Raw genomic sequence first — 57671 nt, 5'->3', positions numbered from 1 at the left:
GGTGACAGAATTACTTCTGACACCGTAAATAAAGAGATGAAGGTTTCCTTCATTTTATGCAATAAAATTAAGGAGAGTGTTAATGGCAACTGTCGGAATGAGCGATATCAAAAAAAATGTTCGTCTAATTGTAGGTGAAGTACCATATAAAGTAGTTGAGTTTCAACATGTTAAACCTGGTAAAGGCGCAGCCTTTGTTCGTATGAAAATGAAAAGTTTTTTAAACGGTAAAGTAGTTGATAAAACAGTTCATGCCGGAGATAAATTTGAAGTTCCGGTAATTGACTACAAAACTATGCAGTATCTTTATGATGATGGAGATATGTATCAGTTTATGGATAACGATACTTATGAGCAGTTAGGTCTTTCGTATGAGCAGTGTGATGATGCTTCTAAATGGTTCAAAGACGGAATAAATGTTGATATTATCTTTTACAAAGGTCAGGCTATTTCTGTTGCTGCTCCTGAGACAATGGAGTTTGTTATTACTGAGACTCCTCCAAACTTCAAAGGTGATACTTCAAGCGGAAGTAAAAAACCTGCGACTCTTGAGAGCGGTGCAGTTGTTCAAGTTCCTTATCATGTACTAGAAGGCGATACTGTCAGAGTAAATACTGTTGATGGTGAGTACCTAGAAAAAGTAAAATAAACCTCTTTTTAATCTTCATGGCATGAGAAAATTTCTCTCATGCTATACATAATAAATCTATCTTATTTTTAAAATTGTCTTTAAAATGTGTTGATTCAATAACAATTCAGTTTAAATTAAGTAGCATACATAATTATGAATCTTGAATTATTAAAAACTATCACTGTCTTATATGTCGAAGATGAACTGGCTCTTCAAGAAGAAGTGTGCCAAAATTTATCCCCATTTGTAAAAGAGATATTTAGAGCAAATGACGGCGAAGAGGGTTTGAAATTTTACATACAAAACAGAGATAAAATTGATCTTATAATCACAGATATATTGATGCCGCATCTCGGTGGTATTGAGATGGTTGATCATATAAGAGAGATTGATTCTGAAGTACCTGTTATATATTCTACCGCTTTTAGCGACAGTGAATATATGAAAAAGACCATAGAACAATCTGTTACCGGGTACATTACAAAACCGATTGATGTGGAACTTCTTTTAAAAGCCATTGAAAAAGCTTCTATAAAAATAGAAAACGATAAACTAAAAACATCACTTCAAGAGATAAATCAAGGTTTGGAACAAAAGATAGAGGAGAAGACTAAAGAACTTCGTCTTCAAAATGAAAAACTCTACTATCAACTTCATACAGACAGATTAACATCTCTTAAAAATAGAAACTCACTTTTAAGAGATTTGAAAAAAATAGAAAATCCGATTTTACTTGTTATTGACATAGATTCATTTAAAAGCATCAATGACTTATATGGAGAACATATAGGTAATCTGGTACTGGAAGCTGTTTCAAAGTTATTGAAAAATTTTGTAAAAAATATAGATTGCGAGCTATACAGAATCGGTGCGGATCAGTTTGCTCTGATGAAAGAGACAGAACTTGATTTACGTAAGTGTGAAGAGACACTCAAAAGTGTAATGAAGGCAATAAATTCAGAACCTTTGAATATTGTTGATTATGATATAGTCATCAAAGTAAATGTTACGATAGGAGTCTCTCATGAGAGGAAAAACACTTTAGAGACTGCTGACATGGCACTAAAAAAAGCTAAAATGAATAGATTGCCGTATATGATTTACAGTGATGAATGCAGCATGGATGCTGAATATAAAAATGATGTCAAATGGACTAAGATAATTGAAAATGCGATTACATTGAAGAATGTAACTGTTTATTATCAACCCGTAGTCAATTTGGATGAAAAGATAGTCAAGTATGAAGCTCTGATGCGTATTATTGATGGTGATGAAGTTTATTCCCCAATTCTTTTTTTGGATATTGCAAAGAAAGTAAAGTTTTATCCACAACTAACAAAAATAGTCATTCAAAAAGCATTTGAAAAGGCTAGAGAAACATTAATATCTATAAATATAAACTTATCCATTGAAGATGTTGTAAATCTTGAAATAATCCAATTTATTCAAGATGAACTAAGTGACAAAGAGATAGCGCACCTTATTACTTTTGAGCTTTTAGAGAGTGAAAGTATAATAGATTATGAAAAAGTCATAGCCTTCATAGAGAGTGTAAAAAAATTAGGTTGTAAAATAGCCATAGATGATTTTGGAAGCGGATACTCCAACTTTGCATACTTGTTGAAATTTAAACCCGATTATATTAAGATCGACGGTTCTCTGGTGAAAAATATTCATATAGACAAAAACTCTTATCTTATAACTAAGACAATAAATGATTTTGCTCACTCTTTGGGTATGAAAACAGTTGCGGAGTTTGTTCATTGTGAAGCAGTTTTAAAACTGCTTCAAGCCATGGAGGTCGATGAATATCAAGGTTTTTATTTTTCAGAGCCTTTAGAGCATATATAGTGATTAAATTTTTTACATCTTTATCTTTTAGAACAAAATATGTTTTTGCTCTATCTATAATAGCTCTTTTTTCCTTTGCCGCCTACTTAAATCTTGTCAAGCTCATAGACTCACAGTCAAATGATGTAAAAGTAATCAATATAAGCGGTCAGCAGAGAATGCTTTCGCAAAAGATAGCACTTTTTGCCATACACTACAAAACAAAAAGTCTTGAAGAAGTGGTTGACTTGATGGACTCTTCCCATAACTACCTTTTATCTTTAAGTATGTCTGATGAGCTTAAAGATGTCTATTTTAAAAAGCCGGTGCTTTTAGATGAGAAGGTAAAAAGGTACATAGACAGAGGAAGAAGTTTTTTAACACACAGAGACGGAAGAAGCTTGACATATTTGCTTCAAAACTCACAGACACTTTTAAAAGATTTAGACAGTGCAGTATTTATATATCAAAAAGAGACAGAATCAAAAACTCAAAACTTAAAAAATGTAGAGTTGTTTATTTTTATATTTATTTCCGTAACATTGCTTTTTGAAGCATTGTTTATCTTTAGACCTGCTGATAACAGTGTTAAGAGAAAAACAAAAGAGCTAAAGAGTGAAAAAGAGTATGCGGATATGATTACTGAAATAAATAATAATGCGATTATTGCAGTGGATGACAGTTTTAATGTTTTAACATTCAACAAAAGTGCAGAGCATATGTTTGGATATAGTGCCAATGAGATGCTACATACACAACTATTGGATGATAGAATAATTCCTAAAAAGTATCTTTTAAGACATATAAACGGATTAAAAAAGTTTATGGAAACTGGGGAATTTAATAATAAAAATTTTATTTATGAGCTTGAAGGTCAGCATAAAAATAGAAAAGTATTTCCCATACGGATCTCTTTTGGCTCTAAGATAGAGGATGATAGCAAGATAGTTGTTGCAAATATTCAAGATATAACTCAGGAAAAAGAAAAAGATTCTTTGATTATAGAGCAGTCCAGATTTGCTGCTATGGGTGAGATGATAGGAAACATTGCCCATCAATGGAGACAGCCTCTTAGCTCTATCAGTACAATAGCTACAGGTGCAAGACTTAGACATAAAAATCATCTTATAAGTGATGAGGAACTTGATGAGACCTTTGTAAAGATAAAAGACCATACTCAGCATCTCTCAAAAACCATAGATGACTTTAGAGATTTTTTTAAACAGGATAAAGAAATCAAAGTATTTGATGTATGTGATGTTGTAGATAAGTCTATAACACTTACTGAAGCTATGTACAAAGATAATCAGATAAATCTTATTTTTAGACATTGTGAATCAGAAATAATGATTAACGGAAGCAGCGGTGAACTTTCTCAAGTATTTTTAAATATTTTAAACAATGCCAAAGATGCCATGAAAGAAAGAAAGGCTGAAAATCCAACAGTACTGATAGAGATATTAAAAGAAGATGGATATGTTGTTGTGAAATTGCATGATAATGCCGGTGGAATCCCTGATGCTATTAAGACAAAAATATTTGAGCCATACTTTACAACTAAGCATAAATCTCAGGGAACGGGTATAGGTCTGTTTATGAGTAAAAAAATAATTTCAAAACACTTTAATGGAACTATAGAAGTACATAATAGAGAGTTGACATTAGAAGGTAAAAAATATTTTGGTGCGGAGTTTAGTATTAAAATAAAAGAGACGGAGATTTAAGACATTTCTACTATAATTACACATACAAAAACATGGGGAGTAAGTATAAAATGGGACTAAGTAATAAGCAACTGCCAAAATTAGGTTTTTTATATCTTGATTATGTACTGAGATTTTTTGACCACTCGAACTTTAAGGGATGGCCGAACAAAATAGAAACTGTAACATACCACTGGAAAAACGATAAAGATAGATTTATCAAAGAGGTAAAAAGAAAAAAAATCGATGTACTTATCGGTAATATTCCCGCAACTGCTTATGAGACTTTTAGAGAGATAGCACGTGCACTTCCTCATGTTAGATTTATTCCTTCTTTGGATACGCAGTTTTCTAACAAATCAAAAGAAAATGTTACAAGATTTGCTTGGAAATATGATTTGCCTATTCCAAAGACATATATTTACTATAATCACGACAATGCAGATAAATTTCTTAAAAAATGTAAATACCCTAAGATAATCAAAAAGTCTTACGGACCGTCAAACTACGGCGGTTATTTTGTACATAAAGTAGACAGCTACAAGGAAGCCAGAGAACTTTTTGATGAAAAAAAATATCATCCTCAGTATTTTCAAGACTTTGTTCCAATGGAAGCAGATATCCGTGTAATGCTGATAGGACATAAACCGGTATGTGCCTTTTGGAGACGTGCACCTGAAGGTGAATGGCTGACTAATACTTCTCAAGGCGGAAGTATGGATTATAATGATGTTCCAAAATCGGTACTTGATTTAGCTGTAAGAGTTTCTAAGGCTGCCAAGGCTGAATACTGGGCTTGTGATGTTGCTTACGGTAAAGACGGTAAGGTTCGCATCTTAGAGTGTGCTACTGCATTTGCAGCATTTCCTTATATAAGAGACTGGATTGGTCAGTATTTGATGTGGAGTCTTAGCGAGGGAAGATTTAAAAAACCTCATGTTCCGATGTTCAACTGGGAAGAGTTGGGTAAACTTGACAGCTCGATTTTAAGAACTATGAGACACATTACATTTGGAGAATATAACTCTAGTTATGACGGTGCATACTTTGGCAAAAAGAGAAAACTTTTTGGTGAAAATGAAGTTTATCTTCATGTTCTTGATAGCGAATATAAAATGTATGATGTCAAAAGAAGATGGAGTGAAGAGTGGCCAAGTGAGATATACAACTATCAGGATAAACTTGCTCTAAAACCGTCTGCTAAATCATCAAAACAAATAATTCCAGATAGTAAAGATATTCCGCATCCGACACAAGATGAATCTAACGAATCACAAACCCAAGATGCCAAGATTACTCAAGAAGAGTTAAGTGACTTTTTAACATCAGTCGATGGAATAGGCAGTAAAAAAGTGAACAAAATTTTAAAACATTTTGGGGATATAGATGAGGTGGTCGGTGTGCTGCATCAAAATACCTCTATACTTACAGAGGTAAAAGGCATTACCAAAAAGCTTGCAGCTAAAGTTGAAAAGGCTTGGAAGAAACTTCTAAAATAATTCTTAGTCTCATAAAAGTGAGACTAAAATTACTTCATATTAAGACAAATCTACTATAATCACTTTAATAATTTAATACTTTTAAAGGTGATTATTTTGAGTGCACAACCTTTCACACATTTACATCTTCATACAGAATATTCACTACTAGACGGTGCAAACAAACTTACAAACCTGGTTTCTCGCGTTAAAGAACTTGGAATGACTTCTGTAGCTATGACAGATCACGGGAACATGTTTGGAGCTATAGACTTTTACCATCAGATGAAGGCAGCCGATATCAAGCCGATTATTGGCATGGAAGGTTATATCCACAACGGTGATACACTTGATGATAAATCTACAAAACAGAGATTCCATATCTGTCTTTTTGCTAAAAATAAAAAAGGTTATGAGAACCTTATGTATCTCTCATCAAAAGCTTTTATAGACGGTTTTTATTACTTTCCCCGCATAAACAAAAAGGAGCTTCGTGAGCATAGTGAAGGGCTTATCTGTACATCTGCATGTCTTCAAGGTGAAGTCAACTGGCATCTGAACATGGCAAATGATAGAAACGTGCGAAATGGTGCTTTAGGTTATGAAGGAGCCAAAGCAGTCGCACTTGAGTATAAAGAGATATTCGGTGATGATTTTTATTTGGAGCTTATGAGACACGGAATAGGCGACCAATTATATATTGATAATGACATATTAAAAATTGCCAAAGAGACAGATATTAAAATAATTGCTACAAATGACACTCACTATACCTATCCGGGTGATGCACAGTATCATGAGGCATTTATGTGTATCGGTATGAATAAACTCTATGATGATCCTAACCGTATGCGTCACTCGGTTCATGAGTTTTATCTCAAAAGTCCACAGCAGATGGCCAGACTTTTTGCCGATATCCCCGAAGCACTTGCTCATACTCAAGAGATAGTCGATAAAATTGAAGATTATTCGCCTATTGTAAAAACACCAACACCGCCAAACTTTAAATTTACACCTGAGTATGCTGCCAAAGAAGGTGTGACTCTCAGCAGTGATGATAAAGATATCGGTGATGCAGAGTATTTTGTACATTGTTGTGAAAAAGGCCTGCAAAATAGATTGAAACATGTACCAGAGCAAAAGCATGAAGAGTATAGAGAGAGATTGAAGTTCGAGATGGATATCATCAACTCTATGAAGTTCCCCGGTTACATGCTTATAGTCTGGGATTTTGTTAAAGTAGCAAAAGAGATGGGCATCGCAGTAGGTCCGGGACGCGGTTCGGCTGCTGGAAGTCTTGTCGCATTTTCACTAGATATTACAGATATTGACCCTATGAAGTATGATCTTCTATTTGAGAGATTTTTAAATCCTGAACGTGTAAGTATGCCCGATATCGATATGGACTTTATGCAGGCTCGCCGTGGGGAAGTTATAGATTATGTTGTTGAGAAATACGGACGTAATCAGGTTGCACAGATAATAACTTTTGGTTCACTGCTTGCAAAAGGGGTTATCCGTGATGTTGCACGTGTTCTTGATATGCCGTTATCTCAAGCTGACAAGATGGCAAAACTTATTCCTGATGAGTTAGGAATTACTCTTAACGGTAAAGAGAAAAAAGGTGAGTTTATTGATGGTGCATTTCAAAAAGAGCCAAAGATACAAGAACTAATAGGCTCAGATGCAAATGCCGCGCGTGTTTGGGAATTTGCTAAAAAGCTTGAAGGACTTAAAAGAAATTCCGGTATCCATGCCGCGGGTGTGGTCATTTCCAATGAAGAACTTTGGTATAAGACACCTATCTACAAGCCCTCAGGCGAAACGACATTTGTAACTCAATACTCTCTTAACTATCTTGAGGATGTTGACCTTATCAAGTTTGACTTCCTTGGACTCAAAACTCTGGATGTAATCGATAATGCTATTAAACTCGTAAAAAGAAGATTTGACAGAGACATTGACTGGCATACCATTGATGAGAACGACCCAAAAGTATATGAAGTAATTCGTACGGGTGAGACTGTAGGAATGTTTCAGATAGAGTCATCAGGTATGCAAGACCTTAATAAGCGTCTTAAACCGGATAATTTTGAGGACCTTATTGCGGTCTTGGCTCTTTACAGACCTGGACCGATGGAGTCAGGGATGCTTGATAGTTTTATTGAACGTAAACATGGACGAGAGGCTATTGAGTATACTTTTGATGTTATGAAACCTATTTTAGAAAATACTTACGGGGTCATCGTTTATCAAGAGCAGGTTATGCAGATAGTTCAGAATGTTGGTGGTTTCTCTCTTGGTTACTCAGATATTATCCGTCGTGCGATGGGTAAGAAAAAAGATATGAATGTCTACAATGAAGAGTTCTCACAAGGTGCTCAAAAACAAGGTTTTGACTACGCAGAAGCTTCCAAGCTTTTTGATTTGATTGAAAAATTTGCGGGATATGGTTTTAACAAATCTCACTCGGCCGCTTACGCGATGGTTACATTTCAGACTGCATGGCTGAAGACTTACTATCCAAATGAGTTTATGGCGGCACTTTTGACTTCAGATAAAGACAACACCGAAAAAGTCGTTCGTTACATTGATGAAGTCAAAAGAATGGGGATAGAGCTTTCTCCTCCTGATATTAATGATTCTTACCTTGAGTTTTCGGCAATTACCAAAGATGAAAAAGATATCATTCTTTTTGGTTTGGGTGCCATTAAAGGTGTTGGTAAATCCGCAGTTCTCTCGATTATAGAGACAAGAGAAGAGGGCGGTGAATTTACCTCTATAGAAAATTTCGTAAACAGGATTGACCCTTCAAAAGTAAATAAGCGTTTTATAGAATCAAGTATAAAATCGGGCGGTTTTGACAGGTTTGGTTTTTCAAGAAAAGCTCTCTTGGATCAGATAGAGAAAATCGTAGAGACAGCCAAAGATGCGTCCAATGCCAGAAAAAATGCGGCAGGAAGCCTCTTTGGCGATGATGCAGAGATTACAACCGTAAAACTCTCCCTTACAAATTGTGAAGAATATGAACTAAAAGAGATCTTGGAGTTTGAAAAAGACACTTTGGGCTTTTATGTATCCGGGCATCCGCTTGATGAGTACAGAAGCGTGATGGAGGAGTTAAACTACTCACTATCTTCAGAACTTGAGAGCATCAAAGACGGAAGTTTTGCAATATTTATAGGTAAGGTAGAGGATATTGTTAAGAAGGTTTCTAAAAAAGGAAACCAGTTTGGGATAGTCAATCTTATGGATTTTCACGGAAATATCGAGATTATGCTCTTCTCCGACAAGCTTGAACAGCTTAGTGAGATGGACTTGGATGAACCGATAGCATTTAAAGCAAAAATCACTCATACAGAGATGTTTACAAGAATCGGTGTTACAAAGATTATGACACTCAAAGAGTCCAAAAAAGAGTGTAAAAAGGTTAAAAAAGAGGTTCGTGAAGTACCTCAGGAACCGCTTAATCTAGCTGTAAGACTAGACAGTGATATGAATGTTTTGGATGATCTTTACAGACTCATCAGACAAAACCCCGGTAACCGTGAACTGAAAATCACTATTATCTCAAAACTTCACAATGTAGTGATCGATTCAGCAATAAGAGTCGATAGTAAAATCATAATTGCTTTAGACGGCAATGAAGCCGTTGATATTTTATAGAATGGAAATTTAAAATGAATAAAAATGACTTTAACGAAGGTTTACTTGGCTTTTTGGATGCTTCGCCTACGCCTTTTCATGCAACACAAAATATGTCGATGATGTTTGAGAATGCCGGGTTTATAAAACTTCATGAAGAGAGTAAGTGGGAGTTAGAAGAGGGCGGTAAGTATTATGTGACTCGTAATGACTCTTCTGTTATTGCTTTTACGTATCCAAAGAGTGCAAAGAACTATACTATGATTGGATCACATACCGATTCTCCAAACCTGAAGTTAAAGCCGAATCCTGTAATTAAAGAACATGGGATAGTGAAGCTTGGGGTGGAGACATACGGAAGTCCGCTTTTAAATCCTTGGTTCGACAGAGACTTGTCTTTGGCAGGTCGTGTGTCTTACTTAAACAGCAACTCAGAGATTAAAGAAGTTCTCATAGATGCTAAAAAGGCTCTGGCTATTATTCCATCTTTAGCAATTCACTTGGATGATAAAGCCAACAAAGAGAGAACCGTAAATATGCAGACAGATATCTCTCCCGTGCTGAGTACATCAGGTGATTTTGAATTTGATGAGTTTTTAAAGTGGCAGCTTGCTAGACATGATGTTTTGGATGTTAAAGAAGTTTATGCATCCGAGCTTAGTTTTTATGATGTGCAAAAAGCTTCTTACCTGGGTCTTAATGATGATTTTATAGCAAGTGCCAGACTTGATAATCTGCTAAGTTGTTATGTCGGTATGCTTAGCATCTGCAGTGTAGATGCAAGCAGACCTATGCTTTTTATCGCCAGTGACCATGAAGAGGTTGGAAGTGAGTCTACATCAGGGGCGAGCGGATCATTTTTGGAAAATACTCTTCGCAGAATGTTTGTTGATTATGATGAATATATGCAGATGATCAGAACTTCTTTGATGATTTCTGCTGATAATGCACATGCCATACATCCAAACTTTCCGGCTAAACATGATTCAAACCACGCTCCGCACATAAACAAAGGAAGCGTTGTAAAAGTTAATGCAAATCAGAGATATGCATCTAACTCCAAGACGATTTCAAGATTTATGAACGTGGCATCTGAGCTTGATGAGCCTATACAGCAGTTTGTTACCAGAAGTGATATGGGCTGTGGTTCTACGATCGGGCCCCTGACGGCTACAAGACTTGGCATAGATACTTTAGATGTCGGACTTCCTACATTTGCTATGCACTCTGTTAGAGAACTTGCAGGGCGTGATGATGCACACTCTCTTTATAAAATAATCCTTGGGTTTAAATAGACTACGATGTCAAGTCAAAATATAGTAACCCCAGAAGAGCTAAACCTTTTAATAGAACAGACCTACAAGGTTGAAAAAGAGTTTAATGAATTAAAAGCATCTTATTCTCATCTTCAAGATACAGTAGAAAAGGTCGTCGAATTCTTGCCAAATGCTATCTGGATATTAAACAGTGACAACACAGTTTTTTTACAAAACTCAAAAGCAAGAGATTTGTTAGCTTTGCTAAAACTCTTGGAATTTAAAAACGATGATTATGAAGTGACATTTAAGTCTCGTTCTTATTTGGTTAAAAGTTCGAACTATAAAGACAAGACAATGCTTAGTGCCACAGATATAACCGAGCAAAAAAGAAAAGAAAACCTTGCTACCATGGGACAGATGGCAGCGCATCTCTCACATGAGATACGAAACCCGATAGGTTCTATATCACTGCTTAGTTCAACTCTTAAAAAACGTGTTTTGCCTGAGAATATGCCTATTGTCGAAGAGATACAAAAATCTGTTTATAGAATAGACAGAATCATAAAAGCAACTTTGATGTTCTCTAAAGGAGTTGAAATCTCGAAATCACTGTTTAAGTGGAATGATTTAAAGACTTCTATAGATATGTCGATAGGTTATTACGGATATTCTAAAGATATATCATTTGTATTTCCACAAGAGAATTTTGCTTTAAATGCAGATAAAGATCTTTTGGAAATGCTTTTTTCAAACTTTATATCAAATGCCATAGATGCTATAGAGTTAGACGATAGTGAAAGCGGTATTATAGAAGTCGTACATGAAAAAGATGACAAGTATCATAAGTTTTATATTTATGACAGCGGGGTAGATATTGAGAATAAAAAAGAACTTTTTGAAGCTTTTAAAAGTTCAAAAGTAAAAGGAAACGGCTTGGGACTGGTGCTTTGCAGAGAAATAGCTGAAGCTCACGGTGGTGGGGTCAAACTTCTTAAGAGTGATAAGAAGTGTTTTGAGATTAGGATTCCAGTATAGAAAAATGGTATAATAATTGCTTCATGCTTGAAAATACTTTATTTAAAGGTATATTGAGATGCCAATAAAACATGAAAATATAACTTCACTTCTTGAGTTTGTAAAGATAGATAGATTCTATGTAGTTTGTCATTTTAGATGTAAAGTGACAAATAAAACCATTATATCTACAGTCCCTTTTGAACCATATGACGGTAAGATTGAGATTTCATGGCAGGATCTTATACTACACCCCATTGAATCATATAACAGATATTATCACACTCCTATAACAATTTACAATCATGATAATCATGATACTATTGTACTAAAGGCTTTTGAAAGAGTTTCCAAGTATTTTGAATGGAGTCCTAGTTACAATACATATGTATATACAGCAAAGAAAGGCACAGAACTTGAACAAAAAGTTAGTTGAAATCCCGGGAACAACACTCCCGTTTTATACCTACGAAGAAAACGGTCTGACGTATTTTGAATTTGATGCAACAAGATGCAGCCCTCCTGAACCGATGGTTAACACAATCAAAGGTCTTAGTATGTTAAAAAGTGAAAATGACAGGCTTGTCGGTTTGTATTTTCATGAACCGTTTCCTCTGTATGAAAGAATCCCCTTTACCATTGCACATGAAGCAACTGAACTTGACAGCGGAGATTTCAGAGTGGAGTTTAAATTACAAGACTAAACTCTGCCTAATTTTAAAGGATGTTGTATGTCTAAAGTCTTAATTCTCTCAGGTGCAGGAATAAGCGCCGAGTCTGGCATCTCTACTTTTAGAGAAAGAGACGGGCTTTGGGAAAAACACCGAGTAGAAGATGTTTGCAGTGCAGGGTGTCTTGATACGAACGAAGACGGCACAAAAAAGTTTTACGATGCCAGAAGAGCGGATATAAAAGATAAAGTGCCAAACTATGCGCATAAGCTTATTGTAGAGCTTAAACATAAATACCCTGATGAGATATCTGTACTTACTCAAAATATAGATGACCTTTTTGAAAAAGCCGGTATGAAAGAGCATGAGATTGTGCATCTGCACGGATTTTTGCGAGAGCTGAGATGTCGCGAATGTGATGAAATATTTGAAATAGGTTATATAAATCAAGATGAATTTGCCGGCGAATGTCCAAGCTGCGGAGGTAAGTTGAGACCGAACGTTGTTTTTTTTGGAGAAGCGGCACCTGAGTATCAAAAACTCACCCAAGAACTAAACAGATGCGAGTTGATAGTCGTCATAGGAACCAGCGGAAATGTCTTGGATGTTACATACTTTGCACAACTTACAGACTACTCAATACTAAATAACCTAGAACCCAGTGATGCCATAGACGACAGCTACTTTACAAAAGTCTATTATGAAAAAGCAACAGATGCAATAGCTGAAATAGCAGAATACATCGAAGATTTTTTAGAAGCTAGGTTTGTTTGACCTTAATCCTTATTAATATAAAGTTTTTTTGAGATAAGTTAAGTCTTTATTATCTTATTTTGAATAGAATGTCTTTCTTATATGAAAGGCTAATTTATGAAACAACTTTTATCATTTCTAAACTCTATGAAAACCATGGCAGTTTTGATGTCTATCTTCGCATTTGCAATAGGTTATGCTACATTTGTAGAAAATGATTATGGAACAATTACAGCTAAAGCTGACATTTATAACGCACGATGGTTTGAGGTTTTGATTGGATTATTGACCATTAATCTGATCCTTAATATCTACAAGTACAAGATGTACACATTAAAAAAAGCTCCTATATTTATCTTTCATGTTGCATTTATCATCATTGTATTAGGTGCTGCAATAACACGCTATGTTGGCTTTGAAGGAAGTATGCATATTCGTGAAGGTTCAAGTTCATCAACTATGACTAGTGCTGATACTTACTTTAGTGTAAATGCAAAAGCAGGCAGTGAAAATGTAACTTCTTCAAAATCTGTATATCTCTCTAAAAAAAGTTCAAATACTCTCTCTAGCTCTCTTGAAATTGCAGGTAAAAAAGTCAATGTAGAAATGATAGAGTATATTCCGGATGCAGTTGAGACAACGGTAAAGTCAGATAGCGGAAAAGCTATGGCGTCTATGATGGTTACGGGGACAGGAAAAGGCGAACCGATAGCTCTTAGTGAAGGTGAATTTTTTGAAGCGGAAAACTTTGTTTTAGATTTTAACTCTGGCAAATCATTTAACAAAATGGTAATATCACTTTTTGTAGAAGATGACAAGTTCTTTATGAAGCACGCTATGCCTCTTTCATACTTGAAAATGGATGATCAGTCAAAAGGTACGTTAGATGCTAATGATAAAGAGCCTTTTACAACAAGAACTCTTTTTAGTACAGCAGGAGGCGGATTTGTTCTTCGAACTTTTTACCCGCACGCTTCAAAAAAGATTGTGACAAATCCAAATGCTTCTCCTCAAAGACCTGGTTATGACGGACTTAGATTTAAAGTAAGTGTTGCAGATGTGACAAAAGAAGTTCTTATCTTTGGGCAAGCAGGAACAATTGCAAAAGATTACAACAATCAAATCAACGGTGTAGACGTACATCTCTCTTACGGTTCAAAAAAGATTCAAATCCCTTTTGAGATTAAACTTAAAAAATTTGAGTTAGACAGATACCCTGGATCAATGAGTCCCGCTTCTTATGCAAGTGAAGTTGTTTTAGTAGACAAAGAACAAAATATTGAAATGCCTTATAGAATCTTTATGAACAATATTTTAGAGCATCGCGGATATAGGTTTTTTCAATCATCTTATGATAGAGATGAAAAAGGAACTATATTGTCTGTAAATAACGACCCGGGTACTCTACCGTCATATATAGGCTATTTTCTTTTAGCCCTTGGAATGTTCTGGTCTTTGTTCTCTAAGCACAATAGATTTGCACAGTTGGCAAAAAGAGTTAAAAAAGCTGCTGATGATAAAGCTTTAGGTGTTATTGTCGCATTGGGTCTGATTCTTGGTTTAACTCCATCATATGCAGGGGATTTAAACCCGGCTATAAAAACGATCATCTCTTTTGACAAAGCACATGCTACAAAGTTCGGTGAGCTTGTCATACAAGACAGCGGCGGTAGAATGAAGCCTATGGATACACTTGCAACAGAGATTTTAGCTAAAATCCATAGAGGTTCACATATTAAAGTCGGCACTTATAAATTAGATGCAAATCAAGTTATTCTCGGGATGATGATTAAGCCTGAAGCATATCGTGATATAAAAATGATATACACAAGAAACCCTGAGATAAATAAACTTATCGGTACTACTGTAGATGCCAAATACGCCTCTTTTTCTCAGTTTTTTAGCGATCCGGCAGAAATGAGTGGTTATAAACTAGCCGAGTTAGTAGACATAGCAGTCAGAAAAGAGCCAAAACATAGAAATATGCTAGATAAGGCTATTTTAAAAGTTGATGAGAGAGTAAATATCACTTACTCTGTTTATACCGGCTCACTTATGAAGATATGGCCAAAACCAAATGATGTAAATAACAAATGGTATCCCACTATTGAAGCTCTTCAAACTTTCACTCCACAAAATGGTGAAAGAATAAGAGCCATAGCTATTGAATATTTTACATCTATAGACGACTCTCTAAATAGCGGTGACTGGAATGGGCCAGACAAAGCGCTTGTGAAACTGGCTGAATATCAAAAGTTTTACGGTTCAGCGGTTTATCCGGCTCAAAATAGAATCAAAGCAGAGATGTTTTATAACAAATCAAATATTTTTGAGACCATTTATCCAATTTACTTTTTAATGGGTTTTGTACTTTTAATCATCAGTTTTGTAAAAATACTAAAACCTGCTTTTAACATAACGATTTTTGCGAGAAGCATATTTGGACTTTTAGTCCTACTGTTTTTGGCTCATACTTTTGGCTTGGGGTTAAGATGGTATATCTCAGGTCATGCGCCTTGGTCTAATGGTTATGAATCTATGATATATATCGGTTGGGCTACAGTTTTAGCAGGGTTTATCTTCTATAAACGCTCGCCTATAACAATGGCATCTACATCTATTCTTGCCGGACTTATCCTTTTTGTAGCACATTTAAACTGGATGGATCCTCAAGTTACAAATCTTGTTCCGGTTCTAAACTCATACTGGTTAAGCATCCACGTTGCCGTGATTACCGCTAGTTACGGTTTCCTTGGACTTGGTGCACTTTTAGGGTTTATCAGCATCTTACTCTTTATAATAAAAACCGAGAAAAATGATAAACATATTACACTCTCTATTAAAGAGTTGAACTCTATCAATGAGATGTCTCTGATGGTCGGTCTTATGTTACTGACTGTAGGAAACTTCTTAGGCGGTGTCTGGGCGAATGAGTCTTGGGGTAGATACTGGGGATGGGATCCAAAAGAAACTTGGGCATTAGTTACTATTTTAGTTTATGCGGTTGTTGTGCATATCAGGTTTATTAAGTCTATTTACAGTGAGTTTAACTTTGCGGTTATCTCTTTGATGGCTTACTCTTCAGTAATCATGACTTATTTTGGAGTGAACTATTACCTTGCAGGACTTCACTCGTATGCAAAAGGTGACCCTGTTCCTATTCCTGATTTTGTGCCTGTTACTTATGCCGTTATTTTTGTCATGATAGCGTTGGCTTTTAGAAATAGAAAATTAGCTAAGGTTTAAAACATATGGAGTTCTCGGGCTTTAGTAAAAATACACTTCCATTTTTGGAGTCCATTCGTCAAAATAACGACAAAGAGTGGTTTGAAGCTCACAGAACAGAATATGAAGAGTATATACTAAATCCTTCACGCGCTTTTGTGAAGGAGTTCGGTGAGCACCTGATGGCGTTAGAGCCTACTATAAATTTCTCGCCAAAAATAAATAAATCACTATTTAGAATCTACAGAGATACACGTCGAATGGGTGCCATAAAAGTACCGCTGAAGCACCGCATCGGAATCATTTTTTGGCAGGGTAACGGTTCTAGAATGCAAAACTCCTCCTTTTATCTGCACTTCTCTCCGGATGAGCTTTTTGTTGCCGTAGGAGTCAGATGGTTTGAAAAACCGATGCTAGACGCTTATAGAGACTACATCAAAGACGATGGAAGAAGAGCAAAGCTTGTGAAAGTTTTAAAAGATTTAGAAGCAAAGGGCTACAAAACTATTGAGAAGGGTTACAAGAGATATCCTAAAGGTTTTAGTTCCGAGATGTCAGATGTAGATTTGAGTCTTTATAAGGGAATGGCGACATATAAGGTGTTAGACCCAAAACTTATAGAAAATGGTGATAAACTTATAGATACTCTATATAAAATCTACGAAGAGATGCTACCATTGCAGCAGTTAGTTTACGAAATTAGTTTACGAGTCAAAGAGGATTAAATGGCAAAAGAAGCAGTAATACTACTCAATATGGGTGGACCAAACAACCTTGAAGAAGTAGAGTTGTTTTTGAAAAATATGTTTGCCGATAAAAATATATTGACAATGAAAAGCAGTCTTTTAAGAAAGTTCATAGGAACCATGATTACTTTTACAAGGACTGAAAGCTCACAGGAGATATATAGACAATTAGGCGGAAAGTCGCCTATAGTCGGACACACTAAAAAATTGGTACAAAAGCTTCAAGATAAACTTGGCGAAGATGTTGTTGTTGATTTTGTTATGAGATATACTCCGCCATTTGCCGATGAAATTATAGAGAAACTCAACAAAGAAAATATTGAAAAGATATATCTTATTCCTCTGTATCCTCAATACTCAACGACTACAACAAAGTCATCGCTTGAAGATTTTGAAGAACAATATCATAAAATTGGCGGAGATGCCATTTTAGTGGAAATTAAGCATTTCTTTGAAAATAAAAACTATAATAAAGCAATTATTGAACGAATCAAAGAACAGATGCAAGATTCTAAGTACGAAGATTTTGATATTATCTTCTCGGCTCACGGGCTTCCTCAAAAAATAGTAGATGCGGGAGATGTTTACCAGCGTCATGTCCAAAAGCATGTAGAGCTTTTAAAGCAGAAGCTGCAAGATGAAAAAATGAATTTTCAAGAGACACATCTTGCGTACCAGTCAAAAGTAGGACCTATGGAGTGGTTGACACCCTCTCTTGGTGAGAAGTTGGAAAGTCTAAAAAACAAGAAAGTAGTCATTTTTCCCATAGCTTTTACGATAGATAACTCTGAGACAGATTTTGAACTTGAAATTGAGTATAGAGAGATTGCAGAAGAACTTGGGTTTAAAGAGTACAAAGTCTGCAGATGCCCAAATGACAGTGAACTTTTTGTAGATGCTCTAACCGAGATATATGAAAAAATGAGATAGATATAATGAAAGTAGTTATATTTGATATGGACGGAACACTTCTTGATTCCAAAAAAGATATTACAATCTCTATAAACTACATAAGAGATCTGCATTACAATCTTCCTCCTTTAAGCGAAGAGTATGTAGTTGAAGCTATAAATATGGAAGTAAGAAACCTCCCAAAAATGTTTTACGGCACGGATGAATATCATGAAAAAGACAGAAATGTTTTTGAGATTCATTATGCGATGCAGTGTATACAAAACCCATATCTTTATGACGGTGTAAAGGAGACTTTAGAAGAACTTGTAGCTTCCGGAGTTAAGGTCTCTGTAGCTACAAATGCTCCAACTCCTTTTGCCTCTAGGATGTTAAAACATTTGGAAGTAGATGAACTTTTTGACGTAATCATCGGTGCAGATAAAGTAAGCGCATCAAAGCCCGATCCTCAGATGCTACATGAGATACTTAATCATTATGGCTTTGACAATAAGAAAGACACTGCATGGATGGTTGGTGACAACTCAAAAGATATGCTGAGTGCTAAAAAAGCGGGAATAAACTCCATGTTTGCTACTTGGGGCTTTACCCCTGAGTCAGAGCATGAGATAGTCGTAGTTGAGCCAAAAGAGATATTAGATATAGTTTTATAAAAATATATGATAAAATAACTACAAATTATCTTAAGGGGAAAAAAGTGTTTGATAGTGACTTACTCCTGGCTTTTGCATTTATGGCAATACTCTTTTTACGACAGATTTCTATATTAAAACAACCAAACAAGATAAATTACTCACCTCTTATGATTGGCATCGGTGCTATTAGCTCGGTTGTTCATTTTATAATTCATCCTGACATCACTGATGTTATTTTACTTTTGAGAGAATCTTTTTTACCGCTTTTGGTCTCACTTCTTCTTTACATTATTATGGACATACTGCATCAAACGCAGATGACTCAAAACGCAAGAACGCACGATGAGTTTGCAAGAGTCATCACTGCTCAGGTGAGTGAGTTAAAAACCTTTATGGCTGATTTGGAAGGTCGTATGATACTTTCGCAACAAGATGACAGAAAGGCTCAAGAAGATCTCAGAGAGAAGTTTAAGCATGATATAAAAGCCCTTGATTCCATACAAATAAATCAGGGTAAGTTTTTGGAAAAATTTGATGATTTGGATTTGTGGCATAAAGATGTTTCAAAATCGTTTGATGATTTTACAAATGTGCAGTTACCGGAGCTTGATAATGTAGTTCATAAGCATATAGACATACTTAGAGTAGCGGAACAAGACCACTATAATCAAATAAAACTGACTTTGGAAAAAGCAGTAGCTAATAGGCTTGATATCTCCGATGATATAGAAGAAGTAAAAGAAAATTTAAGTGGGATGAAGGCTATCTCGGAAACGATAGCAAAAACGATTACAAGACATACTCTAGAACAACTATCAGGTGTGACTAAAACTTTTGAAAATCAAATTGTATCTTTAAAGTCTCATACGGAAGGGATTAATACATCACTTTATGAGAGTGAAAACAGACTTGGTTCCATACGTGAACAGAGTGAAATGATAATGAAGCAAATGCTTCTTTCATCTAAAAAGATGAATGAACTAGAGGAGCAAAACAGCGGACTTCACAATATTTACTCAAATATAAAAGAATTGATTGGTGAAATTGAAGTTATAAAAGCAGACTATGTAAAATCACAATCTCAATTGAGTAATATTGTAAAAGAACTAAACTCGACTCAAGTAGATGAGATTAATGATGTAAAAGAACAGATGGAGTCTTTGATTGTCATTTTAACAAAAAAGATAGAAGATTCTTTAGAAAGATTGCATGAACATTATCATATAGCATCTGATGATATTACGCAAAGTGTTCAGATATTGGCTAAAAAGGCACAACTCAAAAAAGGATATACAGATTAGTTTATGCTTAACGCTATAAGAATAGGATAGATTATCAAACCAAGATACGGTAAAAAACTATTTATCGGAGCAAGTAGTACAAGACTTAGTTCCTGAGTCAATTCCTTCTTTTTAAACACCTGTTCTATAAGTAAAATTTTGGTCGCTATATCTGCTGTTTTTATAAAAAGTAAAATCATGGCACTTGGATTATATTCTGTAAGCATTGCAAAACAAATGGCAAAATAGAAGGTAGGCTGCATGATTAAAAATAGAAATATACTTTTTGAATAATACTTATACATGCGAATAAGCATACCCATTATACTCGGAGCTTTTTGCCAGCTTATTTCATAAAATTCCAGTAAAACAAATAATAATATATAGTTTATAATCGCTTCATTTATCATAATTATATTCTACAATAATAATTGAATTAATACTACTACTAAAGTACTATAATATAACTAAATTGGTGTTAATTTAATACTAAAGTACTATTTACAACAAACAATATCAATGTTACCATACAGGTAAACTAAGTAATGTGGAGGTGTGAGATGGCTACTGGAAAAGTGATAGGCATGGTATAACGCTGATGGTGCTACACTCTTGGTTGAGATGGATTCTCCGATTGATGCTGTGTGGTGTTTATATGTTTCCGAGCGTCGGTTATTGCGCGGAAACTTTTGTTTGTAATGATTTTTTGATAAGTAAGGTTTATATTGAGTAAAGAGTTGTCGTGGAATAGTCTTTGTTTTGATAATCAATACCAAAGTACTATTTACAAGGACTAAAATCAATGTTACCATTTAGGTACACTTAATAATGGAGGTGTGTTATGGCTACTGGAAAAGTGATAGGCAGAGTGGAAGTCTCTGTTGGGAATGTTAAACTCGTAGATGTCAATGGTGTGACGCGTGAGCCTGGTTTTGGTGGTCTCATGTATGAGGGCGAACAGATTTACAGTGACGACCCTAATGCATTATTTCAGATTAAATATCTGGCGCTCCCTGAATCAACCGCGTATGACGGTATTTTTAGAGTGCTTGCTGACGGTTCGGTAATATCCGGGCTTGACGGAAATGAGAATATGTTTGGTGATGATATAGACTTTATGGAAACTGCAGCCGGGGATGCCGGTCCGCAAGGTAGTTCCGCTTTCTTGGAAGAAGTTCCTATAGATGAGTCATCACTTTTGGGATTTGGCAGAGATGTAGATTTGGCTCAATATGGAGAGGGTGTTGTAAACGTTAATGTCATTTATGATGATGGTGACAGTAATCCTCCGACTATTACTTCGGGTAACAGTGTAGTGTTTGATGAAAACGGTACGGGTGCTGTTTTACAAGTCACTGCAACGGATACAACACCTGTAACGTTTAGCATAGACGGATTAGACAGTGAGTTATTTAGTATAGATGCCAGCACTGGTATAATTACTTTCAATGATTCACCTGACTATGAAAATCCTTTAGATTTGGGTGGTGACAATGAATATAATGTCAATGTCACAGTTACAGATATATATGGTAACTCTACAACGCAGCTTGTCTCTATAAATGTTAACAATGTAAATGAATCGCCTGCAGCTTTTGATGACTCAGGTTCAGGTCAGGAAAATGATACACTTACGTTTGATGTTTTAGCAAATGACACAGATGTGGATGCCGGTGATAATCCTTCAACTTTTGTATTGGTCAGCGTAGATGCGGGTGAGTATACTTCATTATTTAGTATTGTTGACAATAAAATAGTATTCACACCTGGTACGGTATTTGATTATTTACAAAATGAGGAATCTACACAGCTGTCTGTAAACTATACGATGAGCGATGATGAAGGACTTGAATCTTCAGCTACTCTAACACTTAATGTTACAGGTACAAACGATGCGGCTATAATCACTGCAGCGGGCGACACAATCGCAGAGAACTCGGTTTCAGTGTCAGGAGATGCGAACCATACAGACGTGGATAATACAGATGATGTATTCCAAGTTGTAACAAACGGAACAGCTACTTACGGAACATATACGGTAGCTTCAAACGGAGTATGGGTATACACGCTTGATAACTCAAACCCAGTCGTGGATGCATTAAACACAACAAGTACTCCTCTAAGCGATACTATTACAGTAACAGCAGAAGACGGTACTACTAAAGATATCTCTATTACGATTACAGGTACAAACGATGCACCGGTTGCTGTTGAAGATACTGACACAACTTCTCAAAATGCTTCGGTAACTATTGACGTATTGGCCAACGATACAGATGTTGATTCTAGTGTATTTACTTTAGACAGTGTAAGTGTAGGTCCAAATTTAGGTTCAGTATCGATAGTAGATAATAAATTAGTCTTTAATCCTGGAACGGATTTTGACTATTTAGGTAACGGACAAAGTACGGATGTCATTGTTTCATACACAATGAGTGACGATCAAGGAGCAGAGTCTAGTTCAACTGCTACAATAACTGTAACAGGCACAAACGATGCACCTTCAATAATTGACAATACTGTATATGCCATTGAAGATATAGTATATACGATTACCTCAAGTGATTTCCCTGGATATAGTGATCCTGACAGTGATGCTATGGATAGTATCAGAATAGAGTCATTACCTGTAAACGGAACATTATATGTAGACGGTGTTGCATTGACATTGGCTGATATAGGAACTGCAACTGCTATTATTTCTGCTACTGCACTTGCAAATGGCAGTTTGACATTTGGTTATTTAAGTGCAGACGGTTCAGCCGTTGATACATCATTTAATTTTAGTGCAAGTGACGGTTCATTATGGAGTGCTAGTCAAACTATGAATATAGATGTTACTCCTGTCGCCGATCCATTAGATGTAGGACCTGGATTGGGTGAAATTGGTGATCCGTTATTTAGCTTGGCTAATTTTAGTTTGGAAGATGATCCGAGCTTTATAAATAGAGTGTCTAATACTTACAGTTCAAATGGATTAGTTATTACGGCTACATCCCCTTTAAATTTTAATCCTGGACATGGATTGGGTGTCGATACAGATGATTCAATAGACCATACCAGTGATGAAGCGATTAATATTGACGGAAAATATGGAGAATCGTTAAGTATTGAGTTACCTTCTTCCGTTTTTGCTTTGTATTTAGATTTAAAAGCTACAGGTGGCGATCTTATCGATATAAAACTATTTGATGGAGTTACAGAGATTACATCAGGTTTCAGATTTGAAGATGGTGATGGTAATGAATTGACACTAAATGGAGATGGTTATATAGACGGAGGTGATTTAAGTAATGGTGGCGATACTCTTAGGATTATAAGTGATACTGCTTTTGACGGAATGTATATAGCTGATGCTGACGTATCTGTTAATAAAGACGGTTTTACTTTACAAAATATCTATGACCCGTCATCAATTTCCGGTTTTTACAATTATGACTATAACATGAACTTGGTATTGGGTGATGTAGATGGCAGTGAAGAGATAAGCAGTGTAACACTAAGCGGTTTTGATTCTCTTATTACTACTAAGTTAGTCTTTACTTATACAGATGGTACTACTCCTACTGTAGAAGTCAGTTCAGATTCAGGAGTTATAGTTGTGGATGATGTTGACTTATTGGCAGATGTCGTAGATGGATTAGCAACTGTTACTTTGGCATCTGAAACTCAGATTCCGGATGGTTTCCAACCTGTCTTTGACGCTGTTACAACAGAAATAGGTGCAGGCGTACCTGATTCACATACTATTTTAGGTGGATCAGAAGCTGATGTATTAGTCGGTGGAGACGGAGATGACTATATTGATGGAGGTGCTAATGCAGATACACTCAGCGGCGGCGCAGGAAATGATACTCTAATCTATGATAGTACTACGGATGTTTCAGTAGATGGCGGAACAGGTTATGATACACTTGTTGTAAGTACGACCTTGGATTTGTCTAATGTTTCAAATATTGAAACTGTTCAGTTGAACTCAGGAGCTACCGTGGTTGGCAGTGACCCATTATTGGGTATTACTTCAACGGATGTTTTAAGTGCAGTAGAATCTGATACGTTGATCATTCAATCTTCTGATGGAAATGCATATGATCAGGTAGATGTTCATAGTTCATTTGGCACTGCTGAAGCAGTTGTGATAAATGGGCAAGATTATGCTCAATTTGTTGATGCTGGAGCAACTTTACTTATTGAGATAGATGATCCTTCCGATATCGTGTAATTTCTTTCAAAATTATCCCGTACATTGAATGTACGGGATTTTTAGCAACTTTGTAATTTTTAATTTGAAAATCTCTTATCAAATAAATCTATATTTACAAACCAATACCAAAGTACTATTTACAAAGATATCTACATAGGATAGTATGCGCGAAAATAATAAGGTCACGAATGGATATTGAAAAAGCTGTAGGAATGGTACAGGTTTCTTTAGGAAGTAATAATATAATAGACAAAAATGGTAATATCCGCGAAGTTAATGATGCGGATCTTATTTATCATGGAGAACAGCTTTACGGTGCTGATATGCATTCACTATTGCAGATAAAGTATGCAGAGATTGTAGAACCTGCAATATACAACGGAATTTTTAGTGTCTTAGTAGATGATTCTGTGATGTTAGATCTTGACGGGTGTGAAAACATGTTTATAGATGATATTATGCTTTGATTTTAACAATCTTGTTGGTTGTTTATTTAAATTTTAGAGCGAGTGAGATTCTATCTGACACATCGGCTTTTTCAAATATATGACTTACATGCCCTTTAACGGTTGAAAGTGCAATTTTACTTTGTTGTGCGATTTCTTTGTTACTATAACCGTCTGCAATCATAAGTGCTATGTCTTTTTCTTTTTGAGTTAACAAATGCATAAAGTCAGGTTCATTTTTATCAATTGTTTGAATATAGTGGTTTATGACAAAGTGGGTTAAATCTGTAAATAGCCATCTATAACCGTCTTCTACACCTTTGAGCATTTTAAGCAGGTTTTCTTTGGCTATATATGCATTTTCATAGCCTTTAATCCCTTTTTTTAAAAGTGTGGCAGCATGATGAACTTCCGGTAAAGAATTAAATATTAAAATTGTAACATTATGATAAGGTTCTAGTTTTAGGAGTGCATCATCAATATCTGAGACGCTTAACTCGTCAAACATTAGAATAACATCCTCTTTAGTAGTTTTAAGATAATTAGTTAAAGCATTTAAATTATCTACAGATACAGTCAAGTACTTGCCATATAAAGCATTTTGCCAATGTTTTTTTATAGAAGTCATATTAGTAAATAGAATAATTTTTTTCATCTTATCTCTCACTTAATACATTTTCTCTCGCACGGAGGATAGGTTTTAAGATATAATCAAGTACTGTTTTTTTACCAGTTATAATATCTACATCTGCAGTCATACCAACTATGACATGAAGTTTTGTATCCTCATCTCCTAAATAATTTTTATCTGTTTTTATTCGAACCAGATAGTAGCTCTGCTTATCTATCTCATCTACTATAGTTCCCGCACTAATATGCGTTAAAGTTCCTTGAAGTGAACCGTAAATTGCAAAATCATAAGCAGAGAATTTTACAATTGCCCTTTGACCTGGGTATAAAAAAGCAATGTCTGCAGGTCTTATTTTTGCTTCAACAAGCAGGTTGTCTTGAGTTGGCACTATCTCTATAATATCCATTCCCGGTTTAACAACACCACCTACCGTATTTACCAGAAGTTGTTTAATAGTACCGGTAACAGGAGATCTTACAAAAGTTCTTTGCACTTTGTCCTCTCTGGCAATGTTTGTTCTTTTTATTCTTGACATTTCCGCTTTTGCTTCATTATAAGCTTCTTTTGCAGCATTGTGAAACTCAAGTTTTACTTCCCTAATATTGTCTTTTTGTTCTTCAAGAACTGAAACTAGACGAGGAATGGAAAGTTCTATAGCATCCATCTCTCCTTTAATTGTACTCTGTTGTCTTTGAAGTTGTAAAAATTCAACTTCTGAGACAATTCCTTTTTTAACAAGTGGTTTATTAAGAGCAACTTCTTTTGAAATAAGCTTATAATTATTTGTTAATTGAATTAGTTTTGCCTGAGCTTCTTTTAATTCATTTCTTTTTTGATTTAAACGGCGTTTGTATATCATTATATTATTATTTAGTTGTTCTTTGTTCGTTTTATAGAGAGAAAACTCGTGTTTGATGAGATCTGGAGAGGCTTCTCTAATCTCCTTGGTAACAGAAAATGCATTTCCTGTGGATTCAGCCAAAAGACGAATACTTTTTGCCTGTAATTCGTTGTACCTAAGTTGAGACTCTATAAACATACTTGCAAAACTTGTGTCATCAATCTTTATAAGTATATCTCCCTTTTTAACGTCTTGACCTTCTTTTACAAGTATCTCACTGACTATACCACCTTCAAGATTTTGAATGATTTGTATTTTATTTGATGGTATCACTTTCCCCTGTCCGCGGGTAAGAGCATCTATATTTGCATTATATGCCCAAACTATTAACCATATTATTACGAATGCACCTATCCATAACAGCAGCTTTGTTTTTAGATTGTTTTGCATAAGCATAGCGGAACTCAAAGAGCTCATATACTCCAAATCATCTTCATTCTTTACGTCAAGGTTTCCAATGTCTTTCTTATCATAAGAATAATCTACAAACTTATCTCTTAGGCTCATGACTTAGCTTCTTTTGGTCTAGTTAACTGCTCTATTACATTTGCTCTGGTATCGTCTAACACAACTTTACCCTGAGCCAATAGTATTAGTCTGTCTGTCAGTGGCATAAGAATGCTTTTATGAGATATCAGTAGCATTGTTTTGTTCTTTTTGTAAAATTTCATTGCCCTGATAAAATGGCCTTCATGTGTACTGTCCATAGAATTTGTAGGTTCATCAAGTAAAATAATCGGAGCAGGGTGTATAAAAGCTCTGGCAATAGAAATAGATTGTTTTTGTCCACCTGAGAGTCCATCACCTCTTTCTCCGACAGGCATATCAAATCCCATAGGGTGAATGTTTACAAAATGATCTAATCCGCTGAGTTGAGATACACGAAGTATTTCTTCATCGTTGGCATCAGGAGCACGTAGAATAATATTGTCTTTTAATGTACCTCTAAATAAAACCACATCTTGCGGTACATAAGATATATTATCCCTTAAATCTGCAGGATCGATCTGTTTTATATCTATCCCGTCAATCAAGATAGATCCTTCAGTAGGTTCATAAAGTCCGAGTATAAGTTTTTCTATGGTTGTCTTTCCTGAACCGTTTGTGCCTATGATGCCGACAGATTCTCCGGGGTTAATGGTAAAATTAACATCATCTAAAACTTTTTTATCCGTATTTGGATAGATTAAACTCACATGCTGAAACTCTATCTTACCTTTGAAAGAAGGTCTTTGTACAAATTTTTTGGCTTCTTCTCTCTCTACATCCAGATTCATAATGGCATCAATGGCATCATATGAGGTTTTTGTCTGCTGTAAATTAGCTATAAGAGAAGCTACTTGTCCCAGAGGAGCAAGCATTCTTGAAGACAACATTACTACAGCGATAAGACCACCCATACTTAATGCTTTTTCACCTATTGCGTAAACACCGCCAATAATAATAGAGACTGTATTCATCTGAACAATAAAATTTACAAAAGTAGATATTGAGTTGGATAATATTTTAGATTTTAACCCTTTTTTTGCGACTCCGCCTGCTGCTTCTTCCCATTTCCATTGAGATTGACCGCTTATTCCAAGAGCCTTAATAGTCTCCAATGCAGATAATGATTCAATAAGTACGGCATTTTTAAGTGCCGAAGCTTCATATGTACTCTCAATTGAGTGTCGCATTGGTTTTTCCACAATCATACTATATATGATAATAATCAAACCGCTTATAATAGGAATGACTACAAGCCAGTGACCGATAATATAGATGATAAATAAAAATATCATACTAAACGGTAAGTCAATAAGAGCTGCGATTGAGGACGCCGTAAAAAAACCTCGTATTGAATCAAAATCTTTTAAATTACTTGCAAATGAACCGACTGAAGCAGGTTTGGCAGATAATTTTAGATTGAGTACTTTTTCAAATATGATTGAGGACATGATAATGTCACTCTTTTTAGCTGCATTTTCAAGAAAATAAGAACGTAAAAATTTTAATACCATGTCAAAAACATATATAACGATAATACCGGTTGCAAATACCCACATTGTGTCGATTGCATTGTTTGGTACAACTCTGTCATATATATTTAACGTAAATATTGGACTTGCCATTACAAAAAGATTTATTAAAAAAGAAGCGACTATTACATCTGAATAGACAGATTTTGAGTAACCTAACGTTCCCCAGAACCAATGATGTTTTTCATGTTTTAGTATACGTTTATGAGCATCTTTATAGTTATGGTCTGGTTTGATCAAAAAAGCAAAATTTATATATTCCTCTTCGAGAGACTCGACCTTAACCCAATTTTCACCTTCATCAAGCTCTGGAAGTATGATTTTTGCATATTTTCTGTCTGGACTTATCTCAGTAAGAATACAGGCATTCTCACCGTTTTTATCACCTTTTAAAATTAATATTATAGGAAGAAGGAGAGGGGATATATCTTTAAATGAGTAATTTACTAACTTAGAGCTAAATCCTGCTCTCTGAGCAGCTCGAAAAAAAGCAGACTTCGCCTCCTTTGAATCTAGTGAGAAGAGTTTTGGTATTGATCTTCCCGGTTCGACAGGAAGATCAGCAATCAAAGCTTTTGCGCTAAAAGGCCTGTTGTAGAGTCTTGTAAATATTACCAGACACTCTAGTATAGGGTCTCTGAACTCTCTATTTAATGACGACATTCATCTCTTCTAACATTTTACCAGTATGTGATAAAATCTCATAGTAGGCAGTTAAGTTGTCATAATTAGCATTGACTTTACGATTTTTTGCATTGTTATATTCCAACTCAATGTTTAAAAGATCTATAATACTTCTTCTTCCCAATTCATTTTCTTGTCTGTAATCAGCGACAGTTTTTGCACTCGCATCAATATTTTTATCAATATAGACTAACTGTTTTTTAGTCATATTATATTTAACCCATGCAATTTTTGTGTTCGCTTTGATAAAAAGCTTAGCATCTGCAAGAGTTGAGTTTTGTTGGAGTAGAATGTGTTGATTTGCTTGTTTATTCGCCGAATCATATAGACCGTTGAATAGATTATAGTTGATGACGAGCATTCCGCTATAACCTGAATCTTCACTTTCTAAATCATTGTTGTTTGTAGCGGTATTGTAACCAACACCGTGAACACTGTCATTCCAATAAGCTTTAGCTACGATATCTGCAGATGGATAGTAAGCCGCCTCTGCACGGCCGATTGCAGCCTTTGAAGCTTTAATGTCATTTTGTGAGACATCAATAGTCGGATTGTTCTTCATTGCGATGTCGACGAGTCCTTCTATATCATCTGAAGGTATAGCACCTATTACAGGGTTTTCAAGTTCTTCAGGAGCAACACCAGGTAAGATACGTTCAAAACTATAAACAGCAATGAAATAGTTTTGTTGGGCTAAGTATTCAGCTGCTCTTGCATTTTCATAACGAGAGAGTGTTTGCTCATAGTCAGAATTTCTTGCAATACCGGCATCTACTTTTTCTTTGATCTGTTTTAGGTATTTATCGTGAACCGCTACATTTTCCTTAGCAATATCATATAGCTCGCGAGTTTTTAAAACATCCAAGTAGGCTGTAGTCGCTTCAAGCGCTAAGCTGTTGGCACTTTCTTCAACTGTTTTTCCTGCAGATAAAATCAGAGCCTTTCTTTCTTTCATGCTATACACGGTGTTAAGACCGGCAAATACATTTTGTGTTAATGTTGCAGAGGCCTCTTGTCTAGTCATTCTAGCTTCTTCTCTTGCATTAGCCGGAGTCTTAGTTGCTTCCGGACCGACTGAATATGAAAGATCAACAGAAGGTAGATAACCCGCCTGCACTTGTGTCAATCTTTGTTTACTAACATTTAACGACTCTTGTTTTACCTTAATCTGAGGATGCGTCTGTATCGTGTTTTGCACAACTTCAGAAATTGTCATAGCACTTAAGAGTGCGGGCAATAAGCTTAGCGAGAGTATTGGTAATCGTTTCATCTTGTATCCTTTCAGTGTATATATTGTTAGTATACTGAGATAAAAATATTAGTTTTCTTAAATCAATATAAGAATGACCATAGTAATTTAAATTTAAGGATTATCTTCAAAAAGTCTTTGAAAAATAACAAAAAAATTATACTTTTTAAATAAAAACACACACTATATTGGCTATCTTAAATAAAATGAAGACTTTTAGATATTAAATCTTTTTTACTAGATAGATATAGTATTATGTCGTATATATAATTAAAGAGTTAAAAGTATGAAAATCAGAGTTTATTATGAAGATACCGATACAGGTGGAGTTGTTTACCACTCAAACTATTTAAATTTTTGTGAAAGAGCCAGAAGCGATGCTTTTTTTAAAAAAGATATGACACCAGTTTTGCAAAACGGACATTTTGTTGCCAGAAAATTAGAAGCTGATTATGTTACGAGTGCTAAACTTGGAGATATACTAGATATTACAACTGAACTTACTCAAATGAAGGCTGCATCGTTTATACTTTGTCAAACGATATATAGAGATAATAAAAAAATATTCAGCTTGTCTATTACCTTGGCTTACATTACTTTTGAAGGGAAACCCCAAAAAATAGATGTAGATACGAATGATCTTATTCTGTCACTCTTCGATGTTTGATACTATAGAAGAATGTTTTATAAACCTGTACATGGAAGGATTTAAAAGTTCTATAGGGTAAATCATCTGGTTGTCTTCTACTTTTATTTTATATTCTCTATCTTCTCTTGTTGCAAGATTAAAAAAATAGTCTATTCCAACAGTAGTGGTATAGTTAATCCAATCATAAACTATATCATTACCCAAAAGAGAGTTTGTCTCTATTAGAATATTGTTGTTTTGAGTTATAGAGTTTGCAATTATCATGTTTTTTCTATCTTCGTACTGCGTCATTGACAGGATCAGAGGGTCGTAGTTTATTTGTGTAGATAAAATATTTGTCGCATTCGTATCATAAAGTGTAAGTTGAGACATAATCATACCTGTTTTGACAATGGGCGTATTTACAAAGAAAGAACCTTTTATAATGTTTTCATTCTCTTTTAGTTGAGTTTCCAAGTTTGTAGTTCTTTTTGGGATTGAAAATTTTACTACACTCTTGTTCGCATCCAGGATTTTAGCGTCAATCTCTTCTTTGCTTAGATTTTGGTCTATTCCTTCATAAATAAACTTTTCTTCTTCGTATAGACTTAGTTTTTTACCTATAGTTGATTGATCATAGAATATTACAAGAGGAGAAACTGCCTCTTTTAAAAGTAAATCACTTTGTGCTTGGTAATCAATGCCGCCATATATCAGATAAGATGAAGTAGAAGTTATATCTCTTTTGTTTATTGTAGGAAAAAAAATGTTCATATCTGGATTTATTTCCCCAATAGCATTTGCACCTTTTTGTGTCAGAGGAGCTATTATATAATTAAAGCCGTCTTGAGATATTTTATTTAGGGTTTTTTGAATATCTTCAATACTTTCACTTTCTATTTTATAACTCTTTAATTCAAAAGAATGATTTTTAGCTATTAAATATGCAAATGAAGCATTTGTCGTAGATGAAGCATATCTGCCTATTACCTTATAGGGAAGAAGAAGAGCAATACGAAGTTTTTTAGTCAGTATCGATGAACCGAGGTTTAAGATTGATATACTCATCATTCTTACTTCATCTTGCTCTTTGTTATCCAGTTTTGAATCTGCATGAGCTAAAAAAGAAAAGATCATATCATTGTCAAGATATTCTTGCATACAACTTTCGTTACATGGGTAGGGATCTAAATTTTGTATATATGTTTTTGGAAGAGGTATATTTGATATAAGATAACTCTGTGCAAACACCATAACAGGGAAAATAAAAGTTAGTAGATATAATTTTTTCATAAGCAACTCTTTATAGTTTTTAAATCATTTAAAGCGATTTTTTTTAATTCAGGGTTTCTCAGTAAAAACTGAGGGTGATAAATAGGAATAAGTTTGTACTTTTTGAAGTCTATCACATGTCCTCTTACACTTTGGAAATCTCTATCTTCATTTGTCAATTTAAAGTATGCTTCTTCACCCAGTGTGACAATAACTTTTGGTTTTACAAATTCAATTTGAGAAAAAAGATAAGATTTACAGGAGTCCCATTCAGAGGCAGAAGGTATGTTTGAATTTAATGGTTTGCATTTTACGGCATGTGTAAAGTATACATCTTCAGTTTTTAGTCCGATGACTTTTTCAATCATGTTTGTTAAACTTTCACCGCTTCTGCCTACATAATACGAATTGCTGCTGTCTTCATTCATTGAAACACTAAAGTCGACAATCATAAGTTGTGCATTTGTATTTCCATAGCCGCTCATGCTTTGTTGCCTTGATTTACTAAGATCGCAGAGATGGCAAGTTGAAATATTTTGAGCAAGCTCATTTAATGTTTTGGGTGCTTCATGAGTGTTTTTTTCATTTACATAAAAAGGGTCAATATAATCAAAACCAATGGACTTTAAGCGGTAAAGATTTTGAAGAAGAACTAGATTCTGAAAAGACTTCACTTGAGCACCTATGACTTATGTTTTTGTGAGTATAGTTAAAGTGTGGTTGATTTGGGCTTAAAGTTTTGCAAGTTATTTGCAACAAATCAAGGAAAATAGCACCTCTATAAACCTATTTTCTTAATCATTTTGCAGTTTAATTGCTAAAAAGTGGTACAAAAACGGTACAAAAAAAAGTGCAACAAATTTTATAAAATAATTTATCTATATCTATCATCTTTCAAAAGAATCCTAAATAAAATTTATTACAGTATAATATTGTTAATTATCATTGGAGAAAACATGAATACAGCTACAATTATATTTAACATATTTGTTATATTGACTTTTAGCATAAATTTAAATGCGTCAGAAAAAGAGTTTAAGTGTGACGGCAGACAATACTGTTCTCAAATGACCTCTTGCGAAGAAGCTAAGTTCTTTTTGGAAAACTGCCCTAATCCTAAGATGGATGGAAATCATGATGGTGTCCCTTGTGAGAGACAACACTGTAATAAAGAACATAAAAAGAAGACTGATTAATGCTAAATTTACTTATTTATTTTTTTTAAAGAGATGGCTTTAAATACTGGAAATTCTAAATTAACATAATAAAAACTACAAAAGACTATAAACAAGGACTTTGTAGCTCTATCAAAACCTTTCAACTTCTTCATTATTATTCATTTTTGGGCACAGTTTGGGCACACAAAACACAAACATACAATTATTTTATTAAGTAATATATAATCACTTTTTTTCAGCTGCTACATATTATTTTATATCAATTATTAACAATTAATCTTATACTGATAAAAAAAAAGCTAAACTGCTAGTTAATTAATTTATAATATCCAAAATTTAAACAAGGTGTGTTAGATGAAGATAAATATATTACATTTTTCAGATTTACATTATGATAGCAAGAATAAGACTAAAATGGAAACTTTAAAAACTAAGATGATTGATAGTTTACAAAAAAGTGACCCTGTTGACCTTGTTGTATTTTCTGGAGATTTAGTACAAAAACCATCTGTAGATGAGTTGAATAATGCATATACAGAATTTATTGAACCTTTGCTCCTATCATTAAATCTTACGGTTAATGAATGTTTTTTCACCATAGGTAATCATGAAGTATTTTTGGATAAAAGAGATGATATAACTTTTTCTGGATTAAGAGATTATGTAATAGATAAGAATGATAAAAAAACTATTGCAGCACTACAAAATGAAGAAAGAGAGTTAAAAGAATTTGTTGATTATAAGGAATTCATAGATTCACTAAAACAAGATACAGTGATAAAAAATCATACTTTATACACCATATATAAAAAAACAGTCCATGGAATTACTTTTGGATGTATTTCATTAAATTCAAGTATATTTATGGAAGGTAGTAAACATGATTTTACAAACTTATGGTTGATACCTGATATGCTTGATGGTTTAGCAAAAGAAATAAGAGATTGCGATATTAAGACATTAAATATACACCATTCATTAAGATGGTTTAAAAATCACAATGAAATAGAAAAAATTATGTTAGACAGATTTAACATAGTATTTTATGGACATGAACATGAACATGATGGTAAGCATATAATGGATATACATAATAGAGATATTTTGAGTTTACATGCATCATCACTTTTTCATGAAAAAAATGAGAGAGATGGTTATTGTTGTTATTTATACGATAGTGATAATAGTGAATTGATAATCAAAAAAAATGAATTTAATAAAAAACAAATTATATTTGAAGAATTCCAAGAAAATATAATCAATAATATAGACTTAATGAAAAAGGCACCAAATACAGTTAGAAATCAACATATATGTGCAGTAATTTATCCAGTTTTACAAAATCATGTGAACCAATATTTATCTATAAATCTTACTTCTGAAAATAATAAAAAATGCCTTGAAGATATTTTTGTGCATCCTATTATAGTTGAGATTGAAGATGTGGAAAACGAAGGGAAGCAAGAAGAAAAGGAAGAAACACAAGTTTTATTAGAAGATGTTATTAAATCTGAGGAAAACACCCTCTTCTTGGGAAAAGGAGAAAGTGGGAAAACTACTATTTTAAACATGCTAAATCTAATGCACCTTAAAAGTCATACTGGACATATACCAATTTATATTTCTGGTAATGAATTAAATAATGAAAATAGTATTGCACTGTTTAAAGCTAAGATAAGCGATTATTTAGGTAATTTTTACGGGGATACTAAACTTAGACTAGAAGACATGATTAATCAGAAAAGATTTGTTTTTTTAATAGATGACATAGACAAATTATCAGATGAATTAGTTAGCAAGATAATAGCACTCGATAATATTATATTTGCTACGTTTACTACTAAAGAATATGATAATTTTGAAGATAATATATTGAATTTTAGCAAAGAAAGCAACTTATACAATGTATTCAATAGACTTAAAATAAAACCTTTACGAGCTAAAGAAAGTAAAAGACTAACAGAAAATATTGTCATGGATGATAAATCAAGTAGTATAGCAACAAGAGTTACTAAAACTATATCTAAGTTAAGCTTACCTTCAAATCCATTTATTACTACATTATTAGCGTGGATGTATATGGAAAAAATTGAAATACGGGAAAATGAACCTCAAATAATAGATGTCTTTCTAGATTATCTTTTAGAAAAATCAGATTTATCAAAAAGGTTTGAAGGTAAATTTGATTTTGATGATAAGAAAAATTTATTATCTTTTATAGCCTATAAATTTTTTACTGAAGAAAGTCTAGCTATTAAAGAAGATAAAATCATGGAATCAATTATTTCCTATTCTTCAAAGTATTATGCATTTAATATTGATGCTACAGATATTTTAAATTACTTTTATGAAAGAAAAATTATTACAAAGAATAATGGGTTAGTACAATTTTCATATAGGGTTTTTTATTATTACTTTATTGCTTTATATATGAAACAAAATGAAATATTTTATGAAACAGTGACATCAGATAAAAAATATATTATAAACATGATTAACGAACTAAGATATTATGCTGCACTAAATAAAAATGATAAAAAAATACTGGATACAATTATTAGTTATTTAGGTGATGCAAAATTTTTAAATAAAATAATTTCATTACCTGCTTTAGAACTCTTAACTAAAGAAAAAAGTCACCCAAGCAAAATAGATAATATAAATATTACCCATGATGAAGATGAAGATGAAGATGAAAATTCTGTTACATCAAGTCATGATAAAAAAATCACAGATAGAATGGACAACATAAAAACAGAAATTCAGGAAAGAAAATCTGAAGATTATAATAAAAATAAAATATTAATAACATGTATAGATAGAAATTATAGGGAAGAATTTTTTGCTCTTAACTTAGTTTTAGCAGAATTTGTCAAGAATTTAAGTGTTGTAAAAATTGAGGAAAAACAAGATTATTTATTATATGTTATAGATAACTATGTGAATATTTTTAGATATTGGGAAAAAACATTATCAGACAAAGAAGTAATAAAAAAATTTTTAAATATTACATTAAAAGATGATACTATCAGTATTGACGATGATGAACTAGAAACTTTGAAAACACATATGCTAAATAGAGTTTTGGCAACGATAGCTCAAATTGTAGAGATGAGCTTAGCTACTCCAAAAATGACAAATTTATATGTTGAAGGAATTAGAAGTCAAAGAGATGTATATAGTTATTTCTTTAATATGATGTTGAACTTTGAAGTGGGCGAAGAATATATTATAGAAAATTTTGAACACTTTATTAGAATTAATAAAAATAAAACATTGTTTAAACTAATGTTTAATAAACTTTTACATAGTTATGTTCATAAAATAAATGATAGTGAAATGAAAAAATCGATAAAAAAACTTTTGATTAAATTGCAAAGCACAATACATAATGTAACACTAGATAAAAAAGGTAAAAATATGCGTAAGTTACAAGAAAGTGTTGAGCATAGAATTAAAATCATGCAATTATTAGCTTAATAAAAAAACTGTTATGACTTATTAAGTAAGTATTTTTGCATATATAAATGACACAACAATTAATTGAATACCTCCTTAAACTAAAGAAGTCTGGTTACACAGATAAAGAACTTATTCCACTAATAAGTAAAACTTTTTCAGAATATACAAAAGAAGACATAGCAGAAGAAAATATTAATGCTATTTTAAATCCACTTATAGAAGTTCATTCCACTCGAGAACTAAAAGAAAATGATAATATAGAAAATATTTTAAACAATACAATCCATAAGTATTTTGATAAAACTGAGGAAAACTATACTATAGTTAAAAATCATTTATTAAAGTTATCTCTATATGACAAAGTAATTGAACGTGATAATATTGAATACTTTTACTTAATAGATATGTTACTTACTAATTACCTCTTACACTTTAGTGCTCTAGAAGAATTTGATAGTTTAAAAAAACAAAATGACACTGATATATCTGGAGTTGCTTTATCAAGCAGTACTACAGCAAAAGCAATAATTTCAAAAGAACATAATGCTATAAAAACGGCATTAAAATCAATGCCAAATAATGAAGAACTAAAATTTAGAAATAAAGTATATACAGAGTACCTAAGAAATCCTCACTCTGCAAGTAAATCATTACATGTGGTCAAATTGTTAGGCGGTATTAAATCATTATCACAAGAAGAAAATGAATATATTTTAAATGCTGTAAAAGTTCTTAATAGTGCCTTTCCATTTGAAAAAAAAGAGATATACAAAAGTGCAAATTTATTAATAGTAATACTTTTTAGAAAAGACAGCATGTGGATTAAAGAACTAAAACCTAAAAATATGATTTCAAATAATATACTTATAGAAATCAATGAAGTCTTAATGGAAAATGTTTTTAAAACAAAAAACAAATTAAAGAAAGACAATATTTCTCAATCTATTCAAGTAAGAACAGACTATGACCTAACACATATATATGAGTTTAAAAATGCCTCTAATGATAAGATACATCCGATGTTTGAAGATACAGAATATAATAAAGAGTACTTCGATGAACTAACAGAATATTTTAAGAAAAAAATTCCTCTAAAATCGGATGACATCTAAAAACAAACCTCCTATAATTTCCTCAGTTAATTAACAAATAAACAAAAACAACCAATCGATTGGTTAATCAAATCAAAGGATTAACCTATGTTAAAACTAAGTGCAGTGTTGTTAAACACATATAAATCAGATGAGTACATTAATAAAGATAGTGGAACAACTACACCTTCTAAGAATCGTTTTCAAATGCTAATAAAAAAGCCAATGAGAAATGGAACTATGAAGCAAGAACTACATGACCTAACCGTGAAAGATGAAGTATATAACAAATACAAAGATTCAATAGGAAAAACTATTGAAATAGATGTTGGATACTTCGGTCAAAATATAACCTTCTTCGGTATCTAGTACTGAACTGTAACGAGCTTGAATATCTGTCGGATAGAGGCGCCTAAGCCACTAGAGACAGAAATGAAAGCCGTTACCAATCACATAAACAATCAAGAATAATAAATAGTCCCGTTGATATAGCTTAGAGATAAGAGGCTCCATGTTTATATGGAGAATATCTCTAAGATTTATCAATTAAATATCGATAAGGGGGTTCTAGTAACACCCCCTGACGTAAGTCATAAAGGAAAACTAAATATGAAAGATATGAGAGTAAAACTAATACCTCATGTATCAGGTATAGACGCACTGTATTACTTCGCTCAAAGTGGTGGCAACTACGATAACTACTATATGAATATCATAGACCAGATAGAAGATAAAAAAGCAGAGTTCACAGCTCTTGATTATGCTTATGCAGATAATGACATTATCATAACTCTAAACGATATAGATGTGAAATATAGCGGTATGGGTAGAGACGGCTTTTTATGGTTTAACCATGAGTTCTTTAGAGTTGGATTTAAAGATTCTGAGAAGTCTCAGAACATTCATAATATCAGAGTTCAACTAAATGCTATTGGAATATATACACTGGGTATAAAATCTTTAGTAGAGTATATCAACACACAACTACTAAAAGGTTCACTACTAAGTACAAACTACTTTCCAGTAACTAGAATAGATGTGAATATGTTCGTACAACATAACTTTAACTATCTTCGTAAAGAGATGATACTCTCTAAAAAGAAAACTCATAGTGCTAATATTGGCGAGCGTTCAACTGGTTATGAACTAGAAACTTATTATGTAGGTAAGAAACCGTTTTTACTTAGAATCTATAATAAGTTAAATGAGTTGGAGAATGGTTCTGAAATTAAAAAAGAGTTAATGCACAACTACTTTTTAATAAATGGATTGGATACTAGAAAACCTATCTTTAACGTAGAGTTTGAGTATCATAGAGAGTTTTTGAAACAGTACAACATAGATACTATAGAAGACGCACTAGAGCGTTCTCAAAGTTTATTTGAACTAGGATGTGATTTAGTAAAACTACTTGATATATCATCTTTAACAGAAACACAGATAAACTCATCTAATCGAAAACGTGCAGATATATTACCAGTATGGCAATATATATCAACTCACTATGATAATAAAGAGTTTATGCAGATAACTACTCCTATGGAGAAGATAGAGAGAATCTCTTATAGATACTCACTAGAAGACGCCAGAAAACCCATTAAGAGACAAATAACAAGATTACTACTTCATGGTAATGCTCCAACGCTCTTTTACTTCTATGAGCTACTTCAAAACGCTAAAGAAGATTATGAACTAAGAGAAAATATAAAACAAGTTTATAAAGAAGAAAAACCAACATTCAAAGATGATTTAAAATCATATTCAAATGAAGGATTACAGAACTTTGAAAAGAAACTCTCTAAAGAGATAATGGGCATAGATATTGAAGATAAGCAGTATGATGAACTGCTACGAACTTACAATGAAGTGCATGATGAGCTTGTAGAACGTGGGCTTGTTGAGTTTCCGTTTTAGGAGTTAAAGATGAATACTCAAGCTTTTGAAAATTTAGAGTTGATACCAGAGCTTTTAACTAAAATAGGTTTAGTAGCTGAGAGGATGGCTAAATTAGCACCACCAATCACTAGTAAAAAAGAAGTTGCAAGGTTTTTAAATAAGTCAGAGAGGACTGTTAATAACTACATAGAGCAAGGTTTATTAAAAGAGGGTTATCACTTCTATAGAAAAAATGGTAAAATATTAGTGTTTATAGAGGACGCTATTTTAGAGTTTCGTGATAAGCGAGACAAAGGAATAGTAAGGTGAAAAAGTTAAGATTTAAAAACCGTAATGGTATTTTATATTTTGGAATAGGTGATAAATTAATATCATCTAAACTCAAATTTACAAGGGTAAATAAAAATATCATTATTGGCAAGTTCAGAGATGGCAAACTAAATGAAGAGTTAGGCATAGGTATAAATGAAGGAATACCTATGATAAGTGATTTATTGGATGATGTTATGCAGAGCAAGATAGCATTTATAAAACATAAAACTTTTCTTGCTTACAAAGCTACTTTGAAGCATAGTATTTTGCCATATTTTGAAGATACACCAGTAAGTAGTGTTAAACCAATAGCTATAAAAAAATGGCATGATGTCCTTATAGCAAAAGGTTTAAAGAGGCAGTCAATATCAACTGCCCGAGTTCTTTTAAAAGAAGCATTTAATCTTGCAATCATGAGTGAATATATGGAGACTAATCCAGTTATTATGGTTCAACTTCCAAGAATGAAAAGGACAAAGAAAAAGCAAAAACCTTTTACCTTGGATGAGATAGATTTAATTCTAGATAATTGCCCTAATAAACAAGTGAAAAATTTTCTTGGTATATCATTTTTTACGGGAATGAGGTCGGGAGAAGTTTTAGCATTGGAGTGGAATGATATTGATTTTGAGACAGATACTATATCAATCACAAAAACAATTGCACAAGGAACAATAAATACTCCAAAGACGTATTCAAGTTACAGAGATATTGAAATGCTACCAAGTGCTAGAAGATTTTTTAAGAGTCAACAACTTCAAACAGGAATAAAAAATAGTTATCTTTTTTTTAATACAAAAGGTAATTATTATGGAAGTACTTTAGCTCTGTATAAAAACTATAAAAGTATTTTGACTAAGTTAAATCTTGAACATAGAACACTACATAACACTAGACATACATTTGCAAGTATGATGTTGAATAATGGAATTGACCCAATGTGGGTTTCAAATACTTTAGGACATGAAAATCTAGATATCACTCTTAAAGTATATGCTCACTTTATGCCAAAAAAAGAAAAGATGATTATAGACTTTTTAGATAAGAGGTATAAAAATGGTACCGATAACCATTAATATTTAAAATATCAGTCAAAAAAACGGTACAAAAACGGTACAAAAAAACCCACAAACATCGTGAACTTCGATGGTATATTTAAAGTGTGGTTAAAATCTACTTTAGAATACTTTTATGGTAGAATTGTGCCACCAAAAAAGGATGATTATTACATGCTGAAAAAAAATGATTCATTACATATTAACAATTTTACATTGACTTCATCCACGGAAGTTACAGGCATAGTTAGAAACATTTTAGAGATACACAATAAAAATATTTTAATACATATTTCTTCTTTTATGCACAATACGGTTCTTGTTCAGAGTTTGAAACTTGAACTTGAAAAAAAACTTCCGGATGCTAAGATCGTTATGTTTAAACATGATGATAAATCTCACACTTCAGTTGTAGTTTATGACTTAGATAGAAAAATAGATAAAAAAGATATAAGTGATGAGATTTTAAGAGAGACTCAACTAAAAGACAGAATTAAAACAGACGACCTTAAAGATTGTAAAAAACAACTCCTAAATAGGTACTTTACCGATCATTTAACAAGTTTTCCAAATCTATATCAACTCAGAAAAGATTTACTTGACAATGAAAACTTTAGCTTAATCACCATAGCAATAGATAATTTTGTTACTATCAACAACTTTTATGGTTTCATGGTCGGTGACTATATAATAGAGCAAGTAGGCAAATATCTGATAGAAAATTTTGATGAGAAAATATATAGAGTCTCAGGAACTGAATTTACAATTTATTTAGAAGATTATTTAGATTTTTATGAGTTAAAAGAGTATTTAACAAAGCTTTATGAAAAAGTGAAAAATGTAACTGTTTTATATCAGGATAATGAGATAAGTGTTAGTGTGACATTGGCATCGTGTGTAAATTCCAATCAGGAAAATTTATTTTCCAAAGTATCGATGGCACTAAAATATGCAAAAGATCATAGATTGCCTTTTTGGATATACGAAGATAGAATGGGATTTGAGAATGAGTATGAAAAAAACTTAAATATTTCAAATGTAGTCAGGCATGCTGTAGAAAAATCTAAAATAATCCCATACTTTCAACCAATCATAGATAATAAAACATTGAAAATCAACAAATACGAGTGCTTGGCAAGACTCTTGGATGAGAATGATAATGTTATATCTCCAACACTATTTATTCCTATATCAAAACGTATTAAAGTCTATGATTTTGTTACAAAAATTATTATAGAAAAATCATTTGAAATTTTTGAGACCAATAATTATGAGTTTTGCATAAATCTTTCAATGGAAGATATTATAAACAGTGAGATGTTTAACTTTATTTTACAAAAACTAAAATCAAGCAGCGCCTCGAATAGAGTTATATTTGAAATAGTAGAGTCAGAGGCAATTAAAGATTTTGAAAAGATTGCACGTTTTATAAATGAGATAAAGAGACATGGAGCGAAAATTGCAATTGATGACTTTGGAGATGGGTATTCAAACTTTTCTTATCTAATAAAGATGAATGTAGATTTTTTAAAGATAGACGGCTCTCTTATAAAAGATATAGATACAGATAAAAATTCCTATCTGGTTGTAGAGACAATAGTTGATTTTGCAAATAAACTAGGGATTAAAACAATTGCTGAGTTTGTCCACTCAAGCACGGTCATGGATAAAGTCAAAGAGATGGGAATAGATTATTCCCAAGGTTATCACATAGATAAGCCGTCTCTTAGTATAGAATAAAAAGATTAGTATTTTTAGTCTTACTCTGTTACTTCTACAGAAACAGGAGTACCTTCCCAAATACCGTGTTTAGTACAGTAACCGTGGGCAACAAGGTTTAGTTTTTTACCAGTCGGAATAATTGTAAAAGTTGTAGTGTTGTGAGCTTTAGTATTTCCTAAAGTTCCTGGGACATAAGAAGCACCCGCTAATTTAGTCTCACCGTTGAAAAGAGTTACAGATTCGATATAGTGATCAAAATCATCTGGATGAGTATACTCGCTACCCATTTTTACAGTTACTTCAAACGGCTCTCCTGCTTTGGCTGTTTCAGCGCAGTGAATAAACGGAGAATGACGGTCAATTAAGTCTTTTTTTGCTTCTCTTTCTACAGTATCTATATCAACATATTTGTTAATCTTTGGCATATGGATTCCTTTTGTTTTTTAATTTATAGTGATATTGTAACTTCATAATCATTTACTAAAACATAAATAAGAGTTTATTTGTCTTATTTAAGAAAAATTTTATAAATGCCTATAAAGTCTTAGCGCCGCAGAAGATTCTATTGTTTCCTTTGTCTATGGCATAAACAATCTGATATCTGCTATTTGCTATGTTATTGTGAATGTCACTAGAGAATTTTATGGTGATATTTTCACCGTTAATGGATGTGTTATTTATATTTTTATCCATAAAATAAAATGCTACACCGCTGTCATTAGCGTCAAAAAGATAAGCTTCTTCACTAAAACTATTAGATTGAACCAAACATTTTTCTGGAGGAGAGATTATACTTCTATCTACATCTCTTTTATTTAGTACTGCTTGAAAACCATCACTAAGCGCTTTTAGTTTTGTACTCTCATTCATAATCTCTATAATTGTCTCATCTAATATTTTTGAGTTGTTAAGTGAAGCATTAGAATATTCACCAATACTGTTTAAGCCGTTAAAAACTGATTTTAATTGTTCTAACTGTATGTCAAATTTCTTTTGAAAGTTGTTTATTGAGTCAATTGTTGTGTGAAGAGTAGCCTCAATAGAATTAAAATTATTCTCAAGATGCTCAGATTTTTCTCTTAGTTCCGAGAAGATGTCTTTAGTGGCCTCAGTATCGCTTGTAACGTCACCTATACTTTGTTCAATAGAACTTATAACACCTTTTATCTCATTTGCACTGTTTTGTGATTTTTCAGCCAGCTTTCTTACTTCATCGGCAACTACGGCAAATCCACGACCATGCTCTCCTGCGCGAGCTGCTTCGATTGCAGCATTGAGAGCAAGTAGGTTTGTCTGCTCTGCAATATCTGAAATAGCACCGATAGCACTAGATACTTCTTCTGAGAGAGTTCTAAGTCCCTCAACAGAATCTACGGTTTTCTCAATTGATTGATAAACTTTATCTGTACTTTCCATGTTTGAAGTTAACATCTCTTTACCGTCGTCTACACTGCGGATAGATTTTTGAGAGTCATCTTTTAAAGTTTTCATATTCTCTAACAGTTCTTCATTAGAATGGCTGACGCTGTTTATAAACTCTATTGATTTATTTACAACATTGTTTTGTTCTTCGACCATTTTTGAGTTATCATCAACTTTTACGGTCGCATAAGAAGCATTGAATGTGATGTCTTTAGACTGTTGCACAACATTTTGAATAACAGGTTGAAGACTGTCTGCAGTCTTTTTAAGGTGTCTTATAATTCTGTCAAATTCATTTTTTGTAGAATCATTCGGAGTCAACTCTCCCTCAAGTTCTTTGTCTAAAACAAAATTACCGTTTTCAATTTTAAAAATTACATCAAGCACTCTTTTAACTCTTTTGGTTATTTCATAATGAAAAAACAGCTGAATTACAATAAGAACCAGTGCAATGTTTAAAAACCAGTTTAAGCCCATTAAAAACACATTGTCCTGTAAAACTGCATTATAATCTACAAGGTCGATTTTTACATCTTCTACAGCAATGATATTTCCCGGTGTCCAAGTTGGATGACACATCTTACATCTTTCTTCAGCGACGATAGGGCGGGCTAGTATGTAGTAGTCTTTATTGTTTTCTACAACAAATTTTTCTTTTTGTTTAACGTCTCTGTTATTTGAAAAGTAGTCTATCATGGTTTCTTCATAATCAACGGCTTTGTTTCTCTCAAGCATTGGCGTTTTGGAAGCTTGTTTAAAGAAAACTTTTCCTTCTGATATATCTGTAAATCTTTTAAAAACTTCATTTTGGATTACTTGCGGGATTTCAGGAGATTCTCCGCTGAAAAACTTCTCATTTCTGCTTTCAAGCAATACACCCGCAAAGTTAAGTATAGACTCTGCCTTTGTTCTTAGGTTTTTGGTATACTCATTTTTGTTTTCATTATAAAGTTTGGAATAAGCTGCCGTAGTCACTACAACAATGGTTATAAAAATGATTAGTGAAAAAGCTGTACTAATCTTGAATTTTCTAAGAAATTTTAGCATGGTTACCTTATGTGATGTTTTTTTTTGGTGCGAATAGTACATGAATAATGCTTTGATTCTAATAAAAGAATATAGTCAAGAAATGACTACATTCTTTTTGAAATACACTTGCGTAATAAAAGAACTCTTTAACCAAAAAGTAGATAAAATCGCGCTAATTTAATTAAAGAGTACAAATATGTTAAAACCGTTATTGATTGAGATAGGTGTTGAAGAACTTCCGGCTGTTCCACTTTTAAAAGAGTTAAGTAATATTGAGAAAAAATATGTCGATATTTTAGAGACGAACTCACTTTTGGGTGAGTTTGAATTTTACTATACTCCTCGTCGTCTGGTTATTTGGCATAGGGAGTTTAAGACTCATCAGCCTGACAGTGTAGAAGAGTTCTTCGGTGCGCCTATTGCCGTTGCATATAAAGATGGTGAGCCGACACCTGCCGCGATGGGTTTTGCCAAGAAATGCGGTGTTTCACTTGATGAGATTTCTACAGGTACTAAAGGCGGTAAAGAAGTTCTTTACTACAAAAAATATGTAAAAGGTAAAGAGTCTGCCGAACTTTTATCCGAGATTATAAACACATGGATTAACTCACTTGATTTTGGCAAGTCTATGAGATGGGGAAGTGCTCACGAAAGCTTTATCAGACCTATCCGCTGGGTAAACGTACTTTTGGATGACGAGCTTGTAGATGTGGAACTTTTTGGTGTTAAATCTAAAAAAGAGACTTTTGTTCATCGCATCTCTAACTTTGACTCTGTTGGCATCTCTGGTGCTAAAGAGTACTTTGATGTTTTAAAAGAGGGCGGAGTTACACTTTTTCAGGAACAAAGAAGAGAAGATATTTTAGCAAACTTTGCATCTTTAGAAAAATATAATGGAATCAATATAGAAGTAGATGCTGATTTGCTTGATGAAGTCGTAGCTATTACTGAACATCCTACAGCACTTCTTGGCACATTCGATGAAGAGTTTTTAAGACTTCCTCCTGAAGTTATCATCACTTCTATGAAAGAGCATCAGAGATATTTCCCTGTATTTAAAGGCGGCAAGCTTGTCAATAAATTTGTTGTGGTCTCAAACGCGCTTACGGATGATTTTTCCAAAGTGATTGAAGGAAATGAGAGAGTTCTTCGTCCTCGTTTGGCTGATGGACTTTTCTTTTATGACAATGACTTAAAACGCGGATTGAGTACAGACGGTCTTGAAAAAGCAGCATTTTTCAAAGGTCTTGGAAGTGTAAAAGACAAGATAACAAGAGAAGCAAAAATAGCTCAGAGACTTTTTGATTTGTATAAACCAAATGCTAAAAAAGAAGATTTAGACAGAGCTGTTAGTTTGGCTAAAGCGGATTTGACAAGTGAGATGGTCTATGAGTTTACAGAACTTCAAGGTCTTATGGGTGCTTACTATGCGCTAGAGCAGGGTGAAACAGAAGAAGTAGCAACTTGTATAAGAGAGCAGTATCTTCCCGATGGTGAAGAGAGTGATTTGCCATCGACTCCAATGAGTGCAATAGTCGCTATGAGTATAAAACTAGACACTCTTTTAGCGCTTTTTAGTGTAAATCAGATACCGACAGGTTCACGTGATCCGTTTGCACTTCGCCGTGCCGTAAACGGTCTTATCAGAATCACTTCAGAATATGATATGAAGTTTGACATAGTTGAGACTATGAAAGAGTTGGCATCTGAATATGCTGAGATAGATATGCAAAAGTTAGAGAGCTTTTTCCTGGAGCGTGTTAAACAGTTCTATAAGGTAAACCCTTCTATAGTCGAAGCTGTTTTAGCATCAGGAGAGAGAGAAATAGTCGCTATCGGCAAAAAGATATCTGCTCTTGATTCAATAGCAAACGCAGAAGGTTTCAGTGAGTCTTTTTCAACATTTAAACGTGTTGCAAACATCACTAAAGATATCGACCTTTCTCAGGATATGAGTGTAGATGCAAAACTGTTTGAAGATAAATCAGAAGAGACCCTTTTTGAAGCATATAAGAGTGTATCTGTAAAAACATATGACTCTTATGAAGAAGAGCTGGACGCACTTCTAGGTCTTAAACCTGAACTTGATAAGTTCTTTGAAGATGTAATGGTAAACGCAGAAGATGAAGCCGTAAAAAACAACAGAAAAGCTTTAGTAGCATCTATTTATAAAAGCATTTTAAATATTGCAGACATCAAAGAAGTCAGTGTTTAATCTAGTAGACTTCAACTACGTCAACGAAAAAGATAGGAGACTCACAGAGCTTTTCCTGTCTCCAAAAACTCCCGTAAAAAAATATATTCTCGGTATAAACTCCCTTACAAAAGCACTCTTAAAACATGTAGAAGTGGATGGTATAATAGATGATTTTACCAGAGTTCAACGCTCTCGTAAAAAAGATGTACTCAGCATCTATGAAGTCCCAAAAGACTCTATAATTCTATCTGTTTCAACAGGTAGTCCATTAGAAGTAAAGAATACTCTAGATGCCAATGGTTATACCAACTTTAACTACCTGTCATTTTTCAGATACTCAAAACTGGACTTGAGTGCACCTCCGTTCATGCTTGACTTTGAAGATGATTTTAAAAAACACCAGAAGGAATATGCCTACCTGTATGACTTGCTTGAAGATGAAGAGTCAAAAGAGGTATTTACAAAAGTGATAAACTTTAAGATTTCATTTGACTTGGACTTTATGCAGGGCTTTACAAATAACCATGACGGACAATACTTTGATAAAGAGATAATACCTGAGATAAGAAACATATGTTTTTTAGACGGCGGTGCATATGTCGGTGATACAATTCCTCAGATAATAAAAAAATTTCCGGATTACAAAAAGATTTATGCAGTCGAGCCAAATGAGTTGCACATAAATATAGCCAAAAGAGATTTTGCAGATATAAAGAATATAGAATTTATAAACTGCGGCTTGGGTTTTTGTGAAGAATTAAACACTGCAAACCAAGATGAGCCTCAAAATAATTGTGACCATAACTATCAGGCAACTAATATAAACACTATTGACAATATAGTAAAAGATAAAGTTGACTTTATAAAGCTGGACATAGAAGGTGCAGAACAAGATGCTATAGATGGTGCAAAAGAGACCATAAAGAAGTATAAGCCTGTTTTGGCTGTTTGCATCTATCATAAAGCAGAAGACTGGTATAAGATACCTCAAAAGGTATTGGCTATCGAGAGTGATTATAAGGTTTATCTGCGACATTATATGGAAGGTATATTTGAGAGTGTCCTTTACTTTATACCAAAGAAGCCAACAGATGTATGATCTGGCAATTGTCGGTGCAGGCATTAACGGCGCAAGTGTAGCTCATGAGTTTGCCAAAGCAGGTAAAAGGGTAATTATCTTTGATATGGATGGAATTGCAAGCGGCGGTAGTGGTGCCGCTGGTGCTTTTATAGCTCCAAAGTTCTCTAAAGGCGGAGAGTTAAAAGAGCTTCTTCATAATGCCTTTGTCTACAGTATGGAGTTTTATGAGAAGAATTTCCCAAAACTTTTTACAAAAACCGAGCTTTTACATATCGCAAAAGATGAAGAGTCATCAGAGATATTAAAGCAATATAAACAAAATACATCATTAGAATTAAAAGAGCCGTCACAGAGCTTTTTAAGTACTCTATCAGAGCATGCAAGAGAGTATGAGCATATTTGTATAGATGCAGGAGTTGTTAACGCACAGGCTATGTGTAAAGCCATGTGTAAGAGTGCAAAGTATGTAGAGCAAAAAGTTGAAACTCTTGTCTATGATGAAGGTTTGTGGATTATAAACGATACATACAGTGCCAAAAGTGTTCTTTTAGCTACAGGTGCGTATGAGTCTGTTATAAAAGAGCCGTATGTAAAACTGCGCGGTGTGTGGGGACATCGTATAGATATAAAAACTTCAACTGACAATCCTTACTCTCTTCATCAAAATGTATCAATATCTCCTAGTTCTAGCGGTGAACTTGCTATCGGAGCCACGCATAACGTTCACTATCATCCGCAGAGTGCATCCGAGCCTTATGATTTGCAAAAGGCCAGAGCGGAGTTACTTGAAAAAGCAGGTATGACTATGAAACTGGGTAATGTTGATGTTATAAGAGATTTTACAGGACTGCGTTCAGGTTCGTTTGATTATATGCCTCTTATAGGAAAAATTGTTCTATCCAAAGAGACACTGGCTTCTAAGGATATTTGTTTTAAAACAAAAAAGCCAAATTATGATGAATACACATATTATCCGAATCTTTACATAATTAACGGTAATGGCGGTTATGGCTTTGTTTTAGCACCTTATTTGGCGAAGATGCTTAGTGAACATATATTAAACGGTAAAAAAATAAACGAGAAGCTTAGTCCTGCAAGGCTCTTTGCAAGATGGGCTAGGAAGCTGGTTTAAGAGAGTTTTTGTATAGTCGGAGGATTTGTTCTAAAAGCATCTTTAAAGCTGTTTGCTCTTTTTTCTTTTGCCTTACCTGTTGCTAATGGTGAGAGAAAGTAAGCGGTTTCAAGTGCTTCATCTGCATCGCAGTTATTATCATGCATAAATACTACTGTTTTATCCAATTTTTGAACATGTTCTGAAAGTGCCCTTGCATACGCAATAATGGCTTTATGGTGTCTGTCATATTTATGACCGCATCCAAAAAATACAAACTTTCCGCTCAGTCTGATGTTTGGTATGTCAAGATAGTTTAACTGCTTATCATATCTGGTAAGCTGGTTGGAAGTAAATTTGTCTAAATCCGCATCAAACTCTTCTAGAATTGGCGTAGGTTCGATGTTTTCTCTGTTTAGATTAAATAAGTATTTTATCTCTATAAGTTTGCCTTTATATTCATGTTTTAACCCGGCATTTAGTACATAACTCATAGCATCTTCATTTAAAGGAACAAATTCATCATATTTATCAAAACCTTCATTTTGTAAAAATCGGCTAAGTTTGTAACCAACGGGACTTGTCTCAGGGTTATATAAAAATATTGTCCCGGCTACCGTCTTTCTTTTTTTCTTGAGCATATTTTCTAAATCATCTATCGTGATTTTGTCATCATCGCTCTCGTTTAGGTAGATATAATGTTCTACCAAATAGTCCATATCAAAGTTTGTCGAAAATTTTCCAAATATCTGCATATATAATAATCCTGTAATAATTATTGGAATTGTACTATAATTCTCGACATGATTTATATAGCGTTTTTGTTTTTTACATTTTTAATAATAATATTTGCTTTATATAAGTGGCAATATTTTGTAATTTTTTCTCCCGTATATTATCGTGATGGAGAATTGAATGAGAATTGTGAGATTTTAAGCATAACGACTGATGATGGAATCGAACTCGAAGGTGTTGCGTATGAACCTCAAGATGCAAAAAACACTATTTTGTTTTTTGGTGGGAAAGAACATGACAGTGTAGGTCTGATAAACAGGCTGGCATCTCGGTTTGAAAACAGCAGAATCATAACATTTAATTATCGCTCTTACGGAAGAAGCGCTGGTGTTATAAATGAGAAAAATATTTTAGAAGATGCAAAAAAAATAGCTGAGATAGTTCAAAAGAACTACGGTGATTTTTATATTTTAGGTTTTTCTATTGGGGCAAGTGTCGCTGCATCCGTTGCAACTTCGCATAAAAGTTTGGGACTCTTTTTAGTAGGAGCTTTTGATTCAATAGCATCTATAGCAAAGGCTAAGTATAGGGTAGTTCCGTCTTGGCTGATTAGATATAAGTTTGATAATATTGAATTTGTTAAGGATATAAAAGCACCTATATATATCTTTTCAAGCAAAAGGGATGAGTTGATTTCCATACAAAATAGTAGAAATCTAAAAAATAGTATAAAAAACTTGGTTTATTATAAAGAGTTTGAATATTTAACACATAAAGAATTACTTTGGAACTCCGAAGTAAGCAATAAGATAAATGGAGTGTTATTATAATGGAATTTGGATTTATGTTAAAGAAGTTTATAACTTTTTTTATTGAACCGTATGGAATGGTTTTTTCACTTTTTATAATTTGGTTTATTTTTTCAAAAATGAAAAAGAAGAGATTATCAAAGATTTTTTTATCTCTGGCTTTTGGATTATTGTTCTTGTTTTCTTATCCTCCGTTTGCAAACTTTTTAATTTCAAATCTTGAAAATCAATATCCAAAATACGACTATAAGTACGAAGTAAAATATATACATGTTCTGGGAAGTGGACATAATGGTGATGAATCACAACCTCTTTCTTCTAAAATTGGCGATGGAGGAATTAAAAGAGTATTGGAAGGGATAATAATTCACAGACATACTAAAGGCTCAAAGTTAATATTTACAGGTTATGGTGGTGAAGAAGATATCTCGACAGCAAAGATGAATGCAAAACTTGCTATTGCTCTTGGTGTTAAGGAAGAAGATATTATTCTTGGAGAAGATGCAAAAGATACACAAGAAGAAGCATACTTTACAAAAAAATTAGTAGGTAATGAAAGTTTTGTTTTAGTGACAAGTGCAAGTCACATACCAAGGTCAATGAAGCTCTTTAAATCTTTGGGTCTTAAACCAATAGCAGCTCCAACTGCTTTTTATAAAGATAAATTTAGAGGTTTTTTAAGATTTCCTACTATGGGTTCATTTAAAAAATCTGAACTTGCGATGCATGAATACTGGGGTATTTTATGGAGTAAGCTTAGGGGTTAAATGAGAAGCTAAAGCAGCTTTCTCATCAACTCTATGTGATAACTTTCCTGATAGTTTATAAAATCAAAAAACTTCGATAGTTCCTCATCTTTTATAGCATCACTTAACTCTTTGCACATAACTTTTGCAGCTTCTTCTTCTGCTATTCCATCTATAACAAATTGTTTTAAATCTTTTATGACATAAGTCGTCTCATGAACTTCTCGTGGAAGTGCTAAGATACCTAATTTTGCCATCATGTCTCCAAAAGATTTTAGGTGAAAATGTGATTCATCTATTAAATCTTGAAAGACATTGTATTGAGTAATATCTTCTGTCCTTGCCTGCATATATGCATAAACTAGTATAAGCTCATACTCTTTGTATGATTCTTCAAATAAAAATAGTGTAAGTGCGTCTATCTGGTCTTGCTCAAGGTTTTTATCCAACCATTCTCTTTTCATATTAAAGGCAGTGACAGGTTTGTTTTTTGATTCGCTTCTAAGAACCTGCGCAAGATATTCAAGAAGATAAGTATCGTCAGTCTTGATTCTATCTGCAAGGATGCCTTTACCGTAAACACTTTGGATGCTCTCAACCTCTTTTACTAAAGCTTCTAAGATATCAAAAACATTATCTTTTTTGTAAAGCATCATATCTCTATCGTAGTTGTAATTATCTGCATTAGAAAGAATATCCGCAGCTAACCATTTCATATGCCTAAATGCTATTTGAGAAAAGTCATAGAGTCTAGATTTAATCTCTTCATCATTAATCGCAAAAGAAGCGAACGTTATGCTTAGCCATAACTCATGTTTTTTCTGATAAACCTTATTCATTGTCTTCTCCTTTTCATATTTTTTATATATTTTTGTTAATCTAATGGTAACTAAAATAATAGTAGAATTCCATTATATTTTTTTACACACAAAGAGAGTTCACCTATATGTTTTTAAAACTTCCCAAACTTTTAAGATTTTTACTGATTTTTATTCCTTCTTTGACGCTGCTTTATGTTCTTCTACGCGTTGCTTTTTATATAACTTTTAATGATCCGACATCTCCTCTTATCATGGGTGACTTTATAAAGTCTATGTGGCTTGGCTTTAGATTTGATCTTAGGATGGTAGTGCTTATGGTTTTACCGTTTTTTTTCCTTGGCGGTATTAAGTGGTTAAGTCCTTTTAAGCAAAACTTTTTTAGATACTTCTGGTTGGTTTACCTTAGTGCTGTATTTGCTTTTTATCTTATGTTTTATGTTTTTGATTTTGGACATTATTCTTATTTAAGCACAAGACTTGATTTTACCGCTCTAAGATTTTTGGAAAACCTTGATATCTCAACAGAAATGGTTTGGGAGAGTTATCCTGTTGTATGGATATCTATAGGTATTGCCTTCACAAGTATTACTTTTATCTATCTTACACACAAACTTTTTGTTCGTGTCTCAGAGCAAGAAGATGCAAACATAAGCATAAAGAAAGGAGTGATATTTGGTTTTGTCTCATTTTTTATATTGCTAGTAGGAGGATATAGCAAGTTTTCCCAGTATCCGCTTCGCTGGAGCGATGCTGCATTTTCAAAACATCCATTTGCTACACAACTAACTTACAATCCGATACATTACTTCTTTGATACTTGGAAAAACGGAAGAGTCTCTTATGATAAAAAAGAAGTAAAAAAGTACTATTCTCTTATAGCTGATTATGTTGGTGTGAAAAATAAAGATGCAAAGAATTTGAATTATCATAGAAACATAACTCCCAAGCATCCTGTAGGAAACAAACCAAATATTGTTATAGTCATCTTAGAATCTTTTGCATCTTACAAGTCTAGCGTATCGGGAAATCCTTTAGACCCATCACCTCATATGGCAGAGTTGGCTAAAAATGGCTACTTCTTTAAAAACTACTTTACACCATCAACGGGAACAGCTCGTTCTATATATACTACCGTTACAAGCTTGCCTGATGTAGAGTTAAAGGGGACTTCAAGTCGTAATCCTCTGATTGTAAATCAGCATAGTATTGCACAGGACTTTAAAGGCTATACAAAGTCTTACTTCATTGGCGGTTCAGCTTCGTGGGGAAATATACGCGGTATGCTAAACCAATCACTAGATGGTTTAAAACTTTTTGAAGAAGATGACTATTCATCCTCACGCACTGATGTCTGGGGTATTTCAGATATAGATCTTTTTCGTGAAGCCAATAAAGTTCTTTTAACTATGAAAGAGCCATTTTTATCAGTTATTCAGACTTCAGGAAATCACAGACCATATACAATTCCTGATAATAGTTATGGTTATGAGCCAAGAACTGACATAAGTGAAGAAGAGGCAACTAAGTATGGTTTTCACTCTGTAAAAGAGTATAATTCATTTAGGTTTATGGATTACTCAGTTGGTTATTTTATGGAGTTGGCCCGCAAAAGTAACTATTATAAAAATACAATTTTTATATTTTGGGGTGACCATGGCATTGACGGAAGTACGGGAGAACATACATATGTTGGAGAAAGCAGTTCAAACCTTAGCTTAGGATCTCACAGAGTTCCTTTTGTTATTTATTCACCGCTTATAAAAGAGCCAAAAGTCTTTGAAAAAGTCATAAGTGAAGTAGACGCACTTCCAACTATAGCATCTATGGCAAATATCTCATATACTGCTACAACATTGGGACGTGATGCTTTTGATGAGTCATACGACGATAAAAGGTATGCTTTTACAATTCAGCACAATTCAAACCCTATGCTTGGTCTTGTTGGAGAGAAGTATTACTTTAAAACTAGAGCAGACGGTACGGGTTGGGGATTATATGATATGCAAAGCAAAACTCCTCTAAAAGATCATTCAAGTGAAAACAAAGAACTTACTCAGAAGATGAAAGATCTTACTTTTGGGATTTATGAGACTGCCAAGTATATTCCATACTTTAACAAGCAAGAAGATGCTAAGTAATTAGTACTTAATACGGGCTAAGTAAAGCCCGTTGCTAGGCGCTGGTTTTACTTTGTATCTCTTTTTACACTCTAGTTGTTCTTGCAACTCTTTTGCGTCTAGTTTTAAAAGTGCTCCAACCATAAGACGGATCTGACTTCTTAAAAAGCCGTTTGCCTCAAAATTTAACACAATGTAGCCTTTGTATCTGTAAGCAAAGGCTTTGTAAACCTCTCTTACACTGCTTTTTGTGTCACTGCCTGTTTTCATAAAGTTGACAAAGTCATGTTCTCCGATGTAGAGTTTTATATTTTTTTGGATTGATTCAAAATCAACCGAGTCTAAAAATGTAACAAAGCCATCTTCGAAAGGGTTACTTTTTGATTCTTTGATGATATATCTATATACTCTTTTTTTAGCGCTGTATCTCGCGTGAAATTCTGCGTCCACTCCTTTAACGGCTATTATTTGGATGCTTGGAGGCAGCATCTCATTTGCGACTCTTTTTAGTTTTGCCAGATCATCCCAAAACTCAGGAAGATCGACATGACAAACCTGACCGGTTGCATGGACACCTTTGTCTGTTCGCCCTGATGCCACAATCTTATAATTTATACCAAGTTGTGATAATACTTTTTCAAGATTTCCTAAAATAGTATTAGCTGAATTTTTTTGTGATTGTGAGCCTAAGAAGTCTGTACCATTGTAAGCGAGTATTAAAGCACAACGCATCCTAACTCCTAAAACCTCGCCAAAATGCTTTTTCTGTAGATATAATAAGTTGCTATCAACCAAACAAATGCAATAATCGGAATAGTGTAGTAGACAAGAAGTTTTTGCAGTCCGAGTGTGGATCCGTAAAACATCAGAATAGTCAAAAACAGATATAGATAGATCCTTCCTTTTTGATGTCTGACATGTACAACTCCAATACTTACTACTAAAAAGAGACTTATGATTGGAAATAGACTCAAAAGAGAATCAGTGATTATCATATGAGTCTTACTCTCTCGTCTGTCATTTGACAACCAATATTCCAAAGGTGTTTTATATTTTGTCAAATCAGTTTTCATAGTATCATTTATATACATGGTGTCAAAATCAATTTGTGAGAATTTTTCCTTAGAGTAGCTGTATCCTTCTCCATTAATCAGTTTTAGTCTAAGTATTCCCGCGTTATTAATAATCTCTGCTCTTTTTGCACTGATAATAATCTCTTCTTTTTTATTTTTATTAAATAAAATTACGTCTGAATAACTTTCATTTTCATTGTCTTTGCCTATATAGAGCAGCCAATTGCCAAAACTATGCCCAAACTCAGAAGCACTCAGATTAAATTTTGCCTCGCTTTTTTTGTAAGAGACAAAGTTGCTTGAGAGTGTTGTAGAATGAGGAAAGAGAATCAAAAAATCAAAACCAAGCAACAGTGTAAGTAACAGTGCAGGTTTAAAAAGTGTTTTTAAAATGAATTTTGGATGTATGCCAAGAGCAAAGAGAACAACCATCTCGTTATCGGTAGAGAGTCTAAACAAAGATAGAGTGGCTGCAATAAAGAAAGTAATTGGCAGTGTATAAAAAAGAATTTCGGGAAGCACAAACAGGTATAGTTTTACCATATCCCAAAGCGTTAGTTGAATGATAGCAGTATAGGTTGCGAGTTTAATCATGAAGATAACAGACGCTATGGCAAAAAGCGGCATAAACATCGATAAAAATATCATGTATAAGTTGTCGATAATATATTTTCTAAGTCTATCCATGATTAATAATTTGCCTCAATATATGCTAAGATTGGAGAGTCGTAAACATAGACTATAAAAGTAGCCACTGCCAAAAACGGTACAAAAGGAACTCTTTGCTGCTCTGCTGATTTATTTTTAAGTAAAAGCATAACAGGAAGAGCCAAAATAGCAGATAAAAATATAGCTACAAGAGTAAGTTTTAAACCAAGCAGTGCTCCCATAGTAGCCGCCACCATAATATCCCCTTCTCCCATAGCTTCTATAAAAGGTGTTCTGTCGTAGTGTTTATTCCACGAAGTCTTGGTCTTTAGTCCCGCTCTGTAAACTGATGATGTCAGATAGTAGGAAAGTGCAAATCTAAGAAGTGTAAATCCACCGGCAAAGAGCAGGGCATTTTGAAAATTAAGAAATACTCCGCTTAAGTTCCATGCACCGAATATGGCAAAAAACATAGCCAAGAGATTTAAAGAGTCCGGAACCATCTTGTATCTGAAATCTATGACAGACAGAGCTAAAAGCATTAAAAAACTAAGTCCTATCAAAAGACCAGGCAGAGATAAAGTAAACTTGCTTGCAAGTGTTAAAAATATCAAACCTGATATGATTTCAATAATCGGATATTGTGCAGATATGCTTGTTTTACAAAATGAACATCTGCCTCTGAGTAAAATCCAAGATATTATTGGTATGTTGTGCCAAGGTTTTAGCGGAGTATCACAAGATGTACAGTGAGAAGATACAAAGATTACACTTTCATCTTTTGGTATTCTCAGTATTACAACATTTATAAATGAGCCTATTACTGCACCTAACACAAAGGCGATTAGCATCTCCACTATTTAAGCCCTCCAAAACGGCGTTCAATTTTTGTAAAACTTTTTATTATCTTTTCTAATTCTGCAGTTGTAAAATCAGGCCAGAGAGTGTCGGTAAAAAAAAGTTCTGCATATGCTGACTGCCAAAGCAAAAAGTTTGAGAGTCTATGATCTCCGCCTGTACGTATCAGCAAGTCAACACTATGTTTAGAGTCAAGTGCATTTCCCAGCATCTCCTGCGTTATATCACCTTCATAGTCTTTTATCTTGTTTACAGCACGAAGTATCTCATCTTGTGAACCGTAATTAAGTGCCAAAGATTGGACCAGACCGTCACAATGTGAAGTTTTATCCTTTACATCTTTTATAGTCTTTTGAAGTGATTTTGAAAAGGCCCTAATATCACCTATCGGTTCAAAACGAACATTATTTTGCAGATAAACAGGAAGTTCATTTTTAAGATATTTTTCTAAGAGTTTCATTAAAAACTCAACTTCCAGACGTGGTCTTTTCCA

Annotated in this window: 47 protein-coding genes (1 of these 47 cut by a window edge); 32 read left to right on the top strand and 15 right to left on the bottom strand. The window is 33.6% G+C overall.

The window, feature by feature from the left end; genetic code table 11:
• Window positions 1–82: 82 nt before the first annotated feature.
• The 15 genes from efp to ABYK18_RS04815 all read left to right on the top strand — a co-directional run bounded on the left by efp (window position 83) and on the right by ABYK18_RS04815 (window position 19803).
• Window positions 83–649, top strand: a complete 567-nt coding sequence (gene efp / locus ABYK18_RS04885) for an elongation factor P (RefSeq protein WP_373035533.1) — start codon at window positions 83–85, stop codon at window positions 647–649.
• A gap of 135 nt (window positions 650–784) precedes the next feature.
• Entirely contained in the window at window positions 785–2482 is a 1698-nt protein-coding gene (locus tag ABYK18_RS04880; RefSeq protein WP_373035532.1) for an EAL domain-containing protein, read from the top strand.
• Window positions 2482–4185 (top strand): ATP-binding protein, encoded by a 1704-nt coding sequence (locus tag ABYK18_RS04875; RefSeq protein WP_373035531.1) that lies wholly within the window; start codon window positions 2482–2484, stop codon window positions 4183–4185. The genes ABYK18_RS04880 and ABYK18_RS04875 overlap by 1 nt, the downstream gene beginning before the upstream one ends.
• Before the next feature lie 50 nt (window positions 4186–4235).
• Window positions 4236–5663 (top strand): helix-hairpin-helix domain-containing protein, encoded by a 1428-nt coding sequence (locus tag ABYK18_RS04870; RefSeq protein WP_373035530.1) that lies wholly within the window; start codon window positions 4236–4238, stop codon window positions 5661–5663.
• Window positions 5664–5759: 96 nt separating this feature from the next.
• A complete protein-coding gene (dnaE, locus tag ABYK18_RS04865; protein WP_373035529.1) occupies window positions 5760–9308 on the top strand; it encodes a DNA polymerase III subunit alpha in 3549 nt (1182 codons plus the stop codon).
• Between the two features lie 14 nt (window positions 9309–9322).
• Complete coding sequence (locus ABYK18_RS04860; RefSeq protein WP_373035528.1) at window positions 9323–10582, top strand: M18 family aminopeptidase; 1260 nt, start codon at window positions 9323–9325, stop codon at window positions 10580–10582.
• Between the two features lie 6 nt (window positions 10583–10588).
• Window positions 10589–11581, top strand: coding sequence for a PAS domain-containing sensor histidine kinase (locus ABYK18_RS04855; protein WP_373035527.1), 993 nt, complete (start codon window positions 10589–10591; stop codon window positions 11579–11581).
• Window positions 11582–11639: 58 nt separating this feature from the next.
• Window positions 11640–11996, top strand: coding sequence for a hypothetical protein (locus ABYK18_RS04850; protein ID WP_373035526.1), 357 nt, complete (start codon window positions 11640–11642; stop codon window positions 11994–11996).
• Window positions 11977–12264, top strand: a complete 288-nt coding sequence (locus ABYK18_RS04845; protein ID WP_373035525.1) for a hypothetical protein — start codon at window positions 11977–11979, stop codon at window positions 12262–12264. Before ABYK18_RS04850 ends, ABYK18_RS04845 begins: the two co-directional genes overlap by 20 nt.
• 27 nt (window positions 12265–12291) lie before the next feature.
• Window positions 12292–13005: an NAD-dependent deacetylase gene (locus ABYK18_RS04840; RefSeq protein ID WP_373035524.1), complete on the top strand. Its 714-nt coding sequence runs from the start codon at window positions 12292–12294 to the stop codon at window positions 13003–13005.
• Between the two features lie 96 nt (window positions 13006–13101).
• Window positions 13102–16230 (top strand): cytochrome c biogenesis protein CcsA, encoded by a 3129-nt coding sequence (gene ccsA, locus ABYK18_RS04835; RefSeq protein WP_373035523.1) that lies wholly within the window; start codon window positions 13102–13104, stop codon window positions 16228–16230.
• 5 nt (window positions 16231–16235) lie between these two features.
• Entirely contained in the window at window positions 16236–16934 is a 699-nt protein-coding gene (locus ABYK18_RS04830) for a DUF2461 domain-containing protein (RefSeq protein ID WP_373035522.1), read from the top strand.
• On the top strand, window positions 16935–17885 hold the full coding sequence (gene hemH / locus ABYK18_RS04825) for a ferrochelatase (RefSeq protein ID WP_373035521.1): 951 nt from the start codon (window positions 16935–16937) through the stop codon (window positions 17883–17885).
• A 5-nt stretch (window positions 17886–17890) separates the two neighbouring features.
• Window positions 17891–18520, top strand: coding sequence for an HAD family hydrolase (locus ABYK18_RS04820; protein WP_373035520.1), 630 nt, complete (start codon window positions 17891–17893; stop codon window positions 18518–18520).
• 44 nt (window positions 18521–18564) lie between these two features.
• Window positions 18565–19803, top strand: a complete 1239-nt coding sequence (locus tag ABYK18_RS04815; protein WP_373035519.1) for a hypothetical protein — start codon at window positions 18565–18567, stop codon at window positions 19801–19803.
• Here the strand turns inward: ABYK18_RS04815 and ABYK18_RS04810 are convergent.
• Entirely contained in the window at window positions 19800–20192 is a 393-nt protein-coding gene (locus ABYK18_RS04810; protein WP_373035518.1) for a hypothetical protein, read from the bottom strand. The two genes, ABYK18_RS04815 and ABYK18_RS04810, sit on opposite strands and share 4 nt — an antisense overlap.
• 431 nt (window positions 20193–20623) lie before the next feature.
• Here ABYK18_RS04810 and ABYK18_RS04805 point away from each other — a divergent pair, with 431 nt between their 5' ends.
• A complete protein-coding gene (locus ABYK18_RS04805; RefSeq protein WP_373035517.1) occupies window positions 20624–24004 on the top strand; it encodes a VCBS domain-containing protein in 3381 nt (1126 codons plus the stop codon).
• Window positions 24005–24198: 194 nt separating this feature from the next.
• The gene (locus ABYK18_RS04800) at window positions 24199–24453 is read left to right on the top strand and encodes a hypothetical protein (protein WP_373035516.1); all 255 of its coding nucleotides are present in this window, start codon (window positions 24199–24201) and stop codon (window positions 24451–24453) included.
• A 22-nt stretch (window positions 24454–24475) separates the two neighbouring features.
• On the opposite strand, the gene ABYK18_RS04795 is transcribed toward ABYK18_RS04800, so the two are convergent.
• The 4 genes from ABYK18_RS04795 to ABYK18_RS04780 are packed head-to-tail and all read right to left on the bottom strand — an operon-like array spanning window position 24476 to window position 29936.
• Complete coding sequence (locus tag ABYK18_RS04795; protein ID WP_373035515.1) at window positions 24476–25087, bottom strand: response regulator transcription factor; 612 nt, start codon at window positions 25085–25087, stop codon at window positions 24476–24478.
• A 1-nt stretch (window position 25088) separates the two neighbouring features.
• A complete protein-coding gene (locus ABYK18_RS04790; protein WP_373035514.1) occupies window positions 25089–26471 on the bottom strand; it encodes an HlyD family type I secretion periplasmic adaptor subunit in 1383 nt (460 codons plus the stop codon).
• Window positions 26468–28645: a type I secretion system permease/ATPase gene (locus ABYK18_RS04785; protein ID WP_373035513.1), complete on the bottom strand. Its 2178-nt coding sequence runs from the start codon at window positions 28643–28645 to the stop codon at window positions 26468–26470. The genes ABYK18_RS04790 and ABYK18_RS04785 overlap by 4 nt, the downstream gene beginning before the upstream one ends.
• Window positions 28629–29936, bottom strand: coding sequence for a TolC family outer membrane protein (locus ABYK18_RS04780; protein ID WP_373035512.1), 1308 nt, complete (start codon window positions 29934–29936; stop codon window positions 28629–28631). Before ABYK18_RS04780 ends, ABYK18_RS04785 begins: the two co-directional genes overlap by 17 nt.
• Window positions 29937–30201: 265 nt before the next feature.
• On the opposite strand from ABYK18_RS04780, the gene ABYK18_RS04775 reads away from it, so the two are divergent.
• Window positions 30202–30582 (top strand): YbgC/FadM family acyl-CoA thioesterase, encoded by a 381-nt coding sequence (locus tag ABYK18_RS04775; RefSeq protein WP_373035511.1) that lies wholly within the window; start codon window positions 30202–30204, stop codon window positions 30580–30582.
• On the opposite strand, the gene ABYK18_RS04770 is transcribed toward ABYK18_RS04775, so the two are convergent.
• Entirely contained in the window at window positions 30565–31836 is a 1272-nt protein-coding gene (locus ABYK18_RS04770; RefSeq protein WP_373035510.1) for a hypothetical protein, read from the bottom strand. The genes ABYK18_RS04775 and ABYK18_RS04770 overlap by 18 nt on opposite strands.
• On the bottom strand, window positions 31833–32489 hold the full coding sequence (locus tag ABYK18_RS04765) for a uracil-DNA glycosylase (protein ID WP_373035509.1): 657 nt from the start codon (window positions 32487–32489) through the stop codon (window positions 31833–31835). The genes ABYK18_RS04770 and ABYK18_RS04765 overlap by 4 nt, the downstream gene beginning before the upstream one ends.
• Before the next feature lie 282 nt (window positions 32490–32771).
• Between ABYK18_RS04765 and ABYK18_RS04760 the strand changes: the two genes are divergently transcribed.
• The 8 genes from ABYK18_RS04760 (at window position 32772) to ABYK18_RS04725 (ending at window position 42549) form a co-directional block, all read left to right on the top strand.
• On the top strand, window positions 32772–33011 hold the full coding sequence (locus tag ABYK18_RS04760; protein ID WP_373035508.1) for an excalibur calcium-binding domain-containing protein: 240 nt from the start codon (window positions 32772–32774) through the stop codon (window positions 33009–33011).
• 336 nt (window positions 33012–33347) lie between these two features.
• Window positions 33348–36473 (top strand): metallophosphoesterase, encoded by a 3126-nt coding sequence (locus ABYK18_RS04755; protein ID WP_373035507.1) that lies wholly within the window; start codon window positions 33348–33350, stop codon window positions 36471–36473.
• A gap of 47 nt (window positions 36474–36520) precedes the next feature.
• Window positions 36521–37567, top strand: a complete 1047-nt coding sequence (locus ABYK18_RS04750) for a hypothetical protein (RefSeq protein ID WP_373035506.1) — start codon at window positions 36521–36523, stop codon at window positions 37565–37567.
• Between the two features lie 87 nt (window positions 37568–37654).
• A complete protein-coding gene (locus tag ABYK18_RS04745) occupies window positions 37655–37915 on the top strand; it encodes a hypothetical protein (protein ID WP_373035505.1) in 261 nt (86 codons plus the stop codon).
• Between the two features lie 240 nt (window positions 37916–38155).
• Complete coding sequence (locus tag ABYK18_RS04740) at window positions 38156–39460, top strand: hypothetical protein (RefSeq protein ID WP_373035504.1); 1305 nt, start codon at window positions 38156–38158, stop codon at window positions 39458–39460.
• A 9-nt stretch (window positions 39461–39469) separates the two neighbouring features.
• On the top strand, window positions 39470–39751 hold the full coding sequence (locus tag ABYK18_RS04735; RefSeq protein ID WP_373035503.1) for a helix-turn-helix domain-containing protein: 282 nt from the start codon (window positions 39470–39472) through the stop codon (window positions 39749–39751).
• Window positions 39748–40830 carry a tyrosine-type recombinase/integrase gene (locus ABYK18_RS04730; RefSeq protein ID WP_373035502.1) on the top strand — a complete coding sequence of 361 codons (1083 nt, stop codon included), beginning with the start codon at window positions 39748–39750 and terminating at the stop codon, window positions 40828–40830. Before ABYK18_RS04735 ends, ABYK18_RS04730 begins: the two co-directional genes overlap by 4 nt.
• 153 nt (window positions 40831–40983) lie before the next feature.
• Entirely contained in the window at window positions 40984–42549 is a 1566-nt protein-coding gene (locus ABYK18_RS04725) for an EAL domain-containing protein (RefSeq protein ID WP_373035501.1), read from the top strand.
• A gap of 20 nt (window positions 42550–42569) precedes the next feature.
• Here ABYK18_RS04725 and ABYK18_RS04720 read toward each other — a convergent pair whose 3' ends face one another.
• A complete protein-coding gene (locus ABYK18_RS04720; protein ID WP_373035500.1) occupies window positions 42570–42956 on the bottom strand; it encodes a class II SORL domain-containing protein in 387 nt (128 codons plus the stop codon).
• A gap of 109 nt (window positions 42957–43065) precedes the next feature.
• On the bottom strand, window positions 43066–45042 hold the full coding sequence (locus ABYK18_RS04715) for a methyl-accepting chemotaxis protein (protein WP_373035499.1): 1977 nt from the start codon (window positions 45040–45042) through the stop codon (window positions 43066–43068).
• Window positions 45043–45178: 136 nt separating this feature from the next.
• On the opposite strand from ABYK18_RS04715, the gene glyS reads away from it, so the two are divergent.
• The 3 genes from glyS to ABYK18_RS04700 are packed head-to-tail and all read left to right on the top strand — an operon-like array spanning window position 45179 to window position 49392.
• Entirely contained in the window at window positions 45179–47197 is a 2019-nt protein-coding gene (gene glyS / locus ABYK18_RS04710; RefSeq protein WP_373035498.1) for a glycine--tRNA ligase subunit beta, read from the top strand.
• Window positions 47190–48278 (top strand): FkbM family methyltransferase, encoded by a 1089-nt coding sequence (locus tag ABYK18_RS04705; protein ID WP_373035497.1) that lies wholly within the window; start codon window positions 47190–47192, stop codon window positions 48276–48278. The genes glyS and ABYK18_RS04705 overlap by 8 nt, the downstream gene beginning before the upstream one ends.
• Entirely contained in the window at window positions 48271–49392 is a 1122-nt protein-coding gene (locus ABYK18_RS04700; protein ID WP_373035496.1) for an NAD(P)/FAD-dependent oxidoreductase, read from the top strand. Before ABYK18_RS04705 ends, ABYK18_RS04700 begins: the two co-directional genes overlap by 8 nt.
• Here the strand turns inward: ABYK18_RS04700 and ABYK18_RS04695 are convergent.
• Window positions 49389–50126: a hypothetical protein gene (locus ABYK18_RS04695; RefSeq protein WP_373035495.1), complete on the bottom strand. Its 738-nt coding sequence runs from the start codon at window positions 50124–50126 to the stop codon at window positions 49389–49391. The genes ABYK18_RS04700 and ABYK18_RS04695 overlap by 4 nt on opposite strands.
• Window positions 50127–50282: 156 nt before the next feature.
• Between ABYK18_RS04695 and ABYK18_RS04690 the strand changes: the two genes are divergently transcribed.
• Together ABYK18_RS04690 and ABYK18_RS04685 are read left to right on the top strand one after the other, a co-directional pair.
• Window positions 50283–50936 (top strand): alpha/beta hydrolase family protein, encoded by a 654-nt coding sequence (locus ABYK18_RS04690; RefSeq protein ID WP_373035494.1) that lies wholly within the window; start codon window positions 50283–50285, stop codon window positions 50934–50936.
• A complete protein-coding gene (locus ABYK18_RS04685; RefSeq protein ID WP_373035493.1) occupies window positions 50936–51682 on the top strand; it encodes an ElyC/SanA/YdcF family protein in 747 nt (248 codons plus the stop codon). Before ABYK18_RS04690 ends, ABYK18_RS04685 begins: the two co-directional genes overlap by 1 nt.
• An 8-nt stretch (window positions 51683–51690) precedes the next feature.
• Here ABYK18_RS04685 and ABYK18_RS04680 read toward each other — a convergent pair whose 3' ends face one another.
• The gene (locus ABYK18_RS04680; protein WP_373035492.1) at window positions 51691–52500 is read right to left on the bottom strand and encodes an iron-binding protein; all 810 of its coding nucleotides are present in this window, start codon (window positions 52498–52500) and stop codon (window positions 51691–51693) included.
• Between the two features lie 107 nt (window positions 52501–52607).
• Between ABYK18_RS04680 and ABYK18_RS04675 the strand changes: the two genes are divergently transcribed.
• Complete coding sequence (locus ABYK18_RS04675; protein ID WP_373035491.1) at window positions 52608–54620, top strand: LTA synthase family protein; 2013 nt, start codon at window positions 52608–52610, stop codon at window positions 54618–54620.
• On the opposite strand, the gene truA is transcribed toward ABYK18_RS04675, so the two are convergent.
• The 4 genes in view from truA to ABYK18_RS04655 are tightly spaced (at most 8 nt apart) and all read right to left on the bottom strand, a layout consistent with a single transcriptional unit that may run on beyond the window.
• Entirely contained in the window at window positions 54621–55331 is a 711-nt protein-coding gene (truA, locus tag ABYK18_RS04670; RefSeq protein ID WP_373035490.1) for a tRNA pseudouridine(38-40) synthase TruA, read from the bottom strand.
• 8 nt (window positions 55332–55339) lie between these two features.
• The gene (locus ABYK18_RS04665; protein ID WP_373035489.1) at window positions 55340–56359 is read right to left on the bottom strand and encodes an LptF/LptG family permease; all 1020 of its coding nucleotides are present in this window, start codon (window positions 56357–56359) and stop codon (window positions 55340–55342) included.
• Window positions 56360–56361: 2 nt separating this feature from the next.
• Window positions 56362–57177: an A24 family peptidase gene (locus ABYK18_RS04660; protein ID WP_373035488.1), complete on the bottom strand. Its 816-nt coding sequence runs from the start codon at window positions 57175–57177 to the stop codon at window positions 56362–56364.
• Window positions 57177–57671 carry the 3' portion of a di-trans,poly-cis-decaprenylcistransferase gene (locus ABYK18_RS04655; protein ID WP_373035487.1) on the bottom strand. It continues 183 nt past the right edge of the window, so the window shows 495 of its 678 coding nt (coding positions 184–678); its start codon lies beyond the right edge, outside the window; it ends in the stop codon at window positions 57177–57179. Before ABYK18_RS04655 ends, ABYK18_RS04660 begins: the two co-directional genes overlap by 1 nt.

Source organism: Sulfurimonas sp., assembly GCF_041563495.1.
GTDB lineage: Bacteria > Campylobacterota > Campylobacteria > Campylobacterales > Sulfurimonadaceae > Sulfurimonas.
The sequence above is the reverse complement of the archived record's forward strand: the minus strand, read 5'-3'. Positions and strand labels throughout refer to the sequence as shown.

Excerpts from the sequence above, each read along its gene's own strand:
- efp (WP_373035533.1), top strand. The coding sequence starts at position 83 with ATGGCAACTGTCGGAATGAGCGATATCAAAAAAAATGTTCGTCTAATT.
- ABYK18_RS04880 (WP_373035532.1), top strand. The coding sequence starts at position 785 with ATGAATCTTGAATTATTAAAAACTATCACTGTCTTATATGTCGAAGAT.
- ABYK18_RS04870 (WP_373035530.1), top strand. The coding sequence starts at position 4,236 with ATGGGACTAAGTAATAAGCAACTGCCAAAATTAGGTTTTTTATATCTT.
- ABYK18_RS04860 (WP_373035528.1), top strand. The coding sequence starts at position 9,323 with ATGAATAAAAATGACTTTAACGAAGGTTTACTTGGCTTTTTGGATGCT.
- ABYK18_RS04855 (WP_373035527.1), top strand. The coding sequence starts at position 10,589 with ATGTCAAGTCAAAATATAGTAACCCCAGAAGAGCTAAACCTTTTAATA.
- ABYK18_RS04850 (WP_373035526.1), top strand. The coding sequence starts at position 11,640 with ATGCCAATAAAACATGAAAATATAACTTCACTTCTTGAGTTTGTAAAG.
- ABYK18_RS04840 (WP_373035524.1), top strand. The coding sequence starts at position 12,292 with ATGTCTAAAGTCTTAATTCTCTCAGGTGCAGGAATAAGCGCCGAGTCT.
- ccsA (WP_373035523.1), top strand. The coding sequence starts at position 13,102 with ATGAAACAACTTTTATCATTTCTAAACTCTATGAAAACCATGGCAGTT.
- ABYK18_RS04830 (WP_373035522.1), top strand. The coding sequence starts at position 16,236 with ATGGAGTTCTCGGGCTTTAGTAAAAATACACTTCCATTTTTGGAGTCC.
- hemH (WP_373035521.1), top strand. The coding sequence starts at position 16,935 with ATGGCAAAAGAAGCAGTAATACTACTCAATATGGGTGGACCAAACAAC.
- ABYK18_RS04820 (WP_373035520.1), top strand. The coding sequence starts at position 17,891 with ATGAAAGTAGTTATATTTGATATGGACGGAACACTTCTTGATTCCAAA.
- ABYK18_RS04810 (WP_373035518.1), bottom strand. The coding sequence starts at position 20,192 with ATGATAAATGAAGCGATTATAAACTATATATTATTATTTGTTTTACTG.
- ABYK18_RS04805 (WP_373035517.1), top strand. The coding sequence starts at position 20,624 with ATGGCTACTGGAAAAGTGATAGGCAGAGTGGAAGTCTCTGTTGGGAAT.
- ABYK18_RS04800 (WP_373035516.1), top strand. The coding sequence starts at position 24,199 with ATGGTACAGGTTTCTTTAGGAAGTAATAATATAATAGACAAAAATGGT.
- ABYK18_RS04795 (WP_373035515.1), bottom strand. The coding sequence starts at position 25,087 with ATGAAAAAAATTATTCTATTTACTAATATGACTTCTATAAAAAAACAT.
- ABYK18_RS04790 (WP_373035514.1), bottom strand. The coding sequence starts at position 26,471 with ATGAGCCTAAGAGATAAGTTTGTAGATTATTCTTATGATAAGAAAGAC.
- ABYK18_RS04785 (WP_373035513.1), bottom strand. The coding sequence starts at position 28,645 with ATGTCGTCATTAAATAGAGAGTTCAGAGACCCTATACTAGAGTGTCTG.
- ABYK18_RS04780 (WP_373035512.1), bottom strand. The coding sequence starts at position 29,936 with ATGAAACGATTACCAATACTCTCGCTAAGCTTATTGCCCGCACTCTTA.
- ABYK18_RS04775 (WP_373035511.1), top strand. The coding sequence starts at position 30,202 with ATGAAAATCAGAGTTTATTATGAAGATACCGATACAGGTGGAGTTGTT.
- ABYK18_RS04770 (WP_373035510.1), bottom strand. The coding sequence starts at position 31,836 with ATGAAAAAATTATATCTACTAACTTTTATTTTCCCTGTTATGGTGTTT.
- ABYK18_RS04760 (WP_373035508.1), top strand. The coding sequence starts at position 32,772 with ATGAATACAGCTACAATTATATTTAACATATTTGTTATATTGACTTTT.
- ABYK18_RS04755 (WP_373035507.1), top strand. The coding sequence starts at position 33,348 with ATGAAGATAAATATATTACATTTTTCAGATTTACATTATGATAGCAAG.
- ABYK18_RS04750 (WP_373035506.1), top strand. The coding sequence starts at position 36,521 with ATGACACAACAATTAATTGAATACCTCCTTAAACTAAAGAAGTCTGGT.
- ABYK18_RS04745 (WP_373035505.1), top strand. The coding sequence starts at position 37,655 with ATGTTAAAACTAAGTGCAGTGTTGTTAAACACATATAAATCAGATGAG.
- ABYK18_RS04740 (WP_373035504.1), top strand. The coding sequence starts at position 38,156 with ATGAAAGATATGAGAGTAAAACTAATACCTCATGTATCAGGTATAGAC.
- ABYK18_RS04735 (WP_373035503.1), top strand. The coding sequence starts at position 39,470 with ATGAATACTCAAGCTTTTGAAAATTTAGAGTTGATACCAGAGCTTTTA.
- ABYK18_RS04725 (WP_373035501.1), top strand. The coding sequence starts at position 40,984 with ATGCTGAAAAAAAATGATTCATTACATATTAACAATTTTACATTGACT.
- ABYK18_RS04720 (WP_373035500.1), bottom strand. The coding sequence starts at position 42,956 with ATGCCAAAGATTAACAAATATGTTGATATAGATACTGTAGAAAGAGAA.
- ABYK18_RS04715 (WP_373035499.1), bottom strand. The coding sequence starts at position 45,042 with ATGTACTATTCGCACCAAAAAAAAACATCACATAAGGTAACCATGCTA.
- glyS (WP_373035498.1), top strand. The coding sequence starts at position 45,179 with ATGTTAAAACCGTTATTGATTGAGATAGGTGTTGAAGAACTTCCGGCT.
- ABYK18_RS04700 (WP_373035496.1), top strand. The coding sequence starts at position 48,271 with ATGTATGATCTGGCAATTGTCGGTGCAGGCATTAACGGCGCAAGTGTA.
- ABYK18_RS04695 (WP_373035495.1), bottom strand. The coding sequence starts at position 50,126 with ATGCAGATATTTGGAAAATTTTCGACAAACTTTGATATGGACTATTTG.
- ABYK18_RS04685 (WP_373035493.1), top strand. The coding sequence starts at position 50,936 with ATGGAATTTGGATTTATGTTAAAGAAGTTTATAACTTTTTTTATTGAA.
- ABYK18_RS04680 (WP_373035492.1), bottom strand. The coding sequence starts at position 52,500 with ATGAATAAGGTTTATCAGAAAAAACATGAGTTATGGCTAAGCATAACG.
- ABYK18_RS04675 (WP_373035491.1), top strand. The coding sequence starts at position 52,608 with ATGTTTTTAAAACTTCCCAAACTTTTAAGATTTTTACTGATTTTTATT.
- truA (WP_373035490.1), bottom strand. The coding sequence starts at position 55,331 with ATGCGTTGTGCTTTAATACTCGCTTACAATGGTACAGACTTCTTAGGC.
- ABYK18_RS04665 (WP_373035489.1), bottom strand. The coding sequence starts at position 56,359 with ATGGATAGACTTAGAAAATATATTATCGACAACTTATACATGATATTT.